Origin of the sequence: Alistipes shahii WAL 8301 (assembly GCF_025145845.1) — a bacterium.
GTDB classification, from domain to species: Bacteria; Bacteroidota; Bacteroidia; order Bacteroidales; family Rikenellaceae; genus Alistipes; species Alistipes shahii.
In genome coordinates this window covers 1-57,024 of the sequence record NZ_CP102253.1, presented here as the reverse complement: position 1 = coordinate 57,024, position 57,024 = coordinate 1, and the positions used below count along the sequence as shown (strand labels likewise).

Here is a 57,024-nt window from a genome sequence, read left to right as displayed (position 1 = left end):
CGTCGTCGGTCGGCGACCTGAACCGCATTCTTTCGCGGCTGATGTCGGTCGAGGCGCTGCTGGCCACGGGGCAGTCGGGGAGCGACAAGGTCGCTCCGCTGGACCCGGAGACCGTTGCATGGCTCGAAGGGCGCATCGACGCCATGCAGGAGGTTCTGAAACCGATTGATAAATTCACGATTCCGGGCGGAAACGCTGTGGTGTCGATGTGCCACGTGTGCCGCACCGTCTGCCGGCGCGCCGAACGCGCCGCGCTCCGTGCCGACGCCAGATACGGCGTCGACTCCACGGCGCTGGTCTGGCTGAACCGGCTTTCGGACTATTTCTACCTGCTGGGACGCACCCTCACGGCCCATTATGCCGTCGACGAGGTCCTGTGGATTCCTTGACCTGGCCGGGTATGTAAAATGCGAAGCGGCACATTCCGGGAATCGTGCCGCTTCGCATTGATATTATTTTGAGGCCGCCGGCCTCAAAATCGCTTTTTAGTATTCCTCCTCGTTGAAGAAGAAATCGTCCTTGGAGGGGTAGTCGGGCCAGATGTCTTCGATAGATTCGTAGATTTCACCCTCGTCTTCTATCTCCTGCAGGTTTTCGAGCACTTCGAGCGGCGCACCCGAACGTACTGCATAGTCGATGAGTTCATCTTTCGTTGCGGGCCAGGGGGCATCTTCGAGTTTCGATGCCAGTTCAAGCGTCCAATACATAGTCACAATATTTTTAAGTTCCCAATTGTCAACGGATTATTTGTCCTCAAGGGGTGTTAACCCGTTATGGCTGATTTGCAAAAGTATAAAAAAAACGAGAAAAACAAAGAAAAATCGGCAAAACATCGTGCGTGTGTTATTATATGGTTGGTAACCAATGTTTTGAACGGTGGAAAAAACTCGGCTGCAAATTGCGGCGAAAGGGTTTTGCCTCCTCCGGCGGGCGGCGTTCCGTGGAATATGCCGCCGTCGTTTTTTTGCGGAGTTCGTTTTTTATCGTATTTTTGTTATGATTCGAAATAATACGACTTATTTTAAAAACGAAAACCCCGACTCCATGATCCGCATCAGCCGCTTTTTCCTGCCGTTTCTCTGTTGTCTGACGGCGCCTGCCCTCGCCGGTACGCAAACCCGCTGGGAGGTGGTTCCCGACAGCACGGCCATCGTGTGGAATGTCCGCGAGGGCGATTCGCACCGGGACCATATCGAAATGAGCGGATTGCGGATTTCCGCCGTCCTGCGCTACGGTGTCGGCGCCGACGGCAGTTTCCGGTTCGAACGCAGTATCGTGTGGCCGATGCTGCGCACCATCCCGAACAATACGCACGGTTCGCTGATGCGGCGTTTCGTGTGGGACGTTCCCCGGATGCTTTCGGTCAATGAGAATTGCCTTCAGCAGGAGAAGGTCCGCCGGATCGTGCTCGACGGCACGATGACCGTCGAGAGCGACTGGACGGCGGTCAAAGGCTCGCTTTCGCTGACGCGTGTCCTTTTCCCGTCGGTCGACGAGGCTGCCTTCTGCGAAAAATACATCCTGAAGAATACGGGCGAGAAGCCGCTTTACGTTGAGATTCCCCGGGCGCGTTCGGTGATCCGGACAGCTCCGGCAAAGGGCGTGGAGGGCAGTTACGAACTGGTGGCCGAGATCTGCGGCGACACGGCGCTGATGCTCGCTCCGCGGGCCGAGGTCGCTTTCGGGGCCTTTTTCAGCGGCCGCCGGTCCGGGGACGAAGCCTTGGCGCTGAACGCCGACGCGGAGTGCGCCAAACGCCGTGCGCTGGTGGCCGAATGGCAGCGCAATCTGGTGCTGGACACCCCCGATCCCGTGATCGACGCCATGTTCGCCTTTGCGAAAATCCGCGCTGCGGAGAGCATCTACGACACCAAGGGCGGCCTGATGCACGGTCCCGGCGGCGAGCGTTTCTATGCCGCGATCTGGGCCAACGACCAGGCCGAGTACATCAACCCGTTCTTCCCTTTCCTGGGCTACGACCGGGGCAACCGCTCGGCGCTCTGCTCGTTCGGCTATTTCGCTCGCTACATGAATCCCGACTACCGGCCGATTCCCAGTTCGATCATAGCCGAAGGAACCGACATCTGGAACGGCGCGGGCGACCGCGGCGATGCAGCCATGATCGCCTACGGTGCGGCGCGTTATGCGCTGGCGCGCGGCGATGCCGCCGAAGCGGCCGAAGTGTGGCCGTTGGTGGAGTGGTGTCTGGAGTACTGCCGCCGCCGGCTGACCGGCGACGGTGTGGTGGCCTCCGATTCGGACGAACTGGAAGGCCGCTTCCCGGCCGGGGACGCCAACCTGTGCACCTCGTCGCTTTATTACGACGCGCTGCTCTCGGCCGCAATGCTGGGCCGCGAACTGCATAAGCCCGCCCGGCAGCTGGCCGCCTACGAACGTCAGGCCGCCGCGCTGCGGAAAAACATCGACCGCCATTTCGGGGGCATGGTCGAGGGCTTCGACACCTATCGTTATTATACGGGCAACGACCGTCTGCGTGCGTGGATCTGCATTCCGCTGACCGTCGGCATCGACGAACGGAAGGAGGCGACCGTCGAGGCGCTCTTTTCGCCGAAACTGTGGACCGAAAACGGTCTGCTGACCCGGTCGGGCGACAAGACCTTCTGGGACCGGTCGACGCTCTACGCCCTGCGCGGGGTCTACGCCTCGGGCGAGACCGAGAAGGCCACCGGCTATTTGTCCTATTATTCCGGGGTGCGCCTGCTGGGCGACCATGTTCCCTACGCCATCGAGGCGTGGCCCGAAGGTTCCCAGCGTCATCTTTCGGCCGAGAGCGGTCTTTACTGCCGCATCCTGACCGAAGGGGTGTTCGGAATCCGTCCGACGGGGTTCCGGTCGTTTACCCTGACGCCGCGCCTGCCCGCGGCGTGGGACCGCATGAACCTGCGCAACGTGCGCGCCTTCGGCTCGGCGTTCGACATCGAGGTGCGCCGTGCGGCGAAGGGGATGGAGGTCGCCGTGACGCAGGACGGGCGGGAGGTCGTCCGCAAGAGGCTCCGCGCGGGGCAGAGCCTCGGGGTGACGCTGAAATAGAAAAAGAGAGGGAGGTTTTCGAAAACCTCCCTCGTTTATTTCACCGCGATGTAGAACAGGTCGAAACAACCGTCTCCCACCGGTTCGATGCGGTAGTCGTCCATGCGGATCGAGGTCGTCAGCCCGGTGTTTTCCCGGAGGAGCTTGCGGCGGTTCATGCGGTTGAGGATGTCGTAGGGGATTTGCAGCATCCAGCGCGGCAGGCGGTGCTGGAGGTCGAGAATGTCGAAGCGCGTGATGCGTTCGACGCCGCGGCGGTTTTCCGCATAGTAGTCCATCACCTTTTCGTTGCCGAAGACCCCGAGGGTTTCGATCTCCGAAAACCGTGCGGCGAGCAGCCTGCGGAGTTGTTCGGCCGTGTATTCGCGCACGTGCCACGGGTTGCGGGTGAGCGACATCGGGGCGTTGGGGGTCGTCACGATGAACCGTCCCCCGGGGCGCAGTACCCGGTGTATTTCGCGCACGAACTCCGCATCGCGTTTGATATGCTCGATCACCTGGAACGAGATCACGCAGTCGAAACTTCGGTCGGGGAAGTCCAGCGGCGGGACCACTGCCTGCCGGAACTCGACGTTGGGGCGGTCGAGCAGTTCCGGCGCCGGGGCGTGCTTGTCGACGGTGACGAACCGCCGCGCCCGGGGCACGGCTACCTCGATGCCGTAGCCGGCTCCGGTTCCGATTTCGAGCACGTCGCCTGCGATGCGCGCCGAAGCGGCGTGGTAGGCCAGCAGCGAGCGCTGGAAAACGAAATTGTCCGAGGCTTCCGCCGAAACGCGCTCCGCGGTGTTAATCTTCGCCATGTTTCCGGATTTTGATGCCTTTTTCGCCGGCTTCGACCGCGCCGCGCTTGAGGAGCATGCCCAGCGAGCGTTTGAAAACCTTTTTGCTCGTTCCCGTGAGGCGCGTCACCTCCTCGGGGGCGCTGTCGTCGTTCAGGGGCAGGAATCCGCCGTTGTCGCGGACCAGCTGGAGCAGCACCTCCGCCGAGTCCTTCACCTGTGCGAATCCCGTCTGCTGGAGGCTCACGTCGATGCGGTTGTCCTCGGTGATACGCCTGACGTAGCCTTTCAGCCGGTCGCCGACGGCCACGGGACGGAAGATCTGGTTGCGGTAGATCATGCCCCAGTGGCGGTTGTTGACGATCACGCGGAAGCCGATTTCGCTCTCCGAGGCCACCAGCAGCGAGACCTCCTCGCGGGGTTTCACCGTGATCAGGTCGTTGTTTATGAAACTCTTGAGTTTGGTCGTGGCCACGCAGCGGCCCGTGATGTTGTCTTCGTAGAGGTAGACGATGTAGCTGTGTCCGGCCAGGATGCCGCCCTGCTGGTTGCGGTTGGGGAGGAACAGGTCCTTGCCGTGCAGTCCCCAGTCGAGGAAAGCCCCGTGGGCCGTCTTGTCCACCACGCGCAGATAGCCCGCTTCGCCTTCGCGCAGCAGCGGCGTTTCGGTCGTCGCCACGAGGCGGTCCTCCGAGTCGTGGTAGAGGAAGACCTCTTTCCGGTCGCCGACCTTGTCCGTCAGCGAAGTGTAGCGGTTGGGGAGCAGCACTTCGTTCTGCTCCTCGTCGGCGAGGTATAGGCCGTATTCCGATACGCGGCTTACGGTGAGGGTTTGTATGCGTCCTGCTTTCAACATGGTTTTTCCGGTATATACGCTGCAAAAGTACGTTTATTTTCGTCCGAATCCAAACTTCGCGGGCCGTACTGCCGGAAGATGCGGCGGATTTGCCGGCTTGCGGAGCGAAAGTTTTGCGGATTGGCCGAAAAACCGTATCTTTACGAAACGTAAAAATCTCCCGAAATGATGAAACTACGCCGATTTCTGTTCCTGCTCTGGGCGGGATTGCTGGTAGCGGCCGCCGCGTGCGCCCAGCCTGTCAGCACGCTTTACGACAAGACCGAATACCGTATCGCCATGCGCGACAGCGTGCGCCTGCACACCTCGGTCTTCACGCCCAAGGCCCCCGGCAAGGCCCCGATAATCATTTTCCGGACGCCTTACGGTACGGGACCTTACGGCGAGGGACAGTTTCCCGGCAGTTTCGAAAAAGGCTACATGCGCAGCTACGTCGACCGCGGCTACATCATCGTCCAGCAGGACGTCCGGGGCCGCTACATGAGCGAGGGCGAGTTCATGCACGTGCGTCCCGCGGGCTTCGGCAGCGTGGACGAGACGACGGACAGCTACGATACGGTGGACTGGCTGGTGAAGAACATTCCCGGCAACAACGGCCGTGTGGGTTTCGCGGGATGCTCCTACCCGGGATTCTACGCCCTGATGGGCGGTTTGAGCGGGCATCCGGCCGTGAAGGCCGTTTCGCCGCAGGCCCCCGTTACGGACTGGTACATGGGCGACGACGTGCACCACAACGGCGTGCTGATGCTGAGCGACGCCGTGCGGTTCCTCAATTCGATGAACACGCCCGCTGGACACGAGCCGACCGACAAGATGCCGCGGCGCGGGCTGACGATCTCGCCCGACGAACGCACGTTCTTCCTCACGGAGCGCCCCACGCGGGCCGACCTGACGAAACTGCTGGCACCCAATGCGTTCTGGGAGGAGATGGCCGAACATCCCGACTACGACGAGTGGTGGCGCGCGCGCGACACGCGCCGGGCCTGCTACAACATCCGTCCCGCGATGCTGGTCGTGGGCGGCACGTTCGACGCCGAGGATTGCTACGGGGCCTGGAACCTTTACAAAGCCGTCCTGCGCCAGAGCGCCCGGACTCCGCTCCATCTGGTCGTCGGGCCGTGGGCCCACGGGGCATGGCGCGGCGACGGGCGTACGCTGGGCGACTTCGATTTCGGAGAGGAGGCCTCCGGAGCCTACTATATGGAACATTTCGAGGCGCCCTTTTTCGACTGCTACCTCTGGGCGCGCGACACGGTCGACCGGCTGCCGCCCGTGGCGGCTTTCTCGTCGGGCGACAACCGCTGGCATACGTTCGGGCGGTGGACGCCTTCCGAGGCCCGCAAACTGACTCTTTACCTCGCCGGCGGCGGCCGCATCACGACCGAAAAACCGACGGTGAAAAACTCCTCGACGAGCTATACGTCCGATCCTGCCGACCCCGTGCCGTATATCGCAACCTCCGGCACGCGGCGTCCCAAGGAGTATATGATCGCCGACCAGCGGTTTCTGGAGGGCCGCAAGGACGTGCTGACGTTCGTGACCGAACCGCTTGCGGAAGACGTGACCCTTGCCGGTCCGGTCGAGGCTTCGCTGAAAGTGGCCCTTTCGACCTCGGATGCCGATTTCGTCGTGAAACTGATCGACGTTTACCCCGACGAGGGTGAAAAGGCCGGCATGCAGATGCTCGTCCGCGGCGACGTGGTGCGCGGCCGTTACCGCGACGGCTTCGCGCGTCCGAAAGCCTTCGTGCCGGGCAACCCCGAGACCGTGCCTTTCCGCACGACCGACATCGCCCACACGTTCCGCGCCGGACACCGGATCATGGTGCAGGTGCAGAGTTCGTGGTTCCCGCTCACGGAGCGCAATCCCCAGCAGTTCATCGACCTGTGGCGCTGTGCGGCGTCGGATTTCGTGCCCTGCCGGGTGACGCTTTTCCACCAGCGCGACCGCGCGTCGTCGCTGACCGTCTATAAGCTCTGATTTTCGTGGAACTCCGCATCGCCCTCTGCCAGTGCGACATCGCCTGGGAACAGCCCGCGCGGAACCTCGCGCGGCTCGAACCGATGGTCGCTGCCGCCGAAGCGGATGTCGTGCTGCTGCCCGAACTGTTCGCCACGGGCTTCACGCTCGATCCCGCCGGAGTGGCCGACGGGGCCGGCGGGGCGGTCGTCACGGCCCTGCGCCGCTGGGCCGCCCGATACGGCAAGGCGGTCGCAGGCAGCGTCGCCGTTGCCGAAAACGGACGTTTCTATAACCGGATGTATTTCGTGAAACCCTCGGGCGAATTTATCGGCTATGATAAACGCCATCTGTTCGCACCCGGCGGCGAAGCGCGCCAGTACACGCCCGGCGACAGCCGTGCGGTGGTCGAATACGGAGGCGTGCGGTTCTTGCTGCTCGTCTGTTACGATTTGCGTTTTCCGGTCTGGAGCCGTTGCCGGGGCGATTACGACGCCATTCTGTGCTGCGCCTCGTGGCCTGCGCCGCGGCGCGAAGTGTGGCGGACGCTGCTGCGCGCCCGGGCCATCGAAAACCAGTGCTATGCGGCCGGGGTGAATCGGGTGGGGGATGACCCTGCGGCCCGTTACGCCGGGGATTCGGCGTTGGTCGACTTCAAGGGCCGCACGATGGTCGAAGCCGGCGGCGGGGAACGAATTCTGACGGGCGTGTTCGACACGGGGGCGCTGGCGGCGTTCCGCGAAAAATTCCCCGCGTGGCGGGATGCCGACGAATTCGTTTTAAAATAGACGTGTCATGCGCGCGGGGGACGCCAATGCCTGTTATTTTTCCCTTCAGACGATTATTTCCGCTGATTTATTTTGAATTCAGCGGAATTTGAATACCTTTGTTTTCAGCTATGAAACGATCTGACAGCGATAGAACGGGTTTTCGTTCGGGAAATGAAACGGGAGGTAAATTTCTTCCCCATTGGCTCTCGGCTGTCGATCGACTTACCCCCCCCCTCGCGCTGTTCCGGTTGAATTTCTGAATCCGGCTTTCCGCGATTATATAATGACTCTGACAAGGGGTTGTTGTGTTTTGTCGTGTCGTATCTCGAAATCACTCTCATCCAATAAAAAATGCGTATGAAATCCAAAATCTTTACATCGTTCCTGTTGGCGGCAGTGCTGCTGTCGGGATGCAAGAAGGACGATCCGGCTCCGGATAAGGCGACTTTGTCGGTCAGTCCCCAAACTGCGATTGCCTTTACGGCCGCGGCGACGGAGACCTTTACCGTAAAGGTCGTCACCAATCAACCGGCGTGGAAAGCCGAGTCTTCGCAAAGCTGGTGCAAGGTCGCTGCGGGGGAGGGTCAGTTTACGGTTTCCGCCGATCCCAATACGTCGGAAACAGCTCCGACGCCGGCGGTGATTACGGTGACGGCCGGGAGTGAAAAGGCGACGATTGATGTCACGCAGTCCGCCGCCGGGAAGGAGCAATATCCCGATACCGAGGCCAAACTGAAGCAGGCTATCGCCAAAGTGTGGACTTTTGCGGAGAGTTCGAACTATGTTTCGCTCGAGTTCACGACCGACGGCCTTTATACGTTTTTATCCAAAACGCCCTTTACCCGGGCTGCGGAGAATAATATCTACCTGCTGTCGGGCGCCTATTCCGTTGCTGCCGATCTGCACGAACTCACGTTGAGCGATTTCGGCAAAATCACCATCAGCGACGTGGGGAACGGCAAAGCCTCCATGACGATCGCCCCGACCGGCGGAACTCCCTCCGCGGCGGAACTCGACGAGCAGCGTTTCGTAACTCCCCCGGCGTCGGCGGATAAGAAGATCAAACGGGTCGAGTCGAAAGATCCTACGGAGGGAAACGGCGCCATCGAATACAGTTACGATGCGAATCGGCGGATGTCGAAGATTAAGGTAACACAGGGCGGCCTGACGCTGGAAATTCCGATCAATTACGAGGATGGCAAAGTCTGGTATCAGTTCGAAGGCGGCGAGGTCCTCGGAGAGCCGGGCGTGTTTAAGGTTACCTATACGCTCAATGCGGCGGGGCTGGCCCGCTCTTCGGTTATTCAGCACAAAGGCGTCGTGCTCTATAAGATATACTATACTTATAACAACCAGAGGCAGCTGGTCTCCTATCGGATGACGGACAATGCCGGGAAACTCGACGGGTTTTGCAATGCCACGTGGGTGAACGGGAATGTGGTGAGCACTTATTCCGAGAGCGTGCACACCTGTGACGGCAGTTATGATGAGTATGACGGGCATAAATATTACCATCACGACCATAACGGCGACGGCATTTTCAACCAGGAAGATATTATCACCCGCGAGACGGACCATAGCACGTACAGCTATTCGGCCCGGGAGAACAAGGGCGGCTACATGTATCCGATCGTTACGCCCGATATATTCGGCTCTTCCGATGTTTTCGATCAGTTGGGCCAGTGGATCGGCGTGCTCGGCGTCTCCTGCAAGCACCTGATGTCGGAACATGCGGATGCCGACGGTGCGTTGACCTACCAATTCGACGCCGAAGGGTATCCTACGCGCATCGACGTGTCGTTCCCGGAGGATCCTTCCGATAACTGGTATATCCTCCAGACCTACGAGTAGGGGCGTTAATACCGGTGATTCGTGTAAAGTCCGTCCGAAATGCCGCAAGGCATTCGGGCGGACTTCGTTTTTTCAGCGTCGGAACCCTGACCGCGACAACTGCGGAGAAGACAATGTATTGAAAAAAAACGTATCTTTGCACGTTGCTGATTTGCGATCCAATAAACCGGACGTTCCGCACGTTTACATACCTGAAATGGAAGATACGATCAAAATACTGGGCGCCCGGGTTCACAACCTCAAGAACGTGGACCTCGAAATTCCGCGCCGCAAACTGGTAGTCGTCACCGGCCTCTCGGGGTCGGGCAAATCGTCGCTGGCCTTCGACACGATCTACGCCGAGGGGCAGCGGCGCTACATGGAGACGCTGTCGACCTACGCGCGGCAGTTCGTGGGGACGATGGAGCGTCCCGACGTGGACAAGATCACGGGGTTAAGCCCCGTGGTGGCCATCGAACAGAAGACGACCAACAAGAATCCCCGCTCGACGGTGGGCACCGTGACCGAGATCAACGACTTCCTGCGCCTGCTTTACGCGCGGGCGTCGCGGGCCTATTCGCCCGTGACGGGCGAGGAGATGGTCCACTATACCGACGACCAGATCGCCGAGCTGATTCTCACGGGCTTCGCCGGGCGTAAGATCGCCCTGATGGCCCCCATCGTCAAGGGCCGCAAGGGCCACTACCGCGAACTGTTCGAGTCGCTGGCCAAGAAGGGGTACATCTATGCGCGCATCGACGGCGAGATCCGCGAAATATCGTCGGGCATGCGCCTCGACCGCTACAAGATACACGCCATCGACCTGGTGGTCGACCGCCTCGTGGTCAGTGAGGAGTCCCGCGAAAGGCTGATGACCTCGCTGAAGGAGTCGATGCGCCAGGGCAAGGGCACGATGGCCGTCCACGACTACGGGACCGGGCAGCAGCGTTTCTACTCGCGCCACCTGATGTGCCCCTCGACGGGCGTGGCCTTCGAGGACCCCGCGCCGCACACCTTCTCGTTCAACTCGCCCAAGGGCGCCTGCCCCCATTGCAACGGACTGGGCGAGGAGGCGGTTTTCGACGTGGGGAAGATCATTCCCGATGCCCGCCTCTCGCTGCGCGAAGGGGCCGTCGGACCGCTGGGCAAGTACCGCAACAACATGCTTTTCGCCATTCTGGAGATGCTGGGCCGCCGTTACGATTTCACGCTCGACGATCCTGTCGAAAGTTTCTCCGAGGAGGCGCTGAACGCCGTGCTCTACGGCGATTCCGAGCCGCTGACGGTCGACCTGCAGGAGTTCTCGTCTTCGGGCGGACGCCAGTTCCTCTCGTGGGAGGGCGTGGCCGAGTACATCGGCCGCACCGAGGACGACGATTCGAAGCACGGCCAGAAGTGGCGCGACCAGTTCCTCGTCTACCGCAAATGTTCGGTCTGCGGCGGCTCGCGCCTGCGGAAGGAGTCGTTGCAGTTCCGCGTCGCCGGGAAGAACATCGCCGAGGTGTCGGCCATGTCGATTTCCGAGTTCTCGGAGTGGGTTCCCACCATCGAAAAACAGCTCTCGGAGAAGGAGTGGAAGATTGCCCAGGAGATCGTCAAGGAGATCCGCGAACGCCTGCGGTTCCTGATGGACGTGGGGCTGGGCTACCTCTCGCTGGCGCGTTCGTCGCGTTCGCTGTCGGGCGGCGAGAGCCAGCGCATCCGCCTCGCCACGCAGATCGGCTCGAAACTCGTCAACGTGCTCTATATCCTCGACGAGCCGTCGATCGGCCTGCACCAGCGCGATAACCAGCGGCTGATCCGCAGCCTCGAAGAGCTGCGCGACGCGGGCAACTCGGTGATCGTCGTCGAGCACGACGAGGACATGATGCGCGCCGCCGACTTCATCGTCGACGTGGGACCCCGCGCCGGGCGCAAGGGCGGCAACATCGTGGCCGCCGGGACGTTCGACGACATCCTCCGGTCCGACACCATCACCGCCGATTACCTGACGGGACGCCGGCGGATCGAAATTCCCGAAACGTTGCGCAAGGGAACGGGCGGGCGCATCGTGATCCGCGGCGCGCGGGGCAACAACCTCAAGAACGTCACGGCGGAATTTCCGCTGGGCAAGTTCATCTGCGTGACGGGCGTCAGCGGCTCGGGCAAGTCGACGCTCGTCAACGAGACCCTGCGGCCGATTCTCGCCAGAGAGCTTTACCGCTCCTTCGACCAGCCGCTGGAGTACGACGGGGCGGAGGGCCTCGAACATATCGACAAACTGGTCGTCGTCGACCAGTCGCCCATCGGGCGCACTCCGCGGTCGAATCCCGCGACCTATTCGAACGTCTTTTCCGACATCCGCAAGCTGTTCGAGATGACGCCCGACGCCCAGATCCGCGGCTTCAAGGCCGGGCGTTTCTCGTTCAACGTCAAGGGCGGCCGCTGCGAGGAGTGCCGCGGGGCGGGCGTGCAGACCATCGAGATGAACTTCCTGCCCGACGTCTACGTGCGCTGCAAGGCGTGCGGCGGCCACCGCTACAACCGCGAGACGCTCGAAGTGAAGTACAAGGGCAAAAATATCGACGACGTGCTGAACATGACGGTCAACATGGCCGTGGAGTTTTTCGAGAACATCCCCAATATCTACCAGAAGCTCCGGGCCATTCAGGAGGTGGGCCTCGGCTACCTGACGCTCGGGCAGCCCTGCACGACGCTGTCGGGCGGCGAGAGCCAGCGCATCAAGCTCTCGTCCGAGCTTTCGAAGCGCGACACGGGCCGCACGCTCTACATCCTGGATGAGCCTACGACGGGGCTTCATTTCGAGGACATCCGTCTGCTGCTGGAGGTGCTGAACAAGCTCGTCGACCGCGGCAATACGGTCATCGTCATCGAACACAACCTCGACGTCATCAAGGTCGCCGACCATATTATAGATATAGGTCCCGAGGGCGGGGCGGCCGGCGGGGAGATCATCGTCGCGGGCACGCCGCACGAGGTGGCGCAGTGCGAGGGCAGCTACACGGGTCAGTTCCTCAAAAAACTGGGGTTGTAGCGTCTCCGTCTGTCCGGCGGGGCGCTCTGCCGTGAGGCTCTGAAACTCGTCCCGAGGGAGGGCGGCGTATGCAAACGCCGACGCCCGTGACGGCAACGGTGTCCGGAAGCGGAAAGTGGCCCATGATCCCGCTTTCGGCACAAAACTTGCTTTCATAGCCGTAACAAACCTTATGTGCTATGAAAAAAACAGTCATTATCGTTGTGGGCCTGCTGCTCTGTGCGGCGGCCGTTACCGTGATCGGACAGAAAAAAGTGCTGTCGCCCAAGGAAGAACGCCGCGAGGTGCGCGAGAAACGCCGTGCGGAACGTATTGCCAACTACGAGAAGTTCATGGACTCGCTCGTGCTGTCGCGCAACTTCCAGTTCAACCCGACGACCTTCCAGCGTCAGCCCGCAGGTCCGATGCGCCAGATTATGAACCCCGCGTTCAACGTCGGCATGTGGGACGGAACGGCGGACATCACGCTTCCCTACATCAAGGGTTACGTGCCGCCTTACTATGTGACGATCATCAATTACACCGTTTCCGATTTGCAGGGCTATATCACCGAGCAGACGCACGAAGGCTGGATGGTGACCTTCTCGACCTCGCTGTTCTCGGCGTCGACCTACACGTTCACCTTCGAAATCTTCTCCCGCACGGGCGGGGCTACGCTGACGATCACCAATCCGTGGTATAACCCCGTGCAGTATACGGGTTCGATTTCGCAGCTCTATTGACGTAAATTCATTTTGCCGGACCCATCCCGGGCAGCCGTATCCGCTGCGCTGTCCGTTTGCCGCTCCGGCGATCCCCGAACCCCCGCCTCAGGCGGGGGCTTTTTTCCCGTTCAATCCGATGTCCGACTTATGAAACACTCCGTTTTTTCCACCTGCGGCGCACTCTCTTTCATTGTCTGCGCCGCCATCGCGCAGACCCCGCAGTATACGCTCGAAACTTCCGCCGCGGACAGCGTGCCGCAGACGACGATCGTTCCCGTGCAGCAGGCCCCGGTGCAGGTCGTGGAGCATACGACCGTCTACGAGGAGCCTGCGGCGGGGATGGACCGCGCCCAGCGCAGGGCTTATAAGGCCCGGGTCTACGCCGCGAAGATCGACTCGCTGGTGCAGTCGCGCGACTATATGTTCTTCCCCAACTCGATGCAGCAGCTACCCGGCGGAATGATCCGTTCGATCTATGCCGACTACTTCTTTTTCGGGGTGTTCGTCGACCATGTCGAGGTGCACCTGCCTACCGAACGGGGCATCACCCAGTATGTCGAGATGCTGAATTTCGATTCGATGTCGGTCCGCGACTACCGGGCGGCCCGCGTGCAGTGGGGCTGGTCGGTCTCCTTCAATATTTCGGACGGCAACACGCTCTACCACGCCGATTTCGCCGTCTCGACCGCCACGGGCGAAACGGTGCTGACGCTCCTGACGCCCGACGTCACGATGCGCTACGTCGGCTGGCTGTGGAACAAGCGGGTGAACGACCCGCGGTATCGCAGGATGGATTAGAAAATGAAGGATAAAACGGCGCCGAATCAATTATAGGCTCCGTTTTATCTGAAATTACTCGGTACTCATGGCCAGCCTCAAACCTACATAATCCGAATTGTAAGATTGTGCAGGCCTGTGTGATACGCGTGCGGAATTGGACCAAATAGCCCAACATCCGCCCCGTATAACGCGCATAGACCCGCTTTGCGGACCTTGTGGATTTGTTTGAGGTTCCTCGGGATAATCGCCCAGCCAGTCACTGCAATATTCGTAAAGATTACCGCCCATGTCATACAATCCCAGTTCATTGGGTAATAACTGTTTTACATAATGCGGGCTGTTTCCATTGTTACGTAACTCCCAATAATCCCACTTGTTTTCATTGAGTATATAGGTTCCGGCATTGTTGTAACACCAGGCCGCCAGGATCGAAATGTCGAAGCCCGGATAAATGTGTCCCTGGGATCGGTTGCCTCCCCGTGCTGCATATTCCCATTCGGCATCGGTCGGTAACCGGAATTTTAATCCCGTTGCTTGGTTGAGACGTTCGATAAAAGGTTGAATGTCGTTCCACTCCACGCCTTGAGGCTTATGGTATTCAGAATAGTCGCACTCTGTTTCCATAACTGCGCTCCAAAGTTCCTTTGTGACCTCTGTTTCTCCGATATAAAAGGTATTGAGCGTCACTTTATGTACAGGATATTCGGTGCGATCCGGTTTCCAGCCGCTCGCCTCCTGTTCACGGGTTGCTCCCATCTGGAATGTTCCTCCATCTACTTTTACCATGGTAAAAGAACAGTTCTTAAATGTAATTTCTTTTACCGGAACATTCTGTTCGTTTTTCGAATGTCCTTCGTCATCATCTTTGCTGCATGCGACCAGACAGATCGCCAAGAACGGCAGCAGAATACGGTTTTGTTTCATTTTGATAGATTGGTTAAGGGTTAAGAGTCAATAAAAAACGCGGACAAATTCCTTTATCCACGTCGGAGGTATTGGACGACCTACAAGTAAGATGAAAGAAATGCCCGCGCCGTAAAACAGCACGAGCATCGCCTTTAGTCCCTTACTTGTTAGAAAGTGTCCAATTTTCCGACGTAAGAAGAAAAGCCGATGCACTTTTTATATGTCGTGTGCCCGCAGGCACGGAGTTGAAAGGTTGTTTTCTACTGCTTCATAGGCGTCGCGGTTTGGTGTTTGATCGTACAAATATAAGCAATTCTGAATTCTGAATTGTAAATTCTGAATTATTTCCTGTCCGCAGGACGGTAAATAAGCGCCACGGCGGAGACGGAGATGCCTTCCTCGCGCCCCTCGAAGCCCAGATGCTCCGTGGTCGTGGCCTTGACCGACACCCGGTCGTCGTCTACGCCCATTGCGCCGGCCATCGCACGGCGCATGGCGTCGATGTGCGGCCGCAACCTGGGCTGCTGGGCGCGGATCGTGCAGTCCACGTTCCCGATCTCGTAGCCCTTTTCGCGCAGCAGTTCCGCCACGCGGCGCAGCAGGATCTTCGAGTCGATGCCCGCAAAATCGGCCGACGTGTCGGGAAAGTGCAGCCCGATGTCGCCCAGCGCCGCGGCGCCCAGCAGGGCGTCGCACAGGGCGTGGATCGCCACGTCTCCGTCCGAGTGGGCGACGCACCCTTTCGTGTGGGCGATCTCCACGCCTCCCAGAACCAGCGGCAGGCTGTCGGCCAGAGCGTGTACGTCGTATCCGTGTCCTATTCTGAAATCCATTCGTTCCCGTATTTTATATTGTCAAAGTTACGGATTTTTTCCTAACTTTGCAAAAATGCAAAAATCTATGTCGGAAATAACCTCTTTGGAACCGCGTCTTGTCTGGGAACAGTTCGACGCCATCACGCGTGTGCCGCGTCCTTCGAAGAAGGAGGGCAAAATCATTGATTTTCTGGTCGATTTCGCCAAAAAGCACCATATCGAATATAAAAAGGACGCCATCGGCAACGTCGTGATGCGCAAGCCCGCCACGCCGGGCATGGAGGAGCGCGCAGCCGTGATCCTCCAGTCGCACATGGACATGGTCTGCGAAAAGAACTCCGATGTGGAGTTCGACTTCGACAACGATCCCATCCGCACGCGTATCGACGGCGAGTGGGTCCGGGCCGAAGGTACGACGCTGGGCGCCGACTGCGGTATCGGCATGGCCGCCGCGCTGGCCGTGATGCTCGACGAGACGGTGGAGCACGGTCCCGTCGAGGTGCTGTTCACCGTCGACGAGGAGACGGGCCTCACGGGTGCGTTCGAGCTGGGCGAGGGGATGCTCACGGGCAAATACCTCGTCAACCTCGATTCGGAGGACGAGGGCGAAATCTTCATCGGCTGTGCGGGCGGCATCGACACCATCGCCACGTTCCACTACACGATGGAGCCGTCGCCGAAGAACTACACGTTCTTCCGTGTCGACGTGTCGGACCTTCAGGGCGGACACTCGGGCGACGACATCGACAAGGGCCGCGTCAACTCGAACAAGACCGTGGCGCGCCTGCTGTGGGACGGCATGCAGTCGTTCGAACTCAAACTGTGCTATTTCAACGGCGGCAACCTCCGCAATGCCATTCCCCGCGAGGCTTACGCCATCTTCGGCGTTCCGGCCCGCTTCAAGGAGGAGTTCGTCAAGCGTTACAACCTTTTCGCCGCGGACCTCGAAGCCGAGTTCCGCTTCCGCGAACCCAATTTCAAAATCACGCTCAACGAGATGCCCCACGTCGACGAGGTGCTCGACAGCAGGACGCAGTCGGCGCTGGTCTACTCGTTGGTGGGCGTTCCCAACGGGGTCGTGGCCATGTCGTTCGCCGTTCCGGGGCTGGTCGAGACCTCGACGAACCTCGCTTCGGTGAAGTTCGCGGAGGGCAACCGCATCGTTGTCACCTCGTCGCAGCGGTCGTCGGTCGAGAGCGCCAAGACCTACGTGATGCAGATGGTCGAGTCGGTCTTCGCGCTGGCGGGCGCCGATGTGGCCCATTCCGATGGCTATCCGGGTTGGATGCCCGACCCGCAGTCGAAGCTGCTGGAGGTCACCGTCGATGCCTACAAACGGCTGTTCGGCTCCGAACCCAAGGTCCGCGCCATCCATGCCGGGCTGGAGTGCGGTCTGTTCCTCGAAAAGTATCCCGATCTGGAGATGGTCTCCTTCGGTCCGACGCTCCGCGGCGTGCATTCGCCCGACGAACGGCTCGAAATCGCCACGGTTCCCAAGTTCTGGAAACTGCTGACCGAAGTCCTGAAAACAATCTGATTCCGATTCCGGCGTCCCCGCTGCGGGGACGCCGGAATTTGTCATGCCCCATCCCCGTCTGACGCTGCTTCTGCCGTGTCGCGACGGCTTTTCTGTTTGCCGGACCGTTTTGCCGCGCTGCATGCGATCCGGTTTTGAATCGTCGGACTTTTTGCTATCTTTGTGTTCTGTAAAGTCGCAAAGATATGCTGAAAAGTCGTTGTGCCCTGTTGTTTCTCCTGTTTCCGTGTGCGGCGGCGGCCCAGTACCCCGGCGACGAATACTATCCCTATGCCGAACGCGAGGAGCGGCGCGAACTGCTCACGACCGATTCGACGCTCTTCTACCGCGCCGTGCAGTCCCCTTCGGACCTCTACGGCCTTCGCACCGGTTTCAACCTGCCGCAGGTCGCGCTCCGGCGCCGCGGACTGGATTACACCCTGGAACGCACGTCGCTCATGGGCGTTGCGGTTTCCTACCGTTACCTCGCGGCGCTGCGCCTGCTCGGGGCCGAAGAACAGCGCTATGCGGGGCTTGCCGCCGCGCCCGGGGAACCGGCTGCGGCGGGCGGCATGCGGGCGTTCCGGTTTTCGGACGGGGAGCCGTTGCAGCCTTTTCTGGCTTCGGTCCGCTTCACCGACCGCAATTACCTCGTGGGAGCGAAAGCCGCCGTCTCGGCGTCGCCGGGCGACGGCTGGCGCATTTCGGCGGCTCTCGACGCCCGCTCCGGCCGCGACATGCACGTCGAAGGGGTCTTCACCAATGCCGTGACCGCCGGACTGCGCCTTGCCCGGCGTTTCGGCGAAGGGCACGAACTCTCCGTGCTGTGTATCGTGCCGCCCTCGGTGCGGGGCACGCGCCTCTCCTCTTCGGAGGAGGCTTTCACGCTCACGGGCGACCGTCTCTACAACCCGGCGTGGGGCTGGCAGGACGGCAGGGTGCGCAACTCCCGCGTGCGGCGCGAGACGGTTCCGCTGGCCCTGGCCGCCTATGCCGTGCCGCTGTCGGCTTCGACCTCGCTTGCCGCCACGCTTGCCGCCGAGGCGGGCGTCGCGAAGTACAGCATGCTCGACTGGTACGACGCCCGCACGCCGATGCCCGACAATTACCGGTATCTGCCCAGCTATACGGGCGACCGGGAGACCGAGCAGGCGTGGCTCGCCCGCGATCCGCGCTACACGCAGATCGACTGGGACGAGCTGATCCGCCAGAACCGCATGGCGGGCGGACATGCGGTCTATGCGTTGGAAGACCGTGTCGAACGGCTCTGCAACCTCGCTTTCGACGCGTCGTTCGCCACCGAAGCCGACGCCCGGCTGACGCTCCGCTACGGAGTTTCGCTCCGCCGCGAAAACACCCGTTCCTACAAGCAGATGCGCGATCTGCTGGGCGCCGGGTACGTTACGGACATCGACCGCTTCCTGATCGACGACGACACGTACAGCAATCTGTTGCAGAACGACCTGCGGCATCCCGGACGGACGGTCCGCGAGGGCGACCGCTTCGGCTACGATTATGCGCTGACGCTGCGCGGGGCTGCGCTCCGCTTGCAGGCCGATTACCGCTCCGACCGTTTCCGGGCCGATCTTTCGGTCGTGCTGGGGAGCGATGCCGTCAGCCGCCGGGGCTATTACGAGAAGGAACTTTTTCCCGGCGGGCAGTCCTACGGCCCTTCGCGCGTCATGCGGTTCACGCCCTACACGCTCAAGGCCGCTGCGGGCTGGGCCTTCACCCCGCGCCGCTATATCGAAATCGCCGCCGCGGCCGCCGCCCGGACCCCTCGGGCCGGGGATCTTTTCTTTCAGCCGCTCTATAACAACCGTACGGTCGACAACCCCGTGCCCGAACGCATCTACGCCGCCGAACTCAACTGCCGCCTGACGGGACCCGTCGTCGATTTTCAGGCGGCGTTCTTCGCTGCCATGACGCTCGACGGCATCGAGACACGGACGTATTACGACGACATGGCCTCGGTCTACTGCGACATGGCCGTGACGGGCGTCGGGCGCATGTCCTGCGGCGCGGAGGCCGCGGCCGACATCCGGCTGTCCTACCGCTGGCTGCTGTCGCTGGCCGCTTCGGCCGGACGCTACGAATACATTCGCGATCCGCGCGTCACGGTGCTCTCCGACGTGGATAACTCGGCCGTCGACGTGCAGGCCGTGAGCCGTATGGGCGGCTGCGAGACGGGCGGCGCCCCGCAGCTGACCGCTCTGGCGGAGATCGCCTGGTTCGGCCCGAAAGGGTGGGGATGCCGCGCTTCGGCAGGATATGCCGGGCGGCGTTACGTCGAACCGATGCCCCTGCGCCGCACCGACCGCATCGCGGGTCAGGGCGGTATCACACGGGAGTTTTTCGACGCCTTCACCCGGCAGGAGCGGCTGCCGGACGCCTTCACGCTCGATGCCGCGCTGTTCAAGTCGTTCCGGTTCGAACGTTCGCGGCTCACCGCGTCGCTGATGCTGCGCAACCTGACGGGCGAGGCCGATACGGTCTATGGCGGCTACGAGTCGCTGCGCGTGCGCCGCATCCGCCCGGGCGACGACACGCTCTACGCGCCCCACGCCTCGCGCTGCACCTATGCGTGGCCCCGTTCGTTCTATCTTACAATCTCTTACCGGTTTTGATCCGCACGTAAAAAAACGTCCGGATTTTTTGGATTTCCGCGTTAAATTCGTATTTTGGAGAGGCAAAAACCTTAAAAACTTTCAGATCCATGATTATCGGTATTCCAAAAGAGATCAAGAACAACGAGAATCGCGTTGCTCTTACCCCCGCAGGCGCCCGGGAGCTTGTCAAACGGGGACACAAAGTTTATGTGCAGGCTACGGCCGGTGTGAACAGCGGATTTGCCGATGATGCCTACACGGCCGTCGGGGCGGAGATGCTTCCCTCGATTGAGGAGGTCTACGCCCGGGCGGAAATGATCGTCAAGGTCAAGGAACCGGTGGCTCCCGAGTACAAACTCATCCGCAGGGACCAGCTGGTTTTCACCTTCTTCCACTTCGCCAGCAGCGAACCCCTCACCCGTGCGATGGTCGACAGCGGGGCGGTCTGCTGTGCCTATGAGACCGTCGAGCGCGCCGACCGTTCGCTGCCGCTGCTGATCCCGATGTCGGAGGTCGCGGGGCGCATGGCCGCGCAGGAGGGACGCTATTTCCTCGAAAAACCCCGCGGCGGCAAGGGCGTGCTGCTGGGCGGCGTGCCGGGCGTGAAGCCCGCCAAGGTCTTCGTCATCGGTGCGGGCGTTGTCGGAACGGCTGCGGCGCGCACCGCTGCCGGAACGGGGGCTGACGTGACGATCTGCGACATTTCGCTCCAGCGGCTGACCTATCTGGCTGACGTGATGCCCCGCAACGTCAAGACGCTGATGTCTTCCGAATACAACATCCGCGAGGAGCTGAAGCATGCCGACCTGGTGGTCGGCTCGGTGCTGATTCCGGGAGCCAAGGCCCCGAAGCTCGTCACGCGCGACATGCTCCGGGAGATGGAGCCGGGAACGGTGATGGTCGACGTGGCCATCGACCAGGGCGGCTGTTTCGAGACTTCGCGCCCCACCACGCACGAGGACCCGGTCTATTACGTCGACGGCATCCTGCACTACTGCGTGGCCAACATTCCGGGCGCCGTGCCCCGCACTTCGACCCTCGCGCTTACGAACGCGACGCTTCCCTACACCATCCAGCTTGCCGACAAGGGCTGGCGGCGCGCCGCACAGGAGAATCCCGAGCTGGCGCTGGGGCTGAACATCATCGGCGGCAGGGTGGTCTGCAAACCCGTGGCCGACGCCTGGGGGCTGCCTTACGAACCGTTGGCGCTGTAACCTGCCGGGACGGTAATCCGCAGGCGTTGTAACCAGCCGGCCTGTTTTGCGGCGGCCTCCCTGTCCATCCGGGACGGGGAGGCCGTCGGTATGTAATTATCCGACTTTTTGGACGATTTGTTTTTGAAATTATTAAATAATTCATATATTTGCAAGAGAGCAAGGCAGTTACGTCGGTCATTCCGGTTTCATTCCGGTTGGAATGCGTCGCTAAAAGCGTCGAATCTTCAAGTCCGGCGACTGTTTTTGTTACGGATCGTAAGCAATACAGAAAGTCAGGGTGGCGTTTGCCGCACGGAAAGCGTGGGGCGGCGTCATTAAGTTTTATTCGATAAAGAGGTTAGTATGAGTGAGAGATTGTACATTTTCGACACCACGCTGCGCGACGGTGAGCAGGTCCCCGGTTGTCAGTTGAACACCACCGAAAAAATTGAAGTCGCCAAACTGCTCGAAAGCCTCGGCGTAGACGTCATCGAGGCGGGATTTCCCATCTCCAGCCCCGGTGATTTCAACTCCGTGCTGGAGATTTCCAAGGCCGTTTCCGAGCCGACGATCTGCGCGCTGACCCGCGCCGTGAAGAAGGACATCGACGTTGCGGCCGATGCGCTGCGGCTGGCCAGGCGCAAGCGTATCCATACGGGCATCGGCGTTTCGCCGCAGCATATCTACGACAAACTGCGTTCCACGCCCGAGAAGATCGTCGAATCTGCCGTCGAGGCGGTTAAATATGCCAAACGCTACGTCGAGGATGTGGAGTTCTATGCCGAGGACGCCGGGCGCGCCGACGTCGAGTACCTCGCCCGCGTGGTCGAGGCGGTCATCCGGGCCGGCGCGACGGTGGTCAATATCCCCGACACGACGGGCTACTGTCTTCCGAACGAATACGGCGCGAAGATCAAATACCTCGTGGACAACGTTCCCAACATCGACCGGGCGATCATTTCGACCCACTGCCACAACGATCTGGGCATGGCTACGGCCAATACGCTGAGCGGCATCCTGAACGGCGCCCGGCAGGCCGAGGTCACGATCAACGGCATCGGCGAACGGGCCGGCAACACCTCGCTCGAAGAGGTGGTGATGACGCTCCGCTGCCACAAGGACGTGGCCGTCGACACGAACATCAATTCGCGCCTGATCACCAAGGCCTCGCACCTGGTGTCGAGCCTGATGAACATGCCCGTGCAGCCCAACAAGGCCATCGTGGGCCGCAACGCCTTCGCCCATTCGTCGGGCATCCATCAGGACGGCGTGCTCAAGCAGCGTCAGACCTACGAGATCATCGACCCGCAGGACATCGGGCTGAACGAGTCGGTCATCGCCCTCACGGCCCGCAGCGGGCGCGCGGCCCTCGTGCACCGGCTCGAACTGCTGGGCTACGACCTCACGCAGGAGGAATTGGACGCCACGTACGAGAAATTCCTCGCCCTGGCCGACCGGAAAAAGGAGATTCACGACTACGACCTGTTGTACCTCGTGGGCGACATCGACCGCATGAAGCAGCAGTCCATTTCGTTGAAATTCATGCAGGTGACCACCGGGACGCTGGTTCCGACGGCTACCGTGGTGCTGAAATTCGGCGACCACGAACGCATGTCCACCGCCACGGGCAACGGTCCGGTCGACGCGGCGGTCTCGGCCATCAAGAAACTGATCAACGAGAAGGTGGTGCTTGCGGAGTTCCTGATGCAGGCCATCACGCGCGGTTCGAACGACGTGGGCCGCGTGCATGTGCAGGTCGAGTGCGGCAGCCGTACGGTCCACGGATTCGGCGCGCACACCGACACCACGCGGGCTTCGATCGAGGCGTTCCTCGACGCGCTGCGCGCACTCAACGTAACCGAAAAAATCGAGGAGGAGGATTGATATGGGACGAACGCTTCTGGACAAGATATGGGACGCGCACACGGTGCGTGTCGAGGACGGCGGCCGCTGCGTGCTCTACATCGACCGGCAGTATATCCACGAGGTGACGTCGCCCGTGGCTTTCGCGGGGATCGAACGCCGCGGCTTCGGCGTCGCGCGTCCGGCGCAGATCACGGCCACGGCCGACCATAACATCCCGACCGTCGACCAGCACCTTCCGATCGGGGAGCCGGAGTCGCGGCGGCAGGTCGAGACGCTGGCCGAGAACTGCGCCCGCCACGGCATCGAGCACTTCGGCGTGGGACACCCCAAGCAGGGCATCGTGCACATCATCGGCCCCGAGCTGGGATTCACCCAGCCGGGCATGACGATCGTCTGCGGCGACAGCCACACTTCGACCCACGGAGCTTTGGGCGCCGTGGCGTTCGGCGTGGGGACTTCGGAGGTCGAAATGGTCTTCGCCAGCCAGTGCATCCTCCAGACCAAACCCCGCACGATGCGCATTACGGTCGACGGCGCGCTGCGTCCGGGCGTCGAAGCCAAGGATGTCATCCTCTATATCATCTCGAAACTCACCGCTTCGGGCGGCACGGGCCATTTCATCGAGTTTGCCGGCAGCACGATCCGTTCGCTCTCGATGGAGGGCCGCATGACGGTCTGCAACATGAGCATCGAGTGCGGCGCGCGCGGCGGCATGATCGCCCCCGACGAGAAGACCTTCGAATACCTCCGGGGCCGCGAACGCGCTCCGCAGGGAGCCGCCTACCACGAGGCCGTGGCCCGCTGGCGGGAACTTTACAGCGATGCGGACGCGGTTTTCGACAGGGAGTACCGCTTCGACGCTGCGGACATCGCCCCGATGATCTCCTACGGAACCAATCCCGGAATGGGGATGGCCGTCGACGGAACGATTCCCGCCGACGCCGATCCCAAGGCGTTGGAGTACATGGGTTTCAGACCCGGGGAGCGGATGTTGGGCAAAGCGGTCGACTACGTGTTCGTCGGCAGTTGCACCAACGGCCGCATCGAGGACCTGCGCCGTTTCGCCCGTCTGGTCGAAGGCCGCCGCAAGGCGGACAACATCACCGCATGGATCGTTCCCGGCTCGAAGGGCGTCGAAGCCGCCGCGCGGGCCGAGGGACTGGACCGCATCCTCGCCGCAGCGGGTTTCGAACTCCGCCAGCCGGGCTGTTCGGCGTGCCTGGCGATGAACGCCGACAAGATTCCGGCGGGCAAATACAGCGTTTCGACCTCGAACCGCAATTTCGAGGGCCGGCAGGGTCCCGGCGCCCGTACGATGCTGTCGGGTGTGGCCGTTGCCGCCGCCGCCGCGGTGACGGGCGTGATTTCCGATCCGCGCGAAGTGTTCGATATGTAAAAGATTATCATTATGTCCATACCCAAATTCGTAACCTTCACCTCGGGGGCCGTTCCCGTCGAGGTGGAAAACATAGATACCGACCAGATCATCCCGGCGCGCTTTCTGAAAGCCACCGAACGCAAGGGCTTCGGCGACAACCTTTTCCGCGACTGGCGTTACGACGCCGCGGGACAGCGGATCGCTTCGTTCCCTTTGAACGATCCCCGCTACGAGGGGCGAATCCTCGTCGCCGGGCGCAATTTCGGCTGCGGAAGTTCGCGCGAGCATGCCGCCTGGGCCATCGCCGACTACGGTTTCCGCGTCGTGGTGTCGAGCTTCTTCGCCGACATCTTCCGCAACAACGCCCTGAATAACGGCCTGCTGCCGATCCGTGTGAGCGAGGAGTTTCTGAAAGCTGTTTTCGGCGAGATCCGGCGCGACCCGAAGGCGCAGTTCACCGTCGATCTGGGCAACCAGACGCTGACCATCGTGTCGGACGGGCGCAGCGAGGGTTTCGAGATCGACGCCTACAAGAAACGCTGTCTCGAAAACGGCTACGACGACGTGGACTACCTGCGCAGTATCGCCGACCGGATCGAGGCCTTCGAAGCCGCCCGCAAATAGCCTGCGCCGATGTTTCCCCCGGTTGAAATCATGGACACCACGCTGCGCGACGGCGAGCAGACCTCGGGCGTCTCCTTCAACGCCCGTGAAAAACTCTCCATCGCCCGGCTGTTGCTGGAGGAACTGCACGTAAGCCGCATCGAGATCGCCTCGGCGCGGGTCTCGCAGGGCGAACAGCAGGCCGTGCGCGCCATCGCCGAATGGGCTGCCGCCAAGGGCTATGCCGACCGTGTGGAAGCGCTGGGATTCATCGACGGCGGGGTGTCGCTCGACTGGCTCGGGACCGCCGGATGCCGCGTGGTCAACCTGCTGGCCAAAGGTTCGCGGAAACATTGCGAGGGGCAGCTGCGCCGCACGCCCGAACGGCATCTGGAGGATGTGCGCGCCGAGATACTTGCGGCCGTCGACCGCGGGATGAAGGTGAACCTCTACCTTGAGGATTGGTCCAACGGCATGCGCCGTTCGCCCGACTACGTCTACGCGATGCTCGACGGACTGGCCGACGCTCCCGTCAGCCGGTTCATGTGCCCCGATACGCTGGGCGTCCTCGACCCCTACGACACCGAACGTTTCTGCCGCGACCTGGTGGAGCGTTATCCGTCGCTGCGTTTCGATTTCCACGCCCACAACGACTACGACCTCGCCGTGGCCAACACCGCCGCCGCCGTGCGTGCGGGTTTCCACGGCGTTCACGTCACCGTGAACGGGCTGGGCGAGCGGGCCGGCAACGCGCCGCTGTCGAGCGCGGTGGCCGTGCTGCACGACCGCCTGGGCCGCACGACGGGGATCGACGAAACGAAGATCAACCGCGTCAGCCGCACGGTCGAGAGCTATACGGGCATCCGCATTCCCGCCAACCGACCGATCGTCGGCGCGAGCGTCTTCACGCAGTGCGCGGGCATCCACGCCGACGGCGACAGCAAGAACAACCTCTACTTCAACGAACTGCTTCCCGAGCGTTTCGGGCGCGTCCGCGAATACGCCCTGGGCAAAACCTCGGGCAAGGCCAATGTCCTGAAAAACCTCGAAGCGCTGGGCATCGACCTCGACGAGGCCGCGATGCGCAAGGTGACCGAACGGGTGGTCGAGTTGAGCGACAAGAAGGAGCAGGTGACGGCCGAGGACCTGCCGTATATCATCGCCGACGTGCTGCGCTACGACCCGGTCGACACTCCGGTCCGGATTCTCAATTACAGCCTCTCGCTGGCGCAGGGGATGCACCCCGTCGCGACGCTCCGGATCGAGATTCACGGCTGCGCGTACGAGCGGACCTCGGCGGGCGACGGCCAGTACGACGCCTTCATGCGTGCCCTGCGGCAAATCTACCGCGAACAGCTCGGGCGCGAGTTTCCGATGCTGCGCGACTATACCGTTTCGATTCCGCCCGGAGGCCGCACCGACGCCTTCGTGCAGACGATCATCACCTGGGAGATGGACGGCCGCGAGTTCAAGACCCGCGGGCTGGACGCCGACCAGACGGAGGCTGCCATCAAGGCGACTGTCAAAATGTTGAATATCATTGAAATAAACTATAACGACAATGGATGTTAAAATCGCTCTTTTAGCCGGCGACGGCATCGGTCCCGAGATCGTCGCCGAAGCCACGAAAGTGTTGGACCGCGTGGCGGAAAAATTCGGACACAAGATCGAATACCGTCCCGCATTGGTGGGAGCCGCGGCCATCGACGCCGTGGGCGACCCCTATCCCGACGAGACGCACGCCGTCTGTCTTGCGGCGGACGCCGTGCTGTTCGGAGCCATCGGGGACCCCAAATACGACAACGACCCCACGGCGAAGGTGCGGCCCGAGCAGGGGCTGCTGCGGATGCGCAAGTCGCTGGGGTTGTTCGCCAATCTGCGTCCGGTGGCGCTGTTCGACTCCCTGGCCGACCGTTCGCCGCTCAAGGCGGAGGTGGTCCGCGGCACGGATTTCATCTGCGTGCGCGAACTCACGGGCGGCATCTACTTCGGCCGTCCGCAGGGCCGCGACGAGGAGGGCGCGCGCGCCTTCGACACCTGCACCTACACGGTCTCGGAGATCGAACGGGTCCTGCACGTGGCGTTCCGGCTGGCCGTGTCGCGCCGCCGCAAACTGACGGTCGTCGACAAGGCCAACGTGCTGGAAACCTCGCGTCTGTGGCGTGAAACGGCCCAGCGGGTAGCCCGGGAGTATCCCGAGGTGGCGGTGGACTATATGTTCGTGGACAACGCCGCCATGCAGATCATCCGCCAACCGGCTTATTTCGATGTCATCGTCACCGAAAACATGTTCGGCGACATCCTCACCGACGAGGCCAGCGTCATCAGCGGTTCGCTGGGCATGCTCTCCTCGGCGAGCGTGGGGGCCGAAGTGGCCCTTTTCGAGCCGATCCACGGCTCCTATCCGCAGGCCGCGGGAAAGAACATCGCCAACCCGATGGCCACGATCCTTTCGGCCGCGATGCTTCTGGAGCACCTGGGTCTCGATGCCGAGGGCAGGGCCGTGCGGCGTGCCGTCGATCGGGCGCTGGCCGAAGGAGTCGTCACCGAGGACCTTGCAGCGCCGGGCGAAAAGGCCCGTTCGACCTCCGAGGTGGGGGATTACGTCGCTTCGCAGATTTAATCCCGTTATTCCGAATTGCCGGCAGACCGTTTTTTCGCGGTCTGCCTTTTTTGGGTGTCGTAACGACACTTTTATTTTTGTTGCGGCGTTTTACCGAACTGCATGCGAATCAATTTTGTTCTCGTCCGACTTTTATGTACCTTTGTCGCTTCAAGAACAATGAATGACATGGCAGGTTCCAATTTCGTAGATTACGTAAAGATATTCGCCCGCTCGGGGCACGGCGGCGGCGGCTCGACGCATTTTCGCCGCGAGAAATTCGTGGCTTTCGGCGGTCCCGACGGCGGTGACGGCGGCAAGGGCGGGAGCATCGTCCTGCAAGGCGACAAGCAGTACTGGACGCTCATCCACCTCAAATACCAGCGTCACCAGTTCGCCGAGGACGGCGAGCACGGCTCCGGGGCGCGCTCCTCGGGCAAGGACGCCCGCGACATCGTGATCCCGGTTCCGCTGGGCACGGTCGCCAAGCGCGTTTTCGAGAACGAGGACGGGACTGCGACCACCGAAACGGTGGGCGAGGTGACGGCCGACGGCGAGCGGCTCGTGCTGCTCCGGGGCGGCCGGGGCGGTCTGGGCAACTGGCATTTCAAGAGCGCCACCAACCAGACGCCGCGCTACGCCCAGCCGGGCGAGGAGGGTGAGGAAGGCACGTTCATCCTCGAACTGAAGGTGCTGGCCGACGTGGGGCTGGTGGGCTTCCCCAATGCGGGCAAGTCTACGCTGCTCTCAGTCGTTTCGGCCGCGAAGCCCAAGATCGCCGACTACGCCTTCACGACGCTGGAGCCGAACCTCGGTATCGTCGAGGTCCGCGACCACAAGTCGTTCGTCATGGCCGACATTCCGGGCATCATCGAGGGTGCGCACGAGGGCCGCGGTCTCGGAACCCGTTTCCTGCGCCATATCGAGCGCAATTCGGTGCTGTTGTTCCTGATTCCCGCCGACAGCGACGACATCCGCCGCGACTACGACGTCCTGCTGGGCGAACTGACGCAGTACAATCCCGAACTGCTGGACAAGGAGCGTCTGCTGGCCGTCACCAAATGCGACATGCTCGACGAGGACCTGATCGCCGAGATGCGCGGCCACCTGCCCGAAGGCGTGCCGTCGGTCTTCATCTCGTCGGTCTCGGGGCTGAACATCCCGCGGCTCAAGGATATGCTGTGGGAGGCGTTGCAGCGGTAACCCCCGCCCGCGTTGTCCGCGCCGGACGCCCGGCGGTTCGGCGTGTTGCTGCGGAATGCGCTGCCGTGCCGGAAAACTCCGCTTCGCGGTTGGTGACGCGCAGGGTGTATTTCCCGGCGAAATAGTCGATGATTCCATACAAGGAGCCTGTGCCCTGGGGCAGAGGCTCCTTTGCGTAGACGCAGGTCGCGGCGGTCCGCACGGTGAAGGTTCGGCCCCGGGTGTCGACGATCTCGCGCTCGGTGGCGACGGCGCGGCCCGTCTCCGGGTCGGTGTCGCACCAGGTTTTCCCGGCGTCGGCGAAACGCACGTCGTCGAAACGGACGCGTGTGTCGATGTGCCGGGCCGAGACGGCGTCGAACGTAAGGAGCTGTGCGGAGGGTGTCTCGCCGCCGGGCGGTTCGGTGCGGATGTACCGCGCCAGCTCTTCGCGCGGAATGCACCCTGCGCCGCCGTCGCCGGGTGTCGTTCCCAGCTGGATTTTCCCGCCGTAGTCGCACAGCGTAAGGCCGTTGCAGCGTACGGTCGCCACGATGCCGAACGGATAGAGGTCTGCCAGCGGGGAGCCTTCCGCGGCGATCGAGATGCCGCCCGAGGCGTCTTCGACGACGATCGTCCTGTGAAATTCGCCGTAGAGGTCATTGGCCGTGACGAATCCGCGGATGGTGATGTCCTGCGCTATCGCGACGCTGCTCTTCCCGTCGCAGAGCGATTTGAGGTAGGCGACCGAATTCTGCGGCTCCGGAGGACGGACCGTGAATTCGGGCTGCGTGGCCCGGTCGCATCCGGCCGGCAGCGTCAGCAGGACCGGCAGCGTCAGCAGGCTAATGCGTGCAGTCGTTCTCATCGCGCAGTTTGAGGATGTAACGCCCGTCGCCCGCGGCGTCGTACTGGAGAATGCCCGTCAGCGAGACCGTGCCGGCAGGCACTTCGGCGTCGGCGAAACGGGCGTATCGGCGGACGTAGGTGTAGACGGCGTTGCCGTCGGCGTCGGTGAAGCGTTTGTAGCCCACCCAGGTTGCCGCCGAAAGGTCTTCGGGGGTGTAGCGCACGCCGTCGATGCGGACGAGCGTGCCGCAGCGGCTTTCCGTAAGCGCGGGAATGGCAAGCGGGGCAGGGGAGGGCGCAGCCAGGGCTTCGCCGCTGCGGACCAGCACGGCGCCGAGCGCCGCCCGGGAGCCGATGTAGTTCGTTGCGTAGCCGCTTCCGGCGGCGGGCGGACGTCCCGCCTGCAACACCCCGCGGCTTTCGGCGACGGCGAGTCCCCGGAGCGAAAGCGTTACGCGGCTTCCTATGGGGAAATCGTTGTGCAGGTGGTCGATACCGGCCATCACTTCAAGTCCCGCTTCAGCGTCGCAGATGCAGAGCGTGCGGTAGAAATTCTCCGCGCGGTCGCAACTCGCGACCCTCCCCGTGACGACGATGTCGCCCGTAACGGTGAAGGGCGTGCCCGCATAGCGGTCGCGCAGCGCGGCGATGGTCTCCGTCGCGGGTTTCCCCTCGCCGTCGTCGTCCGGTTCCCCGAACCGGGAGTCGTAGCACCCGGTCAGCAGGAGCGCGGCGACGGCGCCGAAAAAAGGTATGGGACGGAAGTGAAACATATTTTTACGCAATGCGGTGATTCATACGGACCCCGGCCGGTTTGCCGTTAAGCCCTTCCCCGGGAGAGGGGCGGACCGGTGAACGACGCCGGAGGCGGCGATAACGACCGGACCGAAGCGGGATGCGGCGTGTCGCGCGGAAGCGTATCCAGCAATGTTATTGTTCGATACGCGAATCTTTCAGTCCCAGGAAGTAGAGGATGCCGTCCAGCCCGATGGTCGAGATCGACTGCCGGGCCGTGGCCTTTACCTTGGGTTTGGCGTGGAAGGCGATGCCCAGGCCCGCGAGGTTGAGCATCGGCAGGTCGTTAGCGCCGTCGCCGACGGCCACCGACTGGGCGATGTTGATCTCCTCGAACTGGCACAGCAGCCGCAGCAGTTCGGCCTTGCGGCGTCCGTCGACCACCTCGCCGACATAGCGTCCCGTGAGGCGTCCGTCCTCGATCTCCAATTCGTTGGCGTAGACATAGTCGAAGCCGTATTTCTGCCGGAGGTAGTTGCCGAAATAGGTGAATCCGCCGGAGAGGATCGCCGTTTTGTAACCCACGCGTTTGAGAATGGTCATCATGCGCTCCAGCCCCTCGGTGATCGGCAGGCTGCGGGCGATCTCCTCCATGACCGAGACGTCCAGTCCCTTGAGCAGCGCGACCCTCTGCGAAAAGCTTTCGCGGAAATCAATCTCGCCGCGCATGGCGCTGGCCGTGATTTCGCGCACCTTGTCGCCCACGCCCGCGCGCTCGGCCAGTTCGTCGATCACCTCGGTCTCGATCAGCGTCGAGTCCATGTCGAAGCAGATCAGGCGGCGGCTGCGGCGGTAGATGTCGTCCTTCTGGAACGAGACGTCGAGACCGATCTCCGAGAGGTTCATAAATCCCTCCTGCATCGTGCTGCGTTCCTGGTCGGTGAGCGATCCGCGCACCGAGAGCTCGATGCACGACTTGGCGGCGCGGTCGTCCTCGCAGAGGGGCATGCGGCCCGTGAGGCGTTTGATGGCGTCGATGTTCAGCCCGTGCTCGGCCACGACCTTCGTCACCTCGGCGATGTGGCGTGCCGTGACGGTGCGGCCCAGCAGGGTGATGATGTAGCGGTTTTTGCCCTGACGGCCCACCCAGTCGTTGTAGCGTTCCTCGGAGATGGGCGTGAAACGGATCATCACGCCCAGTTCCGACGCCTTGAACAACAGCTCCTTCATGATGCTTCCCGACTTGTCGGCCGTGGTCTTGATCAGGATGCCGAGCGTCAGCGACTGGTGGATGTTGGCCTGTCCGATGTCGAGGATGAAGGCGTCGTAGCGTGCGAGGATCTCGGTGAGCGACGAGGTCATGCCCGGTTTGTCTTCACCCGAAATGTTGATCTGGATAATTTCAACGTTGTTCTGCATCGTATAATGTATGGTGTTTTCCGGCGCTTTCTGCAAAAAGCGCAGACAAAGTTAATAAAGTTCTCTTTTTTTTGGCTATTTTTGCCTCACAAACTTAAAAAACGGAATTATGTGGACATTTTTAGCGGCCGAAGAACCTGCCTCGCTGATCGTGCCGGACAGTGTGCAGAAAGCGAATCTGGCCGAAGCGGTCAATAAGATCGTGAACATGGATTTCAGCACTTTGTTCGGCTCGCTGATTCGTGAATCGCTCTGGATTCTTGTCAAGGTTCTCATTGCGCTAGCCATCTATTTCATCGGACGCTGGCTCGTGCGCCGCTTCCTGCGGCTGATCGACGTGGCCATGCAGCACCGCAATGTCGACATTTCGCTGCGTTCGTTCACGCGTAATACCGTCAGCGCGTTCTTCACGCTGCTGCTCATCCTGATCGTCGTGTCGACGCTGGGCGTCAACGTGACATCGCTCATCGCCGTCGCGTCGGCCGCCACGCTGGCCATCGGTATGGCTTTGAGCGGCACGGCCCAGAACTTTGCCGGCGGGGTGATGATCCTGCTGATGAAACCCTACCGCATCGGCGACTACATCTCGGCGCAGGGACAGTCGGGAACCGTGCGCGACATCAAGCTCTTCTCGACGGTGATCGCCACGGCCGACAACCAGACGATCTACATTCCCAACAACTCGATCGCGACGGCCATCATCGACAACTATTCCACCTCCGAGACGCGCCGCGTGGACTGGACCGTGGGCATCTCCTACGGCGACGACGTGGATGTGGCCCGCAAGGCCGTCCTTTCGATGCTGGCCGCCGATCCGCGCGTCCTGCCCGATCCCGCCCCGGTGGTGTGGGTCGCTGCGCTGGCCGACAGTTCGGTGAACCTCTCGATCCGCGCATGGGTCAAGAACGCTGACTACTGGAACGTCTTTTTCGAGCATAACGAGCAGTTCTACAAGGAGCTGCCGAAGGCCGGCATCAACTTCCCGTTCCCGCAGATGGACGTGCACCTGACCAAAGAGTAGGGTATGAAAACGCACCTTTTCACCGTTCTTGCGGCAATGAGCCTTTCGGCCTGCAATCCTGACCGGGGACCCGAGTATACGACCCCGGCGGAATTCGGCGAGGTGACCGTGTCGCCGCAGACCATGGCCTTCGATTCGGAGGTCAGGGTGAAGGTGTCCGTTTCGTGCCCCTACGGGCTGCGCAACGTCTGCATTCTCTACATGCTCGACGGCGACGAATCCGACGTGAGGACCGTCGCGAAGACCGAGCCGCCTGCCGACGTCACCTCGTTCGATTACGAGGGAGTCATTCCCCGGCAGAGAGCCGGCCGGAAAGTGACTTTCCGGATACGTGCCATCACGGCATACAATGTGCCCTCCTATACGCAGCTTCGGGAATATACGGTTCCCGACGAAGAGGAGGAAGAATCCGAACAACCCATTTAAACAACGAAATAGCAATTTTATGGAACTGAAAGAGATTCTGGCCATTTCGGGCCAGCCCGGACTTTATAAATTCGTGGCGCAGTCCGTGCGCGGCGTGATCGTCGAGTCGCTGCTCGACGGACGGCGCATGAATGCCTCGGCGAATGCCAAGGTGAGCGCCCTTTCGGAGATTTCGATGTTCACCGAAGGCGAGGACATTGCGCTGGCCGACGTTTTCACCCGGATCTACGCCCACACGGGCGGCAAGGAGGCGATCAGCCCCAAGGAGTCGCCCGAGAAGCTGAAAGCCGCGTTTGCCGAGGTGCTTCCCGAGTACGACCGCGACCGGGTGCATGTTTCGGACATCAAGAAGTGTTTCGCGTGGTACAACACGCTGGTCGGGGCGGGATTCACGGAGTTCAAACTTCCGGCCGAGAACGAATAGCGAAAAATATCCCGGCACGGGCCGGGACGTGACGAACCGAAAGCCGCTGCGGCTTTCATAAAGACCTGTCGTTATGGAGAGGAAAACGAAAGTGCTGGCACTGGTTGCCCACGACAACATGAAACGCGACCTGGCGGAGTGGGTCGACTGGAACAGCCGCAAGTTGAGCCGCCACCATTTGGTATGTACGGGTACGACCGGCAAGATGGTCGAAAAGACCCTGCGCGACCACCGGGAGGAGCACGAGGACGAAGCGGAGGAGAAACCCGAGCTGAAAATCACGCTGCTCAAGTCGGGTCCGCTGGGCGGCGACCAGCAGCTGGGGTCGCTCATCGCCGACGGAAAGATCAATGCGCTGATTTTCTTCTGGGACCCGATGTCGGCCCAGCCGCACGACGTCGACGTGAAGGCGCTGCTGCGTCTGGCGACGCTTTACAACGTCCCGACGGCCATCAACCGTTCGTCGGCCGATTTCCTGATCTCCTCGCCGCTGTACGAGGACGACGGCTACGAACCCGTCGTGAAGGATTACAAGGCCTATGTCGAGCGAGTGCTGAAATAGGCGATGGATTGAAAAGGGAACGGGCGTGAATTTCACGCCCGTTCCCTTTTTCGTTATTAAGTGTACGCAGAGGTTGTTTTTGCAGGAATCCGGAGCGTTTACTCCATGTCCAGCGGCATGGATTCGATGACCGCTTTGTTGGCGGCCTTGAACCGTTCGGGAAGCACCTTCATCACCTTGCGGTCGTAGGTGAACAGACCGTTCACTTCGCCCTCCACGTCGGTGGTCTGGGTGTAGACGGCGCCCGAGAAGCCCAGACGCACGTATTTGATCAGGCTTTTGGCGTATTTCTCATACTCTGCCGTCACCTCCTCCGGGGTCTTGAACTGCACGTAGCCCCAGTTGCGCTTGTTCCACCAGAGGTGTCCCTCCATGGGCAGCCCGATGCCGCCGTATTCGCCCAGCACGTTCACGCGCTGCGGATCGAAGAGTTTCATGGCGGGACCCGGGTAGTTGTGCAGGTCGAGCATGTGGCCGCAGGGACGGTGGTTGCCGCCGCTGGCGGGGTTGACCAGACGCGAAGGATCGTACTCCATGGTCCAGTTCACGATGCGCTCGGTGTCGAACTGGCCCCATGCCTCGTTGAAGGGAACCCATGCCACGACGCTCGGGGAAGACATGCAGAAATCCATGATCTCTTTCCACTCCTTGCTGAAGTTGTCCTTCGACTTCTGCGTGCGGTTCTTGTCCGTACCGCCGTTGTAGGTGTACATTTCCCACTTGTTGCCCATGTCTCCCGAGGGCATGTCCTGCCATACGAGAATGCCTTCGCGGTCGCAGTGGTAGTACCAGCGCGCCGGCTCGACCTTCACGTGCTTGCGGATCATGTTGTAACCCAGCTCCTTGGTCTTCAGAATGTCGAACAGCAGCGCTTCGTCGGTCGGTGCGGTGAAAAGTCCGTCGGGCCACCAACCCTGGTCGAGCGGACCGAAGTGGAAGAGCGGTTTGTCGTTGAGCGTCATGCGGAGGATGCCGCCCTTGTCGCGCTTGGTTCCGATCTTGCGCATGGCGGTGTACGAATCGACCTTGTCGACGGTTTTCCCGCCCTGCCTGAGCGACACTTCCATGTCGTAGAGGAACGGCGAGTCGGGGCTCCAGAGTTTCGGCTCGGCGATGCCCAGACGCAGCGGGTTTCCGGGAAGTCCCGTCGCCGAAGCCACGAGCTTGCCCTTGTCGAGGATCTTCACCTCCACCAGATCGCCCGTCGTGCAGTTTTCGGCCGCCACGGTTACGGCGATGTTCTTCTGGTCCAGGTTGGGAATGGCCTTGATGCCCGAGATGTGGCTCTTCGCCACCGGTTCGATCCACACGGTCTGCCAGATGCCGCTGACCGGCGTGTACCAGATGCCGTTGGGGTTCAGCACCTGCTTTCCGCGGGGCTGGTATCCCTTGTCCGTGCCGTCGAACACGCGTACGACCAGCTTCTGCCCGCCTTTGGCCTTGAGATAGGGGGTGATGTCGAGCGAAAAGGGCGTGAAGCCGCCCGTGTGCGAGCCTGCAAGGATGTCGTTCACGAATACGTCGGCTTTCCAGTCCACCGCGCCGAAGTTCAGCAGCACGTTGCTGCCTTTCCAGGCGGCGGGCACGCTGAACGTGCGGCGGTACCAGAGTTCATCCTTCTCGGTGAGGCCCTTCTGCACGCCCGACAGCGAGGATTCGACAGCGAAGGGGACGAGGATCTTTCCGTCCATCGTTTTCGGTTCCATGGCGCCGACGGGTTTGATGGCATAGTCCCACAGGCCGTTGAGATTCACCCACTGCGAGCGTACCATCTGCGGACGCGGGTATTCGGGAAGCACGTTGGCCGGGTCGACCTTTTCGGCCCATGGCGTCTTGATTTTGTCGCCCACGGGTTTCCACTGGGCAAAGGTGCACAGCATGCTCAGCGCTGCCACGGTTGTCAGAATTGTTTTTTTCATTACTGATTGATAAAAGGATTGAATATAGTGTTTACTGTCTCTTCTTCTTGAACTGTCCGGGGTAAGGCTCTACCATGCAGCGCTTTGCCCAGGCTTCATACGCTTTGGCCATCGCTTCGACCTTTGCGGGGGCCTGCTCCGGATTTTCGAGCACGTATATCTGATGGTTGCCCGTATTGCCGTCGTCGGCGCTCAAATAGATATACCATCAGGTTCGCGATCCGGCGCAGCGACATGGCGTTTACGGGAGCTTTCATGGTTGGGTTGGTTTTAAAATCCTGATTTACGAATACAAATTTCGTAAATTAAAATTTTTTACCTGCCATATTTTGATCAGAAAAAAGCAAGATTTAGTCAAAATGCCCCGCAGGGGTCCGGTTGGCGAAAAATTGTCGTCGATTGGTCAAATATTGGTGCCCCGGAACGGCTGATGTATTTATATTTGTATGCCAATCGAAATCGTGCATTATTTTATGCTATTCTTCAAACGCCCGGCTTTCGGCCGAATCTACGCCTTCGAGGTGGACGGCTACGGGAACCGCACCGGCCTGCTCAACAGCATTACGGTCGAGTAGGGACCGGTATGATTCCGATGAAAAAGCGGGGCCGCACACATTGCGGCCCCGCTTTTTCACAGGTTGTGCGACAGCGGTGCCGGAACCGCTTCGCTCAAATCGTAGCCGCCCCAGCGGCAGGCGATCTCGTCGAGCGTGGCGAACAGCTCGGCGGTGTCGAGCGATGTCACGAGTTTCAGCCGTGTGGACTTGAAGTCGGGCAGCCCCTTGAAATAGTTGGTCATGTGACGCCGCATTTCGAGGATTCCGACATGGTCACCCTTGATTTCGAGCGATTTCTGTAAATGTTCCTTCGCGATGGCCACGCGTTCCGCGACCGACGGCTGCGGCAGCGCTTCGCCCGTCGAGAGGTAGTGCTTCACTTCGCGGAATATCCACGGCCGGCCGTAGGTCGCCCGGCCGATCATCACGCCGTCCACGCCGTAGCGGTCGAACATCTCGCGGGCTTTCGGACCTGAATCGACGTCGCCGTTGCCGATGATCGGAATGCGTATCTGCGGGTTGTTCTTCACCTTGCCGATCAGCGTCCAGTCGGCCTCGCCGCGGTACATCTGCGCCCGCGTGCGCCCGTGAATGGTGAGGGCCGCAATGCCGACATCCTGCAACCGCAGGGCTATCTCTTCGATGTTTTTCGACTCCTCGTCCCATCCGAGGCGGGTTTTCACCGTCACGGGCTTCTTCACCGCCGCGACGATCCGGCGCGTCATCTCGACCATCAGCGGCACGTCGCGCATCATCCCCGACCCGGCTCCGCGGCCGGCGATCTTCTTCACCGGGCAGCCGAAATTGATGTCGATCACGTCGGGACCGGCCGCCTCGGCCATGCGCGCCGCCTCGACCATCGGGTCGATCAGGTGGCCGTATATCTGAATGCCCACGGGGCGTTCCGCGTCGTCGATTTCGAGTTTCTTGAGCGATTTCGCCGCGTCGCGGATCAGCCCGTCCGACGAGATGAACTCGGTGTAGACCATGTCGGCGCCGAAGCGTTTGCACATGTAGCGGAACGACGGGTCGGTCACGTCCTCCATCGGAGCGAGCAGCAGGGCGCGTTCGCCCAGTTCTATATTTGCGATTTTCATGGCTGTTGTTTCTGGCTGACGAGGATTTTGTCGATGCGCGCGCCGTCCATGTCCACGATTTCGAACGTGAAGCCGTTCCATTCCAGTTTCTCGCCCGTGGCGGGAATGTGGGCCAGTTGGTCGAGGATCAGGCCGCTGACGGTGTTGTAGGCGTTGCAGGGCAGGGCGTTTTCCAGACCGAACCAGTCGAGAAAGTCGTAGAAAGGGCATTGCCCGTCGACCAGACAGCTGCCGTCCTCGCGCCGGACGATGTCCGGCTCCTCGCGCGGGTCGGGCAGTTCGCCGACCAGGGCTTCGAAAATGTCGCGCAGGGTGATGATGCCGCGCGTCACGCCGAATTCGTCGCAGATGATGCCGTAGCCCAGCTGCTCCGTGCGCAACTGTTCGAGGGCGTTGTAGACCTCGAACCCTTCGTGGAAGAATTTCGCCGGAGCGACCAGCCTGCGCAGGTCGAATCCCTCGTCGCCCAGATGCAGGAAGAGGTCTTTGAGGCAGACCACGCCCAGCAGTTTGTCGAGACTTCCCTCGCCGACGGGGTAGCGGTTGTGGGGCGCTCGGGCCACCGTCTCGCGGATCTGCGCCGCGGACGCCGCCGCGTCGATCCATGCCAGTTCGCTGCGGTGGGTCATGATCGACTCCACGGTGCGGTCGCCCAGCGAGAAGACGCGGCCCATGATCTGCTGTTCGACCGCCTGCACCTCGCCGTCCTCGGCGCCTTCCTGGATGATCGAACGGATTTCCGCCTCGGTGACCTTGCTCTCGGCCCGTTGCAGGCCCAGCAGGCGGGCGACGCCCGCCGTGCTTCTGGAGAGCAGCCACACGAAGGGCGACGCCGCGACCGAAAGCAGCCGCATCGGCCGCGCGACGATTTTTGCGGCCCGCTCGGCGGCGTTCATGCCGATGCGTTTGGGGACCAGTTCGCCGAATATGATCGTGAGGTAGGTGACCGCGATGACGATCGTGACCTGCGCCGTGACGGTCGCCGTGCGCAGCGGAATGCCCAGCCGGGCCAGCTCTCCGCCGAATTTCGCCGCCAGCGTGTCGCCGGAGTAAATACCCGTGAGAATGCCGATCAGGGTGATGCCGATCTGTACGGTCGAGAGGAACCGGTCGGGGTCTTTGGCCAGTTTCAGGGCCTGGCGGGCGCCTGCGCTGCCTTGCCGGGCCTGCATCTCCAGATTCGAGCGGCGGGCCGATATGAGCGCGATCTCCGACATGGCGAACAGCCCGTTGAGCAGGATCAGCAGCAGAATGACGAGAATTTCCATGGAATGTCTTGTCGGTTTGTGTCGCAAAGATAATGGATGTCGGGCTAAAACCAAAGAATATGGTCCCGAGGGAATTGCTTATTCGCTGAAAAACGCTAAATTTGCAGGCAAAATCTATTGGATATGAATATCGAAACCTTTATTTCGGATGCGGTCCGCCGGTCGGTGGAGGCGCTTTACGGTGAGCTTGGCGACGAGCAGTTGCAGATTCAGAAGACCCGCAGGGAGTTCGAGGGCGACTATACCCTCGTAACCTTTCCGCTGCTCCGGCGAAGCCGCAAGTCGCCCGAAGCCACCGCGACCGAAATCGGCGAATACATGGCGGCCAACGTCCCCGAGATCGCGTCGTTCAACGTGATCAAAGGTTTCCTCAACCTTTCGCTCGACAGTGCGTTCTGGGCGGCCCGCTTCGCCGAGGTCGCCGCCGACGAACGTTTCGGGCAGGCTCCCGCGACGGGCCGTACCGTGATGGTCGAGTACTCGTCGCCCAACACCAACAAGCCGCTCCATCTGGGGCATATCCGCAACAACCTGCTGGGTTACTCCGTGGCGCAGATTCTCAAGGCCAACGGCCATACGGTCATCAAGGCCAATCTGGTGAACGACCGCGGCATCCACATCTGCAAGTCGATGCTGGCGTGGAAGCTCTACGGAAACGGCGAAACCCCGGCATCGTCGGGGATGAAGGGCGATCACCTCGTGGGCAAGTACTACGTGGAGTTCGATAAACACTACAAGGCGCAGATCAGGGAGCTGGTCGCGCAGGGACAGCCGGAGGACGAGGCCAAGAAAAACGCCCCGATCATGCTCCAGGCGCAGGAGATGCTGCGCAAGTGGGAGGCCCGGGACCCCGAGGTGTACTCGCTCTGGGAGACGATGAACGGCTGGGTTTACGAGGGCTTCGACGTGACCTACAAGGCGTTGGGCGTCGATTTCGACAAGGTCTATTACGAGTCGCAGACCTACCTGCTGGGCAAGTCGCTCGTCGAGGAGGGGCTTAAAAAGGGTGTCTTCTACCGCCGTCCCGACAATTCGGTGTGGATCGACCTCACGGCCGACGGACTGGACGAGAAACTGCTGCTGCGCGGCGACGGCACGTCGGTCTACATGACGCAGGACCTCGGCACGGCTTTCCGCCGCTTCGAGGACAATAGGCTCGACGACATGATCTACGTCGTAGGCAACGAGCAGAACTACCACTTCCAGGTGCTGAAACTGGTGCTCAAGAAATTGGGCTACGCCGACTGGAGCGATCATATCACCCACCTCTCCTACGGCATGGTGGAGCTTCCCGAGGGCAAGATGAAGTCGCGCGAGGGTACGGTGGTCGACGCCGACGACCTGATCGAAGGCATGGTCTCGACGGCCCGCGAGATGTCGGCCGAGCTGGGCAAGCTCGACGGATGCTCGGAGGAGGAGGCCAATGCCGTTTCGACGATGGTCGGGCTGGGTGCGCTCAAGTACTTTATATTAAAGGTCGATCCCAAGAAAACGATGCTGTTCGATCCCCGCGAGTCGATCGACTTCAACGGCAATACGGGTCCTTTCATCCAGTACACCCATGCGCGCATCCGCTCGGTGCTTCGCAAGGCCGCCGAGGCGGGCATCGACTTCGGAGGAGCCGCCACGGCGGATTACCTGCGCGAGGAGATCGACCTGGTGAAGTCGCTGACGGAGTATCCGTCGGTGGTGAAGTCCGCGGGCGAGAACTTCGCGCCGTCGGTCGTCGGGGCCTATGTCTACGAGCTGGCCAAGCAGTTCAATGGCTATTATCACGACCATTCGATCCTCAAGGAGGAGAACGCCGGGGTGCGCACGATGCGTCTCCAGCTGGCGCAGCAGGTCGCCCGCGTCATCAAGGAGGGCATGAAACTGCTGGGCATCGACGTCCCCGAACGCATGTAACGCATTCTGTGATAATGAAAAACGGAGGTTTCGCTGAAACCTCCGTTTTTTCGTGCCGTTAGCGTGGTACGAATCTTGCGAGAGACGAGGGCGTTAACTAACACTATTTTAGCGTGAAAACATTTGCATCAACTTTCGCTCTTTCTCTCGCGTTGTGTGCCGCTGCCGGAGCGACGGCCCAAACCAAGAGTGCGGTTCCGGCTCCTGCGGCCGATACCGTATTGCTGTCGGAGACTGCCGACGGAGACTACATCGTTCGCAGGTTCATCGTCAAAAGCCGCGGCGACGCCGACTATTCGATTCGCTACCAGATCAATCTGGCGACGCTCAATGCCGCGCTCAACGGCAATCCGCAGGAGCTGGACGGACTCAACGCCTTTGTGGACAACCTCGTGAAGGATACGCTCCGGCAGGTCTGCGCCGTGACGATCACGGGCTATTCTTCTCCCGATGGTCCGCTGAAGTTCAACGAAGCGCTGGCTGCCAAGCGGGCCGGCGATTTCAAGGCGTATGTCGACAGGAAGTACGATTTCTCGAAAAAGTACAAGGTGACGGTGAATTCCGTCGCCGAGGATTGGGAGACGTGCCGCGCGCTGGTCGCACAGTCGTCGATGCCCGACCGGCAGTCCGTGCTGAACGTCATCGACGGCAAGCAGTCGTCCGATCAGAAAGAATTGGCGCTCAAGAAGATGCCGGCTGCATGGAGCTACCTGAAAAAGAACGTTCTGCCGAAACTGCGCCGTGTCGAACTGACGATCGGCTACGGTGCGGGCAACATCGTCGAGCAGCGCACCATGATCCCCAAACCCAAACCGGCTCCGCAGCCGCAGCCCGCGCAACCCGCTGAACCGTATGTCGTTGTCGACGAGCAGGTGAACGGAATCATCGTCGAGATGCCCGACAGGCACGAATACAAGAAGGAGGTGCGCGAGGAGTCCCGGGAGGTGAAGAAGGAGGCGAGGGCCGCCGAGCGGCTCGCCAAAAAAGAGGCCCGCGAAGCGCAGAAGATAGTCCGCCAGCAGGAGAAGGCTGCCAAAAAGATCGCTAAAAAGGAGGCCAAGGCCGCCAAGAAAGCCGAGAAGGCCGCCAAAAAGACCTACAAGGAGCTTGAAAAAATGTAATGAAAAAGGATTCCGGAAATCCGGAATCCTTTTTTGTCCGCCGCCCGCCCGGGAAATAATTCCCGGGGCCGCAGTCCGAAAATGTTTGATAATCCGAAACGTTTTATTACCTTTGTCAGAGCAAAAATTTTAAAATCGACTGAATATGGCAAATTTACGAAACCTGAAGAAGGAGATTGACTACCGCCTTGAGGAGGTTGTTTTCGACTGCGATATGGCTATCTGTTTCCAGCCTTCGAAAGAGAAGGAGATTTTCGAGGTGATGCAGGAGGCCGTCGGCGTTCGCAACGATCTGTTCGCCAAAGCGATGAATCCCGCCGAGCCGCACAACCCGTCGCTCGTCCGCAAGCACTACGCTGCCCTGCGCGCCGAGATGGACGACGTTTTCGGCAAACTTTTCGAAAAGTTGAGCAAGATCAACGAGAAGAAATAGGGTAGTCCCTTCCGCTGAAAAACAACGGAGCGTCTCATGCGGGGCACTCCGTTCGTTTTATTCGTGGTTGCGGCAGCAGTCGCCGGGGTGGTGTTCCAGCACGGTGTGGGGGATGTGCCCGTGCGATACCAGTTGAATCGGGCAGTCGTAGTTGCGCAACTGTTCCTCGGTCAGAATGTTCGAACGGTGGCGGTGGACCTGCCGGTTGACGCAGACGATCTCCTTCACGACGCTGGTGATCGTGCCGATGTCGTGCGACACCATGACGATCGCCATGCGGGCGTTCAGTTCATGCAGCGTGCGGTAAAGCTCCTTCTCGAATTTGTTGTCCACGAAATTCGCGGGTTCGTCCAGGATCAGCAGCTTCGGGTCCGAGATCACGGCCCGGGCCAGCAGCGCCCGCTGCATCTGCCCGCCCGACACCTCGCCGATGGGGCTGCGGGCCGTGTCGGCGATTCCCGATGCCGCAAGCAGTTCCATCGCTCTGGCACGGTCCTCCTTCGTGTAGCGGGAGCTGAATCCGCGGCGGCCCTGCAATCCCGACAGTACGACCTCGAGGACCGAGATCGGGAATGCGCGGTCGAAATCCGAAATCTGCGGCATGTAGCCGATCAGCCGTTCCTTCCCGCGGAACAGCTCCGGGGCGAGAGTCAGCTCTCCGGTGTGGGGGACGGTTCCCAGGATGGCCTTTACGAGCGTCGTTTTTCCGCCGCCGTTGGGACCTATGACCCCCAGGAAATCGAGGTCCGCAATCTCCAGGTCGACGTGCCGGAGGGCCTCGTAGCCGTCGTATGCGACACTTACGTCGCGCAGCGTTACCAGATTCATTTTGCCGTGATTGAATCGGTCATTGCGTCGATGGCGCCGATGGCGTCTTCGTCCAGCGGGTCGATCTCCACGTATTCGGCGTCGATGTCGCGGGCGATGATCTCCACGGTCGATGCCGGGAACTGGTTCTGGTAGAAAATCCGCCGCACGCCGTCCTCGCGGGCCTGTCGGATAACCGCCGTCAGCTGTTTGGCCGACGGTTCCTTGCCGTCGGCCTCGATGGCCACCTGCCGCAGTCCGTAATCGCGTGCGTAGTAGGTGAGTGCGGGATGGTAGACGATGAAGTACTTCACGCCGCTCCGGGCGATCTTCTCCGCCGTGCGGATGTCCAGTTCCTTGAGCGTGCTGCGCAGCCGGTTGTAGCCGGCCTCGTATTTCACCGAGTCGGGATAGGCGTTGCGAATTGCCTCGTAGGCGTTTGCGGCCATCGTTTGCAGGGCTTTGGGCGAGGTCCAGACGTGGGGGTCTACACCGTGGGCATGCCCGTGGTCGTGTCCGTGGTGGCCGTGCGAGCAGGAGCCTGCGATCAGGTCGATACCGCGGCTCAAGTTCACGACTTTCGCCTGATCCCCGACTTTGCCCAGCAGGGTGGTTTCGAAGTCGATCAATCCCACGTTGAAAATGAGCTGTGCCTTGTTCAGCTCCACGAACTGCCGGGGCGTCGGCTCGAACGTCTCGGGACTTGCTCCGGGCGGCACGAGCACCTCTATTTTGAAATCGTCGCCGACAATCCCCTCCACGATGCTGCGCAGCGGGGGGATCGAGACGTAAAACGTATTTTCCCCGGCGGGTTGTTCCGGCGTGCAGGCCGCGAGCAGCAGGGCTGCCAGTAAGTATGCCGATAATTTACGCATGGTTGACAATCAATGATTTGTGATTTATACGGTAGGGTAGTCCCCTGTATTTTGTGCAAAGGTAGTAAAATTACCCGTAGCGGCGGGATTTTGCGGCTTGTTTTGTCGTTTCGGCCGAAATGTTTATCTTTGGCCCCCGATTAAAATCCCCGTATGCCGATAAACAATCCGAAAGAGGTCCTCGCCCTGGTGGAGAGGGCCGCCTCCGACAAGATTTCGCTTCCCGTTCGCAAAATATTGATTTTAGCGTTTTTAGCTGGCGCCTATATTTCTATGGGAGGCTTGTTTTCCATCGTGATAGGATATGGCTTTCCGTCGATGGCTCCTGCTCCGGGATTGCAGCGCCTGCTCTCCGGACTTGTCTTCCCGCTGGGGCTTATGCTGGTCGTTTTCGCAGGAGCGGAACTCTTTACGGGCAATAATGCCGTGCTGATCCCCGGTGCATTGGGACGACGTTATGGATGGCGTAAGGTGTTGTTAAATTGGATGTTGGTCTATGCCGGAAATTTTGTCGGGTCGCTGTTTTTCGCCTGTTTTCTCGTGAAACTTCCCGGCATGCTCTCTGCCGAGGCGTGGCGTTCGGCGGCCGTCGGCATTGCCGAGGCAAAGGTCTCGATGCCGTGGCTCACGGTGTTCCTGCGGGGTGTCGGCGCCAACTGGCTGGTGTGCCTGGCCGTGTGGCTGGGTTTGAGCGCCAACGATGTCGCGGGCCGGCTGCTGGGATTGTTTTTCCCGATAATGTGTTTTGTGGCAATCGGTTATGAACACAGCGTCGCCAATATGTTTTTCATTCCGCTGGGCATGATGCACGGTGCATCGGTCACCGTGTCCGATTTTCTGCTTGCCAATCTTGTTCCCGCGACTTTGGGCAATATCGCCGGCGGAGCGGTCTTTGTCGGCGGTATCTACTGGTATATTAATAAGTAAAAAACAGTTGATTATTAATCAATTAATATTCGGATAACGACCATAATTTAACATAATGACAATATTAATTCAATTACCTTTGTACTGTATTGAAAAAGCATCCCGATTAAAGGATGCTTTTTTTATGGTCGCCGGCCGGACGATTTGCCGGACGAGTTAAATTCATTTTGGATTTTAAGCTTCGGCCGGTGGCGGATTATCTTCCTGTGCGTGCAATATTCACAAAAATATTCCGGGCGATGGCTTTTAGCGCTTTGTCGGCGTGAAACTCTCGAAGGTAAGGTCATCGTACAATATTACGATCCGCCGGACAGCGACGTCTGTTCGTGTGCCGGAAAATGGAGTCGTTGCCGGCGGCGCCGGATTTTCGGACGTTGTCGAAGCCGGCTCCTGATGCGGCGGGTTGAACGGCGTATTCCGGGCCGGACCGAACAATCCGTCGGAGATCGACGATTCGACCGCAGCGGCCGGTGCGGATTGTTCGGGTTTGCTGTCGCGATACATCTTGTCGGAATCGAGCAGCAGCCAGTCGGGATTGATTCGCGGGAACCTCCGGAGAATCTTTTGTAACAAATCGAAGCCCGGTTTGTTTCGCCCGGCGAGAATATGGGAAATTCCCGCCGGATTGATTTCGAGCAGTTCCGCGAGCTGGCTCGGCTTCAATCCTTCGTTTTTCATCAGATCGAGCAATTTTTCCCTCATCAGCGCAAATTTTTACAAATATAAAGTTTTTTCTTTTGTAAAACAAGTAAAATCTACATTTGTAAAATGTTAATAAGTGTCGACAAAGTTTACAAGTGTAAATAAGTCGATATGGTTAAATTTGCATGCAATCTATTTGTTAAAGCGTTATTTTAGATAAATAACGATAAATATATGGTATTTGAATATTTACGCTGTGCACTATTGGCGCAGTCTACTTGTAGCTGGTTATTGATGGATTAGACTATATGATATTGAATTATTTCTTTAAGTAATATTCGTAAATGACTGATTAATAAGTATATATTGCTCAATGTTTAATATTTTAATCGCTTGTTGGTCGCTCTGAAATTGCAGTTTATTTAAAGGATGTCGAATTATTACAATTGTAACTATTGACATCTTTAATAAACAAATGTGATTTACAAATGTAATTACATATGGAAATGACGCGGACATTGTGTGTTTACATTTGTAAATACACTACCCTATTTTGTAAAAATGGATGCATTTTCAAGCTATTTCCGAACCCTTATCAGACATTTTGTTAACATCTCCGGATTTCGGATTTATTATGTTAAATAAAAAGAGGCCGGATAGTGTTGATAACCCACTATCCGGCTTAAATACAGCTTGTTGTAGATTTGTAAACAGCCTTCTATTTCGAGAGTTTGTCGGCTATTTCGCGGAACTCTTCCGGCGTCAGTTTGAGCTTTTCGCGGTAGAAATCCACGTCGTTTTCGCTCTGAATGGGGATCAGATGAATGTGTGCATGGGGCACTTCGAGGCCTAAAACTACGACTGCTACCCTTGCACACGCTATTTCCCGCTTGATTTTGGCTGCGACCTCTTTGGCGAAAAGCATCATGCCTGCCAGCGTTCGGTCATCGAGGTCGAAAATATAGTCCACCTCCTTTTTGGGGACGACCAGCGTATGGCCTTTTGTCAGCGGATTGATGTCGAGAAATGCATAGTAGTCTTCGTTTTCGGCTACTTTGTACGAGGGGATCTCCCCTGCGATGATGCGTGAAAAAATAGTTGCCATATCTTTGTTTTTAGGTTTTGCCTATTTAGCGACCGGGGCGTCTTCCGAAGTTTCGGCTGCATTTTTTTCTGCGGCGATTCGTTTATTGCGGATCAGTTCCTTGATGCTGTTAAATACATTGACAAGGATCATTATCAGCAGCAGGCTGTCGGTGAATGTGAACTTGTCCGGTTCTGCGAAAAGCCCGAAAATCGCCCATGTCGTGAATAACGCACCCCAGAACCAAAGCGCCCTGCGCTGCATTCGGACCGTTTTCGCGGCTTCCCGGCGGCGGTAGTCTTCCAGCCATTTATTTTCCCGAGGTGTCATTTTCGTCATTTATCGAGGTTTCTGCTGTGGAGAGAGTGGGTCAGAGATCGCCCCAGGGCCTCTTGCCCACCAAAATACGCCTGTTATTGACAATGCCGAGAAGGATGCTGACGAGGGAGAGGGCGATCCCCAACGCTCCCAACCAGTCCGACCGGGAGATGACATCGGTACGGAATAAGTAGATTCCCCATCCGATACTTGCGGCGATTGCGCATCCGAGCAGGATGTATTGCAGTTTCAGATTGCGTTTTGCCTTGTCCGGGTCCCGGGCGGCGGCCCGCCAACGCAGTTCTTCGGGCGTCAAGAGGGCTTTAGGCTTGGTTTCAGGCATCTTATTCCTCGAACTTGGGTTTCAGTATTTCCGAGTAGATAATCGCCTGCCGGAGGTTGAATTCTTCGGTCTGGGACGTTGTTGCCGCATCCGGTGCATTGTTCGTGAGGGAATGCGCGGCGATTTCGTCATTCCCGCTGTCGTCCATGAGCCGGTTGACGGTCTGGTGGCGTAAATGCCCCCTCCCGGCGGCTTTCGGCGTCGTATGTTCCGGTGCGTATTCCTCGGCGGGAATCTCCTCCAGACTCTGGCATTCGTCCGGAAAAACGGGTGCAACGGGCCACGGCGCAGGGCGCGGAGCCGGCATCGGGTCCGGTTCGGACTCCGGGTGTGCCTGCGAGGGCCACGCCTCTTCGTGGCCGGGTGTGCGGGCGCCTTTTCCGCGGGCCTTGCGCGATTGCGATACGACGTTGAATATCATCGCTCCGGCGATGATCACGACCCATATTACCGTTGCGAAATCATCCATGTCTTTAACTCAATGTTCGTTTGACACTCTCTATACCCTTTATCTTGCGCAGTTTGTCCATCACGGCGTGGAGACTTTCGGCGTCCTTCACGTAGAGGCTGACATTGCCTTCGAAGATGCCGTCGTGGCTGTGGATGTTCACTTCGCGGATATTGATGTTGAAATCAGCGCTTACGACCTTCGCCAGGTCGAGCAGGATGCCCTGCCGGTCGATGCCGCGCAGTTCCGTGGTCACCAGGTAGGACATGGCCTTGTGCTGCGACCATTTGATCTCCTCCTTGACGATGTTGCGGCCGAACTGTGTCGCAAGACGGTTCAGCTCGTCGCACGTGGCCTTGTGTACGATGATGTTTCCCGAGGCGGGGTCTCGATACCCTACCACCTTGTCGCCCGGAATGGGCTTGCAGCACTCCGCGATTTCGAACTGCGGTTCCGTGGCCGGAGCCTCCTCTGCCGGGGCGATTTCGCCCGGAATTGCGGCATCGTCCGTCTCGTCCTCCTTCTTCTGGGGGATGAAGAGGGTCCAGAATTTGAGTATCTTGCTCTTGGAGTTGACCTTGAGGGCTTTGTCCAGGTTGTCGAGCGAGACGATTCCCGCTCCGATCTTACTGTACAGCTCCTCCTTGTTCTTGCTGTCGTAAATGGGCGTGATCTTGCGCAGTACGCGGCCGCTCAACTTGACGTTCAGCGACTTCATCTTTTCGTCGAGCATCTGCATGCCCCGCTCGATGTTGTTCTGCCGTTCGCGTTTGAGGAAACTCTTGATCGACTGTTTGGCCTTGGCCGTGGTGACCGTTTCGAGCCATTCGGGCTTGGGGCGGGCGTTGTCGGCCGTGATGATCTCGATCTGGTCGCCGCTGTTGATCTGCGTGGTGATCGGTTCGAGTTTGTGGTTGATCTTGGCGCTGATGGCGCTGTTTCCGATCTTCGAGTGGATGTCGTAGGCGAAGTCGAGAGCCGTGGCTCCGAACGGCATTTTCCGGGCTTCGCCCTTGGGTGTAAACACCACTATTTCCGATGTATACAGCGATAACTTAAAGTTGTCCAGGAAGTCCACGGCGTTCTCCGTCGGACTGTTCAGCGCCGCACGTATCTGTTTCAGCCACTTGTCGAATTCGTCCTCGTCCTGCGAAATGGTCGCATGCTTGTATTTCCAGTGGGCGGCGAACCCGCGTTCGGCGATGTCCTCCATGCGCTGCGTGCGGATCTGCACCTCGACCCACACTCCGTCGGGTCCCATCACCGTCGAGTGCAGCGCCTCGTAGCCGTTGGCCTTGGGCATCGAAATCCAGTCCCGCAGCCGGTCGGGCTTGGGGGTGTAAATGTCGGTGATCGTGGAGTAAATCTGCCAGCATTGGGTTTTCTCCGACGGAAACGGCAGCGGCTTGAAGACGATGCGGATGGCGAACAGGTCGTAAATCTCCTCGAAAGGAATCTGCTTGCGCTGCATCTTGCTCCAGATCGAGTAGACGCTTTTCACGCGTCCCGAAATCTCGTAGTTGATGTTGTCGCGGTTGAGCGAGGCGATGATCGGGGCGTTGAACTTGTTGATGAACTCCCGGCGCGAAGCTTCGCTTTCCTGCAATTTCTGCGTGATTTCGGCATACTGCTGCGGGAAGCGGTACTTCATGCAGAGGTCCTCCAGTTCGCTCTTGATCGAGTAGAGCCCCAGCCGGTAGGCCAGCGGCGCGAAGAGGTAGATCGTCTCGCCCGTGATCTTGATCTGCTTGTTCATCGGCATCGCCCCCAGCGTGCGCATGTTGTGCAGGCGGTCGGCGATCTTTATCAGGATCACCCGTACATCGTCGGAGAGCGTGAGGAGCACTTTACGAAAATATTCGGCCTGCTCGGAGGTGTCGGCGTTGAACACGCCGGACATTTTCGTCAGTCCGTCGACCATCGAGGCGATTTTCGGGCCGAAAATGCGTTCCATGTCCTCCACGGAGTATTCCGTGTCCTCCACGACGTCGTGCAGCAGGGCTGCGACGACCGATTTCACGCCCAGCCCGATCTCCTCGATGACGATCTTGGCTACTGCAATAGGATGCAGGAGGTACGGCTCGCCGGAGCGGCGCCTTACCCCCTCGTGTGCCTCCTTGGCCAGGAAAAATGCACGTTTGATGAAGTTCCAGTCCTCGTCGTTCTTGCAGATCTTGGTGCACGAGAGGAGCAGGTCGTCCCATTTCTCCTTTATAAGGTTCTCATCCTCGGCAGTATATCCCATAGACTACTCTTTTTTGGTGGTCTTCATGGCTTCGCGGACCTTGGCCTCGATCTCGTTGCGCAGCTCCTCGTCGTTTTTCAGCAGCTCCTTGACGGCGTCGCGTCCCTGTCCGATCTTGCGGTCGCCGTAGGAGAACCACGATCCGGCCTTCTTGACCACGCCGTAATCGACGCCCAGGTCGACGATCTCGCCGATCTTCGAAATGCCCTCGCCGAACATGATGTCGAACTCCGCGCGTTTGAACGGAGGGGCCACCTTGTTCTTCACGACCTTGACCTTCGTGCGGGTTCCCAGCTGGTCCTCGCCGTCCTTGATGACCGACATGCGGCGGATGTCGATACGCACCGAAGCGTAGAATTTCAGCGCATTGCCTCCCGTGGTGGTCTCGGGGTTGCCGTAGACCACGCCGATCTTGTCGCGCAGCTGGTTGATGAAGATGCAGACGGTCTTGGTCTTCGAGATGCTCGACGTGAGTTTGCGCAGCGCCTGCGACATGAGGCGCGCCTGAAGACCCATCTTCGAGTCGCCCATTTCGCCCTCGATCTCGGCCTTGGGCGTCAGCGCCGCCACGGAGTCGATGACGATGATGTCGATGGCGCTCGAACGGATCAGCGAGTCGGCGATTTCGAGCGCCTGCTCGCCGTTGTCGGGCTGCGAAATGAGCAGGTTGTCGACGTCCACGCCCAGTTTCTGTGCGTAGAAACTGTCGAAGGCGTGCTCGGCGTCAATGAAGGCCGCGATGCCGCCGGCCTTCTGCGCCTCGGCGATGGCGTGAATCGCCAGCGTGGTCTTGCCCGACGACTCGGGACCGTAGATCTCCACGACGCGGCCCTTGGGATAGCCGCCTACGCCGAGCGCCATGTCGAGCGTGATCGAACCCGTCGGGATGACCGGAATGTCGTTCACTTCGGTGCTGTTCATGCGCATGATCGAGCCTTTGCCGAAGTCCTTCTCTATTTTCTGCATCACTGCGTCCAGCACTTTGAGTTTGTCCGCGTTTATCTGTACTTTTTCTGCCATTATGGTTTTGTTTTGTATCATTAACTTTGTTTCGGTCCGCTGCTGTCGAACTTCGCCGAGCGGCGGGAGCCGTTGTTTCGCCGCCTTGCGGCGTCGGGTCCCCGCCCGAGACGGGGATTTAGGGGGTGGGTCGGATTCGTAAACGACGCTTCAGGCGGCGAATACGGCGGTCGGACGCACATCGGCGGGACAAATTGTATCCTGTCCTTACTTGTAGGAATCAATGATCTGCCGGTAGTGGTTCTTGGTGTCCACCTTGGTGAAAATCTTCTCGATGCGGCCTTCGGCGTCGATGACGAACGTCGTGCGCAGCACACCCATGTACTTGCGGCCGTACATCGACTTCTCGGCCCACACGCCGTAGGCTTCGCACACCGAGTGGTCGGTGTCGGAGAGCAGCGTGAAATTCAGGTCGTGCTTGTCGCAGAAACTGCGGTGCGACTTCTCGCTGTCGGGGCTTACGCCGATGATCCGGAATCCCATCCGTGTCAGTTCGGCCTTGCCGTCGCGCAGGCTTTTGGCTTCGAGCGTACAGCCCGAGGTGTTGTCCTTGGGGTAGAAATAGAGTATCGTGCGCTGTCCTCGCAGATCGGCAAGCGTCAGAGGCTCACCGTCTTGGGTCGTGGACTTGAAATCGGGGGCCATCTCCCCCGCCTGCAACTGTGTCATAGCGTTTTCCGAAAAAGAGATTATTTTCTCAAAGGTATGAATTTTCCGGCGATTTTCATGCTTCCCGGGCGACTTTTTTGCGGCCTAATCCCATTGGTAGGTCACTTCGATCTGCTCGTTGAACTCCTCCTGCGTGGTGTTGAGCCGGTGCAGGCAGGCAGGACACCGGATGGCCGTTTCGGTCTCGACGTATTCGCCGCACCCGACGCACATCGGCAGCAGGCCGTAGCCCGGCTGCATGGAGTGCTCGAACTGCGCTCCGCAGTGCTTGCACCTGATTCTGTAAGCTGTTCCCATTGTCGTTTTGTTTTTGGTTCACGCTGCAAAGGAACGGTCTGCGAGTGACAGGTTGTGACACATCGGTGGAAAATGTAAAATAAACCCGCCGACAGCTGTCGGCGGGTCGTTCGGCTAATGGTGGTGTTCGGCCTCCATGGCCTCCTGCCGGGTCTTGTGGACCGTGCCGTGGGGATGTTCCGCCGGGGCGTAAATCGAGTAGATTTTCAGCGGTTTGTCACCTGTGTTGACGATGTTGTGCCATTTTCCGGCCGGGACCAGGATCGCATAGTCGTCCGAGACCTCGCGCACGAAGTCGAGGTTGTCCTCGCTGTCGCCCATCATCACGCGTGCCGTGCCCTCCTCCACGCGCAAGAACTGGTCGATGTCGTGGTGTTGTTCCAGCCCCACGTCGCCGCCGGCGGGAATCGCCATCAGCGTCACCTGCAAGTTGCTGCCGGTCCACAATGCGGTCCGGAAATTCTCGTTCGCGAGCGTGTGGCTTTCGATGTTCAGCACCGTCGGTTCGGCTCCGTGATCTTTCAGCGAGACGGGTTCGGCGGAGGCTTTTGCCTGCGGGGCCGGAGCTTGCCGGCAGCACGATGCGGCGGCGAGTGCGAGGCACAGCGCGCCGGTCGTCAGGAGGTGATTTCGTTTCATGCGGTTTGCTTTCAAAGTTTGTGGAAATATAGTGAAAAATTTACATTTTCGGGGTGTTTGCCGCAATATATTCGCGGATATAGCCCGTCAGCTCGGGGGAGTCGACGATGCGGATGTCGTCCAGCAGCCCCACGACGAAGCGTCCCACCCCGGCCATTCCGGCCACCTCCGTGTCGAGCGACCAGCGTCCCCGCCCCAGCGGTTTCACATCGCATTCGGCCAGCGGATACTCCTCGCACAACAGGTTGTAGGCCAGCGTTCCCAGTTCCAGCCGCACGCGGCGGCGCGCCCCGCCGTGCATGCGGAAGGCGTCGATGAATCCCTCGCTGTGGGCTTCTTGGTGCTCCCACACCGCTTCGGACAGCTCCACGGAGCCGATACGCGAGGTTTTGAAGAGTTTGTTCGTGTGGCTTTCGAGGTCGTAGCACCACACCTGCACGTAGTTGGTCGTGAAGGCGAAAGGCTCTACCCTGCGGTCGCGGACCCCGCCTCCGTGGGCCGACAGGTAGCCGTGCAGCACGGCCTGCCGCTCCTGCTCGATGGCCTCGATCAGCCGCCGGATGTTCGGGGCGTTTTTGCCCCGCACGACGGTGTCGGCCAGCGTCTTGTTGTCGTAGACGGAGTAGAGTTTGCGCTTGAGGTTCTGCTTGAGCATATTGGTGTCGTCGATGTTCTCGATGGCGTTTTTCAGGATCACGGCCTCCTCCTCGGTGAAGTGCACCAGCTGCGAGATGTCGCGGAAGTGCGGCGACTCCTTGTCGAGACGGATGCAGTCGCCCGATTTCTTGATCACGAACCCCGCCTCGCGAAAGGTGTCGATATACCGGTAGACCGTGCGGCGCGACATCTGGAGCCGTTCGGCCAGCTGGTCGACGTTGTAGGTGGTGTTGGCCGTCAGCAGCTTCATTAGCCGCAGCAGGCGTTCGAGTTTGGGTTGGTCCATAATTATTCGGCAGCAGACGGCCGTTCGCCGTGCAGAGGTCGTAAATTAGCCATAAGAAAGTCGGATGTTCTTTTTATGAAGTCATCGAATGCAATCAGCATCGGGTCTTCCTTTCCGCCGTGAGCGGCATTTTCGACAATCATCAACTCTTTGGGTGTCGTTTCGGGCAGCGATTCGATTATTTTCCTGCTCATCCAGACGGGAGTGCGGAAATCGTTCTCGCCTACGATCAGGAACAGAGGTTTTTCGAATTCCGGAGCGATATGTACGGGCATCAGTTCGGTCGGAAAATCATCCGGAACCAGCAATTCATTGCGGGTCTTGTTTTTGTACTGCATGACCAAAGGGATGAAATCGTCGAAATCCGTCGGAAGGGAACGGCCGATGAAAGCATTCACCAGATTGTCGGTGTGTGCCGTAATCATGGAGAGATAGGCGCCTGTCGACCAGCCGACGATGGCCGTCGCTCCGTCCAGAACTTCCTCCTGTTCGGAGGTCTTCCGTATGACAGCCCGGTAATCTTCCAGCATTTCCGTATAACACAGGTAGTTGCGATCCATTGCAAAGGGTGAGCTCTTGCCGAATCCGCGCCAGTCGAAAGTGACGACATTGAACCCCCGGGAGGTCCAGTTCTTCGCCAGATAAAGTTGGAAGTAGGACATATTGCCTGCATCGCCATTGCATATGATGATGGTCGGGCGCTTTGCCTCACCCGGCGCTTCGTGGGTTCGGCGGTTTTCGTTCGGATTCCGCAGCTCGCTCTCGGACGGCGGGTTTTGTGCAGGGAAAAACCAGGTTTCGATTTTATAGCCGTCGTTTGTGATGACTTCTAAATTTCTATATATCAGCCCCATGCTTTCCGGATTCCTGATATATACGGTATCCGGAATAATTGCATGGCAGTTTGCGATTCCTGAAAAGGACGCAATCAAAAGAGTGACGAACGCTTTCATGCTGTTTTCGGCAAATATACGAAAAAGTCGTGACATTGTCTGTCACGACCCGCTTTCAGGTTGGTTCATAGGCGGTCAGTCGAGCAGTTCGGAGAGTTTCTGCGCGAGGGCTTCGCCCCGCAGTTGTTTGGCTATGATCTTTTCCGTCGCACAGTCGATCAGGAAGCAGGAAGGGATGCCGCCCAGCGTATAGTCGCTCCACGCCTGTGTCTGGCGCGGGTGCAGACCGAATCCCTGATGAATCTGCGTCCAGCGCATGCCGTAGGTCTCGATGCATTCGAGCCACCGTTTGCGGTTGGCGTCGTAGGAGACGCCGAAGATGTCGAATCCCCGGCTGTGGTATTTCTCGTAAAGCGCAGCGAGGTTCGGGAACTCCGCCCGGCAAGGCCCGCACCAGAGGGCGCCGAAGTCGAGCAGCACGTAACGGTTGCCCGGTTTACGGACTGTCGCGGCGAGTGAAACGGTATCCCCTTCGGGCGTCTGTCCCGTGATGTCGGCATAAGATGTTCCGACATCGGCGCGCATCCCGGCGATCGTCTTGCGCAGTCCGAGCAGGGCGGGATGCTTTTGAAATGCAGCCGGGAACGAATCCAATAATGGCAGAAGCTCGCGTCCGGGACGATTGGTCAGTAATTCGTTCTCCAGCAGGGATAGCGCCAGGGCGTTACGGTTCTCGAGAACGACCGCGCGGAATAAACTGTCGCAGGCTTCGGCCGTACGCAGCGGGGAAAGGCCTTTTTGCCTCAACCCGGCGACTTTTTGCGGCAGTTCGTTCCTGAACTCGTTCTGCGGCGTTCCGGTCAGGATGAATTCGTCTTCATTGCGCTTTTCAACACGGATCTCGCCGGTTTCGAGGATGAAATCCGAGTCGCTGATTTGTTCTCCGTCGGCGCCTCGTCCCATATAGAGGAAGGCGCTCACCGGATAGGGCCAGCTTCCTTTCATTGCGAAGGACGAGTTGTCGATTCGCGCCGAGTCGATGATGGTCTCCGGGCCTCCGGCATAGGTGATGATGTACATGTATTTTCCGTCGGTAAACGCCGGGTCGCGGCCCGTAAGGGTGAATTTTACGGCTGTCGATTGGCTGCAACCCGCCAGAATCGCGGTTGCGGTGATGATCGAAAGGGGCTTTTTCATGGGTTTGAGGGTTGGTGACTCCAAATATACGAAAAAGTCGTGACATTGTCTGTCACGACCCTCTGTTTGTACCGACGGTATGTGTACCCAATTTATTGGGCGAGCACCTTTTTTTCGATCTCCTCGACCTGGCGGCGGAACGCCTTGTCGGTCTCGATCAGATTCGTCACGGCCTTGCACGAGTGGAGCACCGTGGCGTGGTTGCGGCCTCCGATGGCCGACCCGATCGTCGTCAGCGGCGCCTTGGTGTGCTGCTTGGCCAGATACATGGCGATCTGCCGGGCCTGGGCGATTTCGCGCGTGCGCTCCGTGGAGTTGAAGCGTGCGAAGTCCAGATTGAGGTATTCGCACACGACCTCGATGATGTGGTCGATGGTGATTTCCTTCTGGTAGAGCTTCACGTAGACCTTCAGAATCTCCTTGGCCAGCGACGTGGTGATCTTGCGTCCGAGGAACGAGGCGTTGGCCACCAGCGACGACAATGCGCCTTCGATTTCCCGCACGTTGGCCGAGATGTTGTCCGCCAGGTACGCCACCACGTCGTCCGTGATCTGCGCCCCGAGTTTCTGCGCCTTGGCGCGTATGATCTTGAGCTTCGTGTCGTAGTCCGGCGTGTTGAGCTGGGCCGACAGTCCCCATTTGAAACGGGTCAGCAGTCGCTGCTCGATGTCCTTCAACTCGACGGGCGGCTTGTCCGACGTGAGGATCAGCTGCTTGCCCGCCAGTTGCAGGTGGTTGAAGATGTTGAAGAACGCGTTCTGCGTACCGGTCTTTCCCGTCAGCTCCTGGATGTCGTCAATGATCAGCACGTCGATCATCTGGTAGAAGTGGATGAAGTCGGGAATCTCGCCGTTCTTGTAGGCCGTCTGGAACTGCGCCTGGAACTTGTTCATCGAGACGTACAGCACCTGCAACTCCGGGTGGCGCTGGCGCACCTCGTGGCCGATCGACTGCACGATGTGGGTCTTTCCCAGCCCCGAATCCCCATATATATAAAGAGGATTGAAGGGGTTGTTTCCTGGGTTCACCGCCACGGACATGCCCGCCGAGCGGGCCAGCCGGTTGCACTCGCCCTCGATGAAGGTCGCGAACGTAAGGTTCGGATTCAGCTGCGGGTCGATGATTATTTTCTTGAGGCCCGGAATTACGAACGGATTCTTTATATTTGCGGTGTTGGTCTGCGTGTTGAAGCGCGAGATGGCCGTCGTGTCGGAATCCGCGGCCACGGGGACCGCCTGGACCGTCGTGCGGGGCACGGCGTAGTGGAGGCGGGTCTGCTGCCCGTAGAGCTGCGAGATGATCGGTTTGAGGAACGGGATGTAGTTCTTCTCGATCTGGCGGACGTAGCTTTCGTTGGGAACCCTCAAGCGAAGCGTCGTGCCGTCGAATTCGAGCGGGACGATGGGCTGAAACCACTTTTCGAACTCCTCGGCGGAGGTCCGGGCCTTGATCTGGTCCAAGCAGTTTTGCCATATATCGCTATATGTCCGTGTGTTGTTTAACAT

The 57,024-nt window shown here is 59.8% G+C and carries 54 protein-coding genes (1 of these 54 only partly in view); 26 read left to right on the top strand and 28 right to left on the bottom strand.

Features of this window, described 5'->3' with window-relative positions:
* A protein-coding gene (locus NQ492_RS00275) for a cob(I)yrinic acid a,c-diamide adenosyltransferase (RefSeq protein WP_015547772.1) crosses the window boundary here: on the top strand, positions 1-389 show its 3' portion. The gene continues 163 nt to the left of window position 1, outside the view; the window shows 389 of its 552 coding nt (coding positions 164-552); its start codon lies off the left edge, out of view; its stop codon occupies positions 387-389.
* Positions 390-485: 96 nt separating this feature from the next.
* On the opposite strand, the gene NQ492_RS00270 is transcribed toward NQ492_RS00275, so the two are convergent.
* Positions 486-707 carry a DUF2795 domain-containing protein gene (locus NQ492_RS00270; RefSeq protein ID WP_009597992.1) on the bottom strand — a complete coding sequence of 74 codons (222 nt, stop codon included), beginning with the start codon at positions 705-707 and terminating at the stop codon, positions 486-488.
* A gap of 66 nt (positions 708-773) precedes the next feature.
* On the opposite strand from NQ492_RS00270, the gene NQ492_RS00265 reads away from it, so the two are divergent.
* Together NQ492_RS00265 and NQ492_RS00260 are read left to right on the top strand one after the other, a co-directional pair.
* A complete protein-coding gene (locus tag NQ492_RS00265; protein WP_157359496.1) occupies positions 774-1,010 on the top strand; it encodes a hypothetical protein in 237 nt (78 codons plus the stop codon).
* A 34-nt stretch (positions 1,011-1,044) separates the two neighbouring features.
* Positions 1,045-3,051 carry a hypothetical protein gene (locus NQ492_RS00260; RefSeq protein ID WP_050794786.1) on the top strand — a complete coding sequence of 669 codons (2,007 nt, stop codon included), beginning with the start codon at positions 1,045-1,047 and terminating at the stop codon, positions 3,049-3,051.
* A gap of 35 nt (positions 3,052-3,086) precedes the next feature.
* Here the strand turns inward: NQ492_RS00260 and NQ492_RS00255 are convergent, their stop codons facing one another.
* Entirely contained in the window at positions 3,087-3,851 is a 765-nt protein-coding gene (locus NQ492_RS00255) for a class I SAM-dependent methyltransferase (protein WP_044054562.1), read from the bottom strand.
* On the bottom strand, positions 3,838-4,686 hold the full coding sequence (locus NQ492_RS00250) for a CvfB family protein (protein ID WP_022062465.1): 849 nt from the start codon (positions 4,684-4,686) through the stop codon (positions 3,838-3,840). Before NQ492_RS00250 ends, NQ492_RS00255 begins: the two co-directional genes overlap by 14 nt.
* A 168-nt stretch (positions 4,687-4,854) precedes the next feature.
* Between NQ492_RS00250 and NQ492_RS00245 the strand changes: the two genes are divergently transcribed.
* The 6 genes from NQ492_RS00245 (at position 4,855) to NQ492_RS00220 (ending at position 13,781) form a co-directional block, all read left to right on the top strand.
* The gene (locus NQ492_RS00245) at positions 4,855-6,666 is read left to right on the top strand and encodes a CocE/NonD family hydrolase (protein WP_044054864.1); all 1,812 of its coding nucleotides are present in this window, start codon (positions 4,855-4,857) and stop codon (positions 6,664-6,666) included.
* A gap of 5 nt (positions 6,667-6,671) precedes the next feature.
* On the top strand, positions 6,672-7,433 hold the full coding sequence (locus tag NQ492_RS00240) for a nitrilase-related carbon-nitrogen hydrolase (RefSeq protein ID WP_022062463.1): 762 nt from the start codon (positions 6,672-6,674) through the stop codon (positions 7,431-7,433).
* Between the two features lie 339 nt (positions 7,434-7,772).
* Complete coding sequence (locus NQ492_RS00235) at positions 7,773-9,266, top strand: BACON domain-containing protein (RefSeq protein ID WP_015547768.1); 1,494 nt, start codon at positions 7,773-7,775, stop codon at positions 9,264-9,266.
* A 196-nt stretch (positions 9,267-9,462) separates the two neighbouring features.
* The gene (uvrA, locus tag NQ492_RS00230; protein WP_015547767.1) at positions 9,463-12,279 is read left to right on the top strand and encodes an excinuclease ABC subunit UvrA; all 2,817 of its coding nucleotides are present in this window, start codon (positions 9,463-9,465) and stop codon (positions 12,277-12,279) included.
* A gap of 179 nt (positions 12,280-12,458) precedes the next feature.
* On the top strand, positions 12,459-13,001 hold the full coding sequence (locus tag NQ492_RS00225) for a DUF4251 domain-containing protein (protein ID WP_015547766.1): 543 nt from the start codon (positions 12,459-12,461) through the stop codon (positions 12,999-13,001).
* 129 nt (positions 13,002-13,130) lie between these two features.
* Positions 13,131-13,781, top strand: a complete 651-nt coding sequence (locus NQ492_RS00220) for a hypothetical protein (protein WP_015547765.1) — start codon at positions 13,131-13,133, stop codon at positions 13,779-13,781.
* A gap of 54 nt (positions 13,782-13,835) precedes the next feature.
* On the opposite strand, the gene NQ492_RS00215 is transcribed toward NQ492_RS00220, so the two are convergent.
* Positions 13,836-14,687 carry a formylglycine-generating enzyme family protein gene (locus tag NQ492_RS00215; protein ID WP_015547764.1) on the bottom strand — a complete coding sequence of 284 codons (852 nt, stop codon included), beginning with the start codon at positions 14,685-14,687 and terminating at the stop codon, positions 13,836-13,838.
* Between the two features lie 323 nt (positions 14,688-15,010).
* Entirely contained in the window at positions 15,011-15,502 is a 492-nt protein-coding gene (ispF, locus tag NQ492_RS00210) for a 2-C-methyl-D-erythritol 2,4-cyclodiphosphate synthase (protein WP_015547763.1), read from the bottom strand.
* Between the two features lie 67 nt (positions 15,503-15,569).
* Here ispF and NQ492_RS00205 point away from each other — a divergent pair, with 67 nt between their 5' ends.
* The 9 genes from NQ492_RS00205 to obgE all read left to right on the top strand — a co-directional run bounded on the left by NQ492_RS00205 (position 15,570) and on the right by obgE (position 28,457).
* Positions 15,570-17,021 carry an aminoacyl-histidine dipeptidase gene (locus NQ492_RS00205; protein WP_015547762.1) on the top strand — a complete coding sequence of 484 codons (1,452 nt, stop codon included), beginning with the start codon at positions 15,570-15,572 and terminating at the stop codon, positions 17,019-17,021.
* A gap of 185 nt (positions 17,022-17,206) precedes the next feature.
* Positions 17,207-19,627: a TonB-dependent receptor gene (locus NQ492_RS00200; RefSeq protein WP_044054559.1), complete on the top strand. Its 2,421-nt coding sequence runs from the start codon at positions 17,207-17,209 to the stop codon at positions 19,625-19,627.
* An 89-nt stretch (positions 19,628-19,716) separates the two neighbouring features.
* Positions 19,717-20,823, top strand: coding sequence for an alanine dehydrogenase (gene ald, locus NQ492_RS00195; protein ID WP_015547761.1), 1,107 nt, complete (start codon positions 19,717-19,719; stop codon positions 20,821-20,823).
* 345 nt (positions 20,824-21,168) lie between these two features.
* A complete protein-coding gene (locus NQ492_RS00190; RefSeq protein ID WP_022062456.1) occupies positions 21,169-22,689 on the top strand; it encodes a 2-isopropylmalate synthase in 1,521 nt (506 codons plus the stop codon).
* Between the two features lies 1 nt (position 22,690).
* Positions 22,691-24,067 carry a 3-isopropylmalate dehydratase large subunit gene (gene leuC, locus NQ492_RS00185; RefSeq protein WP_015547760.1) on the top strand — a complete coding sequence of 459 codons (1,377 nt, stop codon included), beginning with the start codon at positions 22,691-22,693 and terminating at the stop codon, positions 24,065-24,067.
* Between the two features lie 12 nt (positions 24,068-24,079).
* Positions 24,080-24,673 (top strand): 3-isopropylmalate dehydratase small subunit, encoded by a 594-nt coding sequence (gene leuD / locus NQ492_RS00180; RefSeq protein ID WP_015547759.1) that lies wholly within the window; start codon positions 24,080-24,082, stop codon positions 24,671-24,673.
* Positions 24,674-24,682: 9 nt separating this feature from the next.
* A complete protein-coding gene (locus NQ492_RS00175) occupies positions 24,683-26,224 on the top strand; it encodes an alpha-isopropylmalate synthase regulatory domain-containing protein (protein WP_044054558.1) in 1,542 nt (513 codons plus the stop codon).
* Positions 26,214-27,275: a 3-isopropylmalate dehydrogenase gene (gene leuB, locus NQ492_RS00170; RefSeq protein ID WP_015547757.1), complete on the top strand. Its 1,062-nt coding sequence runs from the start codon at positions 26,214-26,216 to the stop codon at positions 27,273-27,275. The genes NQ492_RS00175 and leuB overlap by 11 nt, the downstream gene beginning before the upstream one ends.
* Positions 27,276-27,443: 168 nt before the next feature.
* Positions 27,444-28,457: a GTPase ObgE gene (gene obgE, locus NQ492_RS00165; protein ID WP_022062452.1), complete on the top strand. Its 1,014-nt coding sequence runs from the start codon at positions 27,444-27,446 to the stop codon at positions 28,455-28,457.
* Here obgE and NQ492_RS00160 read toward each other — a convergent pair.
* The 3 genes from NQ492_RS00160 to serB form a co-directional block, all read right to left on the bottom strand.
* Complete coding sequence (locus NQ492_RS00160; RefSeq protein WP_015547755.1) at positions 28,423-29,304, bottom strand: DUF5689 domain-containing protein; 882 nt, start codon at positions 29,302-29,304, stop codon at positions 28,423-28,425. The genes obgE and NQ492_RS00160 overlap by 35 nt on opposite strands.
* Positions 29,282-30,058, bottom strand: coding sequence for a DUF5689 domain-containing protein (locus tag NQ492_RS00155; protein WP_015547754.1), 777 nt, complete (start codon positions 30,056-30,058; stop codon positions 29,282-29,284). Before NQ492_RS00155 ends, NQ492_RS00160 begins: the two co-directional genes overlap by 23 nt.
* 157 nt (positions 30,059-30,215) lie before the next feature.
* Positions 30,216-31,439, bottom strand: a complete 1,224-nt coding sequence (gene serB, locus NQ492_RS00150; protein ID WP_044054862.1) for a phosphoserine phosphatase SerB — start codon at positions 31,437-31,439, stop codon at positions 30,216-30,218.
* A 109-nt stretch (positions 31,440-31,548) separates the two neighbouring features.
* Between serB and NQ492_RS00145 the strand changes: the two genes are divergently transcribed.
* The 4 genes from NQ492_RS00145 (at position 31,549) to NQ492_RS00130 (ending at position 33,872) form a co-directional block, all read left to right on the top strand.
* The gene (locus NQ492_RS00145; protein WP_015547753.1) at positions 31,549-32,460 is read left to right on the top strand and encodes a mechanosensitive ion channel family protein; all 912 of its coding nucleotides are present in this window, start codon (positions 31,549-31,551) and stop codon (positions 32,458-32,460) included.
* Positions 32,461-32,463: 3 nt separating this feature from the next.
* Positions 32,464-32,886 carry a hypothetical protein gene (locus tag NQ492_RS00140; protein ID WP_015547752.1) on the top strand — a complete coding sequence of 141 codons (423 nt, stop codon included), beginning with the start codon at positions 32,464-32,466 and terminating at the stop codon, positions 32,884-32,886.
* 19 nt (positions 32,887-32,905) lie between these two features.
* Positions 32,906-33,310 carry a DUF5606 family protein gene (locus NQ492_RS00135; protein WP_015547751.1) on the top strand — a complete coding sequence of 135 codons (405 nt, stop codon included), beginning with the start codon at positions 32,906-32,908 and terminating at the stop codon, positions 33,308-33,310.
* Positions 33,311-33,383: 73 nt separating this feature from the next.
* Positions 33,384-33,872, top strand: a complete 489-nt coding sequence (locus NQ492_RS00130) for a methylglyoxal synthase (RefSeq protein ID WP_015547750.1) — start codon at positions 33,384-33,386, stop codon at positions 33,870-33,872.
* A 98-nt stretch (positions 33,873-33,970) separates the two neighbouring features.
* On the opposite strand, the gene NQ492_RS00125 is transcribed toward NQ492_RS00130, so the two are convergent.
* The 4 genes from NQ492_RS00125 to NQ492_RS00105 all read right to left on the bottom strand — a co-directional run bounded on the left by NQ492_RS00125 (position 33,971) and on the right by NQ492_RS00105 (position 38,713).
* Positions 33,971-35,791: a glycoside hydrolase family 2 protein gene (locus tag NQ492_RS00125; RefSeq protein ID WP_015547749.1), complete on the bottom strand. Its 1,821-nt coding sequence runs from the start codon at positions 35,789-35,791 to the stop codon at positions 33,971-33,973.
* A 31-nt stretch (positions 35,792-35,822) separates the two neighbouring features.
* Entirely contained in the window at positions 35,823-35,987 is a 165-nt protein-coding gene (locus NQ492_RS00120) for a hypothetical protein (RefSeq protein ID WP_153811583.1), read from the bottom strand.
* Between the two features lie 435 nt (positions 35,988-36,422).
* Entirely contained in the window at positions 36,423-37,445 is a 1,023-nt protein-coding gene (dusB, locus tag NQ492_RS00110; RefSeq protein WP_015547747.1) for a tRNA dihydrouridine synthase DusB, read from the bottom strand.
* Positions 37,442-38,713, bottom strand: a complete 1,272-nt coding sequence (locus tag NQ492_RS00105) for a hemolysin family protein (protein ID WP_015547746.1) — start codon at positions 38,711-38,713, stop codon at positions 37,442-37,444. The genes dusB and NQ492_RS00105 overlap by 4 nt, the downstream gene beginning before the upstream one ends.
* A gap of 123 nt (positions 38,714-38,836) precedes the next feature.
* On the opposite strand from NQ492_RS00105, the gene argS reads away from it, so the two are divergent.
* The 3 genes from argS (at position 38,837) to NQ492_RS00090 (ending at position 42,172) form a co-directional block, all read left to right on the top strand.
* A complete protein-coding gene (gene argS, locus NQ492_RS00100) occupies positions 38,837-40,618 on the top strand; it encodes an arginine--tRNA ligase (protein WP_015547745.1) in 1,782 nt (593 codons plus the stop codon).
* Between the two features lie 113 nt (positions 40,619-40,731).
* Complete coding sequence (locus tag NQ492_RS00095) at positions 40,732-41,739, top strand: hypothetical protein (RefSeq protein ID WP_231839930.1); 1,008 nt, start codon at positions 40,732-40,734, stop codon at positions 41,737-41,739.
* A 145-nt stretch (positions 41,740-41,884) separates the two neighbouring features.
* Positions 41,885-42,172, top strand: coding sequence for a hypothetical protein (locus tag NQ492_RS00090; protein WP_015547744.1), 288 nt, complete (start codon positions 41,885-41,887; stop codon positions 42,170-42,172).
* A 57-nt stretch (positions 42,173-42,229) separates the two neighbouring features.
* Here the strand turns inward: NQ492_RS00090 and NQ492_RS00085 are convergent, their stop codons facing one another.
* A complete protein-coding gene (locus tag NQ492_RS00085; RefSeq protein ID WP_015547743.1) occupies positions 42,230-43,000 on the bottom strand; it encodes a metal ABC transporter ATP-binding protein in 771 nt (256 codons plus the stop codon).
* Entirely contained in the window at positions 42,997-43,854 is an 858-nt protein-coding gene (locus tag NQ492_RS00080) for a metal ABC transporter solute-binding protein, Zn/Mn family (RefSeq protein WP_015547742.1), read from the bottom strand. Before NQ492_RS00080 ends, NQ492_RS00085 begins: the two co-directional genes overlap by 4 nt.
* A 153-nt stretch (positions 43,855-44,007) precedes the next feature.
* Between NQ492_RS00080 and NQ492_RS00075 the strand changes: the two genes are divergently transcribed.
* Positions 44,008-44,781 carry a formate/nitrite transporter family protein gene (locus NQ492_RS00075; RefSeq protein ID WP_015547741.1) on the top strand — a complete coding sequence of 258 codons (774 nt, stop codon included), beginning with the start codon at positions 44,008-44,010 and terminating at the stop codon, positions 44,779-44,781.
* A gap of 246 nt (positions 44,782-45,027) precedes the next feature.
* On the opposite strand, the gene NQ492_RS00070 is transcribed toward NQ492_RS00075, so the two are convergent.
* The 14 genes from NQ492_RS00070 to dnaA form a co-directional block, all read right to left on the bottom strand.
* Entirely contained in the window at positions 45,028-45,483 is a 456-nt protein-coding gene (locus NQ492_RS00070) for a helix-turn-helix domain-containing protein (protein WP_015547740.1), read from the bottom strand.
* A gap of 658 nt (positions 45,484-46,141) precedes the next feature.
* Positions 46,142-46,528 (bottom strand): HIT family protein, encoded by a 387-nt coding sequence (locus tag NQ492_RS00065; RefSeq protein WP_015547739.1) that lies wholly within the window; start codon positions 46,526-46,528, stop codon positions 46,142-46,144.
* 21 nt (positions 46,529-46,549) lie between these two features.
* Positions 46,550-46,846 (bottom strand): hypothetical protein, encoded by a 297-nt coding sequence (locus NQ492_RS00060; protein ID WP_015547738.1) that lies wholly within the window; start codon positions 46,844-46,846, stop codon positions 46,550-46,552.
* Positions 46,847-46,877: 31 nt separating this feature from the next.
* Complete coding sequence (locus NQ492_RS00055; protein WP_044054556.1) at positions 46,878-47,168, bottom strand: Rossmann-fold NAD(P)-binding domain-containing protein; 291 nt, start codon at positions 47,166-47,168, stop codon at positions 46,878-46,880.
* Position 47,169: 1 nt separating this feature from the next.
* The gene (locus NQ492_RS00050) at positions 47,170-47,637 is read right to left on the bottom strand and encodes a hypothetical protein (RefSeq protein WP_015547737.1); all 468 of its coding nucleotides are present in this window, start codon (positions 47,635-47,637) and stop codon (positions 47,170-47,172) included.
* A 4-nt stretch (positions 47,638-47,641) separates the two neighbouring features.
* Positions 47,642-49,861: a RelA/SpoT family protein gene (locus NQ492_RS00045; RefSeq protein WP_015547736.1), complete on the bottom strand. Its 2,220-nt coding sequence runs from the start codon at positions 49,859-49,861 to the stop codon at positions 47,642-47,644.
* A 3-nt stretch (positions 49,862-49,864) separates the two neighbouring features.
* Complete coding sequence (gene recA / locus NQ492_RS00040; RefSeq protein WP_015547735.1) at positions 49,865-50,881, bottom strand: recombinase RecA; 1,017 nt, start codon at positions 50,879-50,881, stop codon at positions 49,865-49,867.
* A 207-nt stretch (positions 50,882-51,088) separates the two neighbouring features.
* Entirely contained in the window at positions 51,089-51,550 is a 462-nt protein-coding gene (gene bcp, locus NQ492_RS00035) for a thioredoxin-dependent thiol peroxidase (protein WP_015547734.1), read from the bottom strand.
* A gap of 84 nt (positions 51,551-51,634) precedes the next feature.
* Positions 51,635-51,847 carry a hypothetical protein gene (locus NQ492_RS00030; RefSeq protein ID WP_022062434.1) on the bottom strand — a complete coding sequence of 71 codons (213 nt, stop codon included), beginning with the start codon at positions 51,845-51,847 and terminating at the stop codon, positions 51,635-51,637.
* 114 nt (positions 51,848-51,961) lie between these two features.
* On the bottom strand, positions 51,962-52,486 hold the full coding sequence (locus NQ492_RS00025; protein WP_015547732.1) for a cupin domain-containing protein: 525 nt from the start codon (positions 52,484-52,486) through the stop codon (positions 51,962-51,964).
* A gap of 40 nt (positions 52,487-52,526) precedes the next feature.
* Positions 52,527-53,429 carry a helix-turn-helix transcriptional regulator gene (locus NQ492_RS00020; RefSeq protein WP_015547731.1) on the bottom strand — a complete coding sequence of 301 codons (903 nt, stop codon included), beginning with the start codon at positions 53,427-53,429 and terminating at the stop codon, positions 52,527-52,529.
* A gap of 2 nt (positions 53,430-53,431) precedes the next feature.
* Positions 53,432-54,382: an alpha/beta hydrolase family protein gene (locus NQ492_RS00015; RefSeq protein WP_050794785.1), complete on the bottom strand. Its 951-nt coding sequence runs from the start codon at positions 54,380-54,382 to the stop codon at positions 53,432-53,434.
* A 75-nt stretch (positions 54,383-54,457) separates the two neighbouring features.
* On the bottom strand, positions 54,458-55,519 hold the full coding sequence (locus NQ492_RS00010) for a redoxin domain-containing protein (protein WP_022062431.1): 1,062 nt from the start codon (positions 55,517-55,519) through the stop codon (positions 54,458-54,460).
* A 92-nt stretch (positions 55,520-55,611) separates the two neighbouring features.
* Positions 55,612-57,024 (bottom strand): chromosomal replication initiator protein DnaA, encoded by a 1,413-nt coding sequence (dnaA, locus tag NQ492_RS00005; RefSeq protein ID WP_044054554.1) that lies wholly within the window; start codon positions 57,022-57,024, stop codon positions 55,612-55,614.

Coding starts and splice junctions, on each gene's coding strand:
- NQ492_RS00270 (WP_009597992.1), bottom strand. CDS start 707: ATGTATTGGACGCTTGAACTGGCATCGAAACTCGAAGATGCCCCCTGG.
- NQ492_RS00265 (WP_157359496.1), top strand. CDS start 774: ATGGCTGATTTGCAAAAGTATAAAAAAAACGAGAAAAACAAAGAAAAA.
- NQ492_RS00260 (WP_050794786.1), top strand. CDS start 1,045: ATGATCCGCATCAGCCGCTTTTTCCTGCCGTTTCTCTGTTGTCTGACG.
- NQ492_RS00255 (WP_044054562.1), bottom strand. CDS start 3,851: ATGGCGAAGATTAACACCGCGGAGCGCGTTTCGGCGGAAGCCTCGGAC.
- NQ492_RS00250 (WP_022062465.1), bottom strand. CDS start 4,686: ATGTTGAAAGCAGGACGCATACAAACCCTCACCGTAAGCCGCGTATCG.
- NQ492_RS00245 (WP_044054864.1), top strand. CDS start 4,855: ATGAAACTACGCCGATTTCTGTTCCTGCTCTGGGCGGGATTGCTGGTA.
- NQ492_RS00235 (WP_015547768.1), top strand. CDS start 7,773: ATGAAATCCAAAATCTTTACATCGTTCCTGTTGGCGGCAGTGCTGCTG.
- uvrA (WP_015547767.1), top strand. CDS start 9,463: ATGGAAGATACGATCAAAATACTGGGCGCCCGGGTTCACAACCTCAAG.
- NQ492_RS00225 (WP_015547766.1), top strand. CDS start 12,459: ATGAAAAAAACAGTCATTATCGTTGTGGGCCTGCTGCTCTGTGCGGCG.
- NQ492_RS00220 (WP_015547765.1), top strand. CDS start 13,131: ATGAAACACTCCGTTTTTTCCACCTGCGGCGCACTCTCTTTCATTGTC.
- NQ492_RS00215 (WP_015547764.1), bottom strand. CDS start 14,687: ATGAAACAAAACCGTATTCTGCTGCCGTTCTTGGCGATCTGTCTGGTC.
- ispF (WP_015547763.1), bottom strand. CDS start 15,502: ATGGATTTCAGAATAGGACACGGATACGACGTACACGCTCTGGCCGAC.
- NQ492_RS00205 (WP_015547762.1), top strand. CDS start 15,570: ATGTCGGAAATAACCTCTTTGGAACCGCGTCTTGTCTGGGAACAGTTC.
- NQ492_RS00200 (WP_044054559.1), top strand. CDS start 17,207: ATGCTGAAAAGTCGTTGTGCCCTGTTGTTTCTCCTGTTTCCGTGTGCG.
- ald (WP_015547761.1), top strand. CDS start 19,717: ATGATTATCGGTATTCCAAAAGAGATCAAGAACAACGAGAATCGCGTT.
- NQ492_RS00190 (WP_022062456.1), top strand. CDS start 21,169: ATGAGTGAGAGATTGTACATTTTCGACACCACGCTGCGCGACGGTGAG.
- leuC (WP_015547760.1), top strand. CDS start 22,691: ATGGGACGAACGCTTCTGGACAAGATATGGGACGCGCACACGGTGCGT.
- leuD (WP_015547759.1), top strand. CDS start 24,080: ATGTCCATACCCAAATTCGTAACCTTCACCTCGGGGGCCGTTCCCGTC.
- NQ492_RS00175 (WP_044054558.1), top strand. CDS start 24,683: ATGTTTCCCCCGGTTGAAATCATGGACACCACGCTGCGCGACGGCGAG.
- leuB (WP_015547757.1), top strand. CDS start 26,214: ATGGATGTTAAAATCGCTCTTTTAGCCGGCGACGGCATCGGTCCCGAG.
- obgE (WP_022062452.1), top strand. CDS start 27,444: ATGGCAGGTTCCAATTTCGTAGATTACGTAAAGATATTCGCCCGCTCG.
- NQ492_RS00160 (WP_015547755.1), bottom strand. CDS start 29,304: ATGAGAACGACTGCACGCATTAGCCTGCTGACGCTGCCGGTCCTGCTG.
- NQ492_RS00155 (WP_015547754.1), bottom strand. CDS start 30,058: ATGTTTCACTTCCGTCCCATACCTTTTTTCGGCGCCGTCGCCGCGCTC.
- serB (WP_044054862.1), bottom strand. CDS start 31,439: ATGCAGAACAACGTTGAAATTATCCAGATCAACATTTCGGGTGAAGAC.
- NQ492_RS00145 (WP_015547753.1), top strand. CDS start 31,549: ATGTGGACATTTTTAGCGGCCGAAGAACCTGCCTCGCTGATCGTGCCG.
- NQ492_RS00140 (WP_015547752.1), top strand. CDS start 32,464: ATGAAAACGCACCTTTTCACCGTTCTTGCGGCAATGAGCCTTTCGGCC.
- NQ492_RS00135 (WP_015547751.1), top strand. CDS start 32,906: ATGGAACTGAAAGAGATTCTGGCCATTTCGGGCCAGCCCGGACTTTAT.
- NQ492_RS00130 (WP_015547750.1), top strand. CDS start 33,384: ATGGAGAGGAAAACGAAAGTGCTGGCACTGGTTGCCCACGACAACATG.
- NQ492_RS00125 (WP_015547749.1), bottom strand. CDS start 35,791: ATGAAAAAAACAATTCTGACAACCGTGGCAGCGCTGAGCATGCTGTGC.
- dusB (WP_015547747.1), bottom strand. CDS start 37,445: ATGAAAATCGCAAATATAGAACTGGGCGAACGCGCCCTGCTGCTCGCT.
- NQ492_RS00105 (WP_015547746.1), bottom strand. CDS start 38,713: ATGGAAATTCTCGTCATTCTGCTGCTGATCCTGCTCAACGGGCTGTTC.
- argS (WP_015547745.1), top strand. CDS start 38,837: ATGAATATCGAAACCTTTATTTCGGATGCGGTCCGCCGGTCGGTGGAG.
- NQ492_RS00090 (WP_015547744.1), top strand. CDS start 41,885: ATGGCAAATTTACGAAACCTGAAGAAGGAGATTGACTACCGCCTTGAG.
- NQ492_RS00085 (WP_015547743.1), bottom strand. CDS start 43,000: ATGAATCTGGTAACGCTGCGCGACGTAAGTGTCGCATACGACGGCTAC.
- NQ492_RS00080 (WP_015547742.1), bottom strand. CDS start 43,854: ATGCGTAAATTATCGGCATACTTACTGGCAGCCCTGCTGCTCGCGGCC.
- NQ492_RS00075 (WP_015547741.1), top strand. CDS start 44,008: ATGCCGATAAACAATCCGAAAGAGGTCCTCGCCCTGGTGGAGAGGGCC.
- NQ492_RS00070 (WP_015547740.1), bottom strand. CDS start 45,483: ATGAGGGAAAAATTGCTCGATCTGATGAAAAACGAAGGATTGAAGCCG.
- NQ492_RS00065 (WP_015547739.1), bottom strand. CDS start 46,528: ATGGCAACTATTTTTTCACGCATCATCGCAGGGGAGATCCCCTCGTAC.
- NQ492_RS00060 (WP_015547738.1), bottom strand. CDS start 46,846: ATGACGAAAATGACACCTCGGGAAAATAAATGGCTGGAAGACTACCGC.
- NQ492_RS00055 (WP_044054556.1), bottom strand. CDS start 47,168: ATGCCTGAAACCAAGCCTAAAGCCCTCTTGACGCCCGAAGAACTGCGT.
- NQ492_RS00050 (WP_015547737.1), bottom strand. CDS start 47,637: ATGGATGATTTCGCAACGGTAATATGGGTCGTGATCATCGCCGGAGCG.
- NQ492_RS00045 (WP_015547736.1), bottom strand. CDS start 49,861: ATGGGATATACTGCCGAGGATGAGAACCTTATAAAGGAGAAATGGGAC.
- recA (WP_015547735.1), bottom strand. CDS start 50,881: ATGGCAGAAAAAGTACAGATAAACGCGGACAAACTCAAAGTGCTGGAC.
- bcp (WP_015547734.1), bottom strand. CDS start 51,550: ATGACACAGTTGCAGGCGGGGGAGATGGCCCCCGATTTCAAGTCCACG.
- NQ492_RS00030 (WP_022062434.1), bottom strand. CDS start 51,847: ATGGGAACAGCTTACAGAATCAGGTGCAAGCACTGCGGAGCGCAGTTC.
- NQ492_RS00025 (WP_015547732.1), bottom strand. CDS start 52,486: ATGAAACGAAATCACCTCCTGACGACCGGCGCGCTGTGCCTCGCACTC.
- NQ492_RS00020 (WP_015547731.1), bottom strand. CDS start 53,429: ATGGACCAACCCAAACTCGAACGCCTGCTGCGGCTAATGAAGCTGCTG.
- NQ492_RS00015 (WP_050794785.1), bottom strand. CDS start 54,382: ATGAAAGCGTTCGTCACTCTTTTGATTGCGTCCTTTTCAGGAATCGCA.
- NQ492_RS00010 (WP_022062431.1), bottom strand. CDS start 55,519: ATGAAAAAGCCCCTTTCGATCATCACCGCAACCGCGATTCTGGCGGGT.
- dnaA (WP_044054554.1), bottom strand. CDS start 57,024: ATGTTAAACAACACACGGACATATAGCGATATATGGCAAAACTGCTTG.